Source organism: Deinococcus terrestris, from assembly GCF_009377345.1.
Classification (GTDB): domain Bacteria; phylum Deinococcota; class Deinococci; order Deinococcales; family Deinococcaceae; genus Deinococcus; species Deinococcus terrestris.
In genome coordinates this window covers 55151-110031 of sequence record NZ_WBSL01000003.1, presented here as the reverse complement: position 1 = coordinate 110031, position 54881 = coordinate 55151, and the positions used below count along the sequence as shown (strand labels likewise).

At 70.9% G+C, this 54881-nt stretch carries 53 protein-coding genes, 4 tRNA genes and 1 pseudogene (1 of these 58 cut by a window edge); 18 read left to right on the top strand and 40 right to left on the bottom strand.

Features of this window, described 5'->3' with window-relative positions; genetic code table 11:
* Positions 1 to 139 precede the first annotated feature (139 nt).
* Both dnaJ and tdh read right to left on the bottom strand, forming a co-directional pair.
* Positions 140 to 1264, bottom strand: a complete 1125-nt coding sequence (dnaJ, locus tag F8S09_RS08905) for a molecular chaperone DnaJ (protein WP_152871322.1) — start codon at positions 1262 to 1264, stop codon at positions 140 to 142.
* A 125-nt stretch (positions 1265 to 1389) separates the two neighbouring features.
* Entirely contained in the window at positions 1390 to 2427 is a 1038-nt protein-coding gene (tdh, locus tag F8S09_RS08900) for an L-threonine 3-dehydrogenase (protein ID WP_152871321.1), read from the bottom strand.
* A 169-nt stretch (positions 2428 to 2596) separates the two neighbouring features.
* Here tdh and F8S09_RS08895 point away from each other — a divergent pair, with 169 nt between their 5' ends.
* Positions 2597 to 3022 carry a uracil-DNA glycosylase gene (locus F8S09_RS08895; RefSeq protein ID WP_152871145.1) on the top strand — a complete coding sequence of 142 codons (426 nt, stop codon included), beginning with the start codon at positions 2597 to 2599 and terminating at the stop codon, positions 3020 to 3022.
* A gap of 9 nt (positions 3023 to 3031) precedes the next feature.
* On the opposite strand, the gene mqnB is transcribed toward F8S09_RS08895, so the two are convergent.
* The 6 genes from mqnB to F8S09_RS08865 form a co-directional block, all read right to left on the bottom strand.
* On the bottom strand, positions 3032 to 3667 hold the full coding sequence (gene mqnB, locus F8S09_RS08890) for a futalosine hydrolase (RefSeq protein ID WP_152871144.1): 636 nt from the start codon (positions 3665 to 3667) through the stop codon (positions 3032 to 3034).
* 55 nt (positions 3668 to 3722) lie between these two features.
* Complete coding sequence (locus F8S09_RS08885; RefSeq protein ID WP_152871143.1) at positions 3723 to 4142, bottom strand: organic hydroperoxide resistance protein; 420 nt, start codon at positions 4140 to 4142, stop codon at positions 3723 to 3725.
* 190 nt (positions 4143 to 4332) lie between these two features.
* Positions 4333 to 5928 carry a flotillin family protein gene (locus tag F8S09_RS08880; protein WP_227978598.1) on the bottom strand — a complete coding sequence of 532 codons (1596 nt, stop codon included), beginning with the start codon at positions 5926 to 5928 and terminating at the stop codon, positions 4333 to 4335.
* 45 nt (positions 5929 to 5973) lie between these two features.
* Positions 5974 to 6483, bottom strand: coding sequence for a hypothetical protein (locus F8S09_RS08875; protein WP_152871141.1), 510 nt, complete (start codon positions 6481 to 6483; stop codon positions 5974 to 5976).
* A 160-nt stretch (positions 6484 to 6643) separates the two neighbouring features.
* Positions 6644 to 7288 carry a pyridoxamine 5'-phosphate oxidase gene (gene pdxH, locus F8S09_RS08870; protein WP_152871140.1) on the bottom strand — a complete coding sequence of 215 codons (645 nt, stop codon included), beginning with the start codon at positions 7286 to 7288 and terminating at the stop codon, positions 6644 to 6646.
* Positions 7285 to 8115 carry a DNA-formamidopyrimidine glycosylase gene (locus tag F8S09_RS08865; RefSeq protein WP_152871139.1) on the bottom strand — a complete coding sequence of 277 codons (831 nt, stop codon included), beginning with the start codon at positions 8113 to 8115 and terminating at the stop codon, positions 7285 to 7287. Before F8S09_RS08865 ends, pdxH begins: the two co-directional genes overlap by 4 nt.
* A 65-nt stretch (positions 8116 to 8180) precedes the next feature.
* Between F8S09_RS08865 and F8S09_RS08860 the strand changes: the two genes are divergently transcribed.
* A complete protein-coding gene (locus tag F8S09_RS08860) occupies positions 8181 to 8819 on the top strand; it encodes a pyroglutamyl-peptidase I (RefSeq protein ID WP_152871138.1) in 639 nt (212 codons plus the stop codon).
* A 4-nt stretch (positions 8820 to 8823) separates the two neighbouring features.
* Here the strand turns inward: F8S09_RS08860 and F8S09_RS08855 are convergent, their stop codons facing one another.
* From F8S09_RS08855 to F8S09_RS18320, 3 genes and pseudogenes are all read right to left on the bottom strand, one after another.
* Positions 8824 to 9129: a hypothetical protein gene (locus tag F8S09_RS08855; RefSeq protein ID WP_322618674.1), complete on the bottom strand. Its 306-nt coding sequence runs from the start codon at positions 9127 to 9129 to the stop codon at positions 8824 to 8826.
* A gap of 12 nt (positions 9130 to 9141) precedes the next feature.
* Positions 9142 to 10374, bottom strand: coding sequence for a hypothetical protein (locus F8S09_RS08850; RefSeq protein ID WP_227978597.1), 1233 nt, complete (start codon positions 10372 to 10374; stop codon positions 9142 to 9144).
* 435 nt (positions 10375 to 10809) lie between these two features.
* Positions 10810 to 10854, bottom strand: a pseudogene (locus tag F8S09_RS18320) (hypothetical protein); the annotation flags it as partial.
* A 196-nt stretch (positions 10855 to 11050) separates the two neighbouring features.
* Between F8S09_RS18320 and F8S09_RS17645 the strand changes: the two are divergent.
* A complete protein-coding gene (locus F8S09_RS17645; RefSeq protein WP_194165285.1) occupies positions 11051 to 11191 on the top strand; it encodes a hypothetical protein in 141 nt (46 codons plus the stop codon).
* 75 nt (positions 11192 to 11266) lie between these two features.
* On the opposite strand, the gene ppk1 is transcribed toward F8S09_RS17645, so the two are convergent.
* The 9 genes from ppk1 to F8S09_RS08805 form a co-directional block, all read right to left on the bottom strand.
* Complete coding sequence (gene ppk1 / locus F8S09_RS08845) at positions 11267 to 13447, bottom strand: polyphosphate kinase 1 (protein ID WP_152871136.1); 2181 nt, start codon at positions 13445 to 13447, stop codon at positions 11267 to 11269.
* A gap of 49 nt (positions 13448 to 13496) precedes the next feature.
* The gene (gene fabF, locus F8S09_RS08840; protein ID WP_152871135.1) at positions 13497 to 14741 is read right to left on the bottom strand and encodes a beta-ketoacyl-ACP synthase II; all 1245 of its coding nucleotides are present in this window, start codon (positions 14739 to 14741) and stop codon (positions 13497 to 13499) included.
* An 86-nt stretch (positions 14742 to 14827) separates the two neighbouring features.
* Entirely contained in the window at positions 14828 to 15058 is a 231-nt protein-coding gene (acpP, locus tag F8S09_RS08835) for an acyl carrier protein (RefSeq protein ID WP_152871134.1), read from the bottom strand.
* Positions 15059 to 15160: 102 nt separating this feature from the next.
* Positions 15161 to 15928 carry a 3-oxoacyl-[acyl-carrier-protein] reductase gene (gene fabG, locus F8S09_RS08830; protein ID WP_152871133.1) on the bottom strand — a complete coding sequence of 256 codons (768 nt, stop codon included), beginning with the start codon at positions 15926 to 15928 and terminating at the stop codon, positions 15161 to 15163.
* 52 nt (positions 15929 to 15980) lie between these two features.
* On the bottom strand, positions 15981 to 16910 hold the full coding sequence (fabD, locus tag F8S09_RS08825) for an ACP S-malonyltransferase (protein ID WP_322618673.1): 930 nt from the start codon (positions 16908 to 16910) through the stop codon (positions 15981 to 15983).
* Positions 16907 to 17962, bottom strand: a complete 1056-nt coding sequence (locus F8S09_RS08820; protein WP_152871132.1) for a beta-ketoacyl-ACP synthase III — start codon at positions 17960 to 17962, stop codon at positions 16907 to 16909. The genes fabD and F8S09_RS08820 overlap by 4 nt, the downstream gene beginning before the upstream one ends.
* A gap of 118 nt (positions 17963 to 18080) precedes the next feature.
* Complete coding sequence (gene tig, locus F8S09_RS08815; protein WP_152871131.1) at positions 18081 to 19493, bottom strand: trigger factor; 1413 nt, start codon at positions 19491 to 19493, stop codon at positions 18081 to 18083.
* Between the two features lie 256 nt (positions 19494 to 19749).
* Positions 19750 to 19835 (bottom strand) — tRNA-Leu (locus F8S09_RS08810).
* Positions 19836 to 19889: 54 nt separating this feature from the next.
* Positions 19890 to 19966 (bottom strand) — tRNA-His (locus tag F8S09_RS08805).
* A 338-nt stretch (positions 19967 to 20304) separates the two neighbouring features.
* Between F8S09_RS08805 and F8S09_RS08800 the strand changes: the two genes are divergently transcribed.
* On the top strand, positions 20305 to 21447 hold the full coding sequence (locus tag F8S09_RS08800; protein WP_152871130.1) for an acyl-CoA dehydrogenase family protein: 1143 nt from the start codon (positions 20305 to 20307) through the stop codon (positions 21445 to 21447).
* Here F8S09_RS08800 and F8S09_RS08795 read toward each other — a convergent pair.
* Positions 21444 to 22517 carry an alpha/beta hydrolase gene (locus tag F8S09_RS08795; RefSeq protein WP_152871129.1) on the bottom strand — a complete coding sequence of 358 codons (1074 nt, stop codon included), beginning with the start codon at positions 22515 to 22517 and terminating at the stop codon, positions 21444 to 21446. The genes F8S09_RS08800 and F8S09_RS08795 overlap by 4 nt on opposite strands.
* A 252-nt stretch (positions 22518 to 22769) precedes the next feature.
* On the opposite strand from F8S09_RS08795, the gene lon reads away from it, so the two are divergent.
* The 6 genes from lon to F8S09_RS08765 all read left to right on the top strand — a co-directional run bounded on the left by lon (position 22770) and on the right by F8S09_RS08765 (position 30961).
* Entirely contained in the window at positions 22770 to 25235 is a 2466-nt protein-coding gene (gene lon, locus F8S09_RS08790) for an endopeptidase La (protein ID WP_152871128.1), read from the top strand.
* 96 nt (positions 25236 to 25331) lie between these two features.
* Positions 25332 to 25862: a YqgE/AlgH family protein gene (locus F8S09_RS08785; protein ID WP_152871127.1), complete on the top strand. Its 531-nt coding sequence runs from the start codon at positions 25332 to 25334 to the stop codon at positions 25860 to 25862.
* A gap of 71 nt (positions 25863 to 25933) precedes the next feature.
* Positions 25934 to 26008: transfer RNA gene (locus F8S09_RS08780), tRNA-Asn, on the top strand.
* A gap of 170 nt (positions 26009 to 26178) precedes the next feature.
* Positions 26179 to 27117: a cation diffusion facilitator family transporter gene (locus tag F8S09_RS08775; RefSeq protein WP_152871126.1), complete on the top strand. Its 939-nt coding sequence runs from the start codon at positions 26179 to 26181 to the stop codon at positions 27115 to 27117.
* A gap of 65 nt (positions 27118 to 27182) precedes the next feature.
* Entirely contained in the window at positions 27183 to 28124 is a 942-nt protein-coding gene (locus F8S09_RS08770; RefSeq protein ID WP_152871125.1) for an AAA family ATPase, read from the top strand.
* Entirely contained in the window at positions 28121 to 30961 is a 2841-nt protein-coding gene (locus tag F8S09_RS08765) for a transglutaminaseTgpA domain-containing protein (protein ID WP_152871124.1), read from the top strand. Before F8S09_RS08770 ends, F8S09_RS08765 begins: the two co-directional genes overlap by 4 nt.
* 10 nt (positions 30962 to 30971) lie before the next feature.
* On the opposite strand, the gene F8S09_RS08760 is transcribed toward F8S09_RS08765, so the two are convergent.
* Together F8S09_RS08760 and F8S09_RS08755 are read right to left on the bottom strand one after the other, a co-directional pair.
* On the bottom strand, positions 30972 to 32444 hold the full coding sequence (locus F8S09_RS08760; RefSeq protein WP_322618672.1) for an ATP cone domain-containing protein: 1473 nt from the start codon (positions 32442 to 32444) through the stop codon (positions 30972 to 30974).
* Between the two features lie 16 nt (positions 32445 to 32460).
* Positions 32461 to 33084, bottom strand: a complete 624-nt coding sequence (locus F8S09_RS08755; protein WP_194165284.1) for a TetR/AcrR family transcriptional regulator — start codon at positions 33082 to 33084, stop codon at positions 32461 to 32463.
* A 131-nt stretch (positions 33085 to 33215) separates the two neighbouring features.
* On the opposite strand from F8S09_RS08755, the gene F8S09_RS08750 reads away from it, so the two are divergent.
* Positions 33216 to 33560 carry a hypothetical protein gene (locus tag F8S09_RS08750; RefSeq protein WP_152871122.1) on the top strand — a complete coding sequence of 115 codons (345 nt, stop codon included), beginning with the start codon at positions 33216 to 33218 and terminating at the stop codon, positions 33558 to 33560.
* A 66-nt stretch (positions 33561 to 33626) separates the two neighbouring features.
* On the opposite strand, the gene F8S09_RS08745 is transcribed toward F8S09_RS08750, so the two are convergent.
* From F8S09_RS08745 to moaA, 3 genes are all read right to left on the bottom strand, one after another.
* The gene (locus tag F8S09_RS08745; protein ID WP_152871121.1) at positions 33627 to 34502 is read right to left on the bottom strand and encodes a manganese catalase family protein; all 876 of its coding nucleotides are present in this window, start codon (positions 34500 to 34502) and stop codon (positions 33627 to 33629) included.
* Positions 34503 to 34751: 249 nt separating this feature from the next.
* Positions 34752 to 35444, bottom strand: a complete 693-nt coding sequence (locus F8S09_RS08740) for a GntR family transcriptional regulator (RefSeq protein ID WP_152871120.1) — start codon at positions 35442 to 35444, stop codon at positions 34752 to 34754.
* 124 nt (positions 35445 to 35568) lie between these two features.
* Positions 35569 to 36591 (bottom strand): GTP 3',8-cyclase MoaA, encoded by a 1023-nt coding sequence (gene moaA, locus F8S09_RS08735; RefSeq protein WP_152871119.1) that lies wholly within the window; start codon positions 36589 to 36591, stop codon positions 35569 to 35571.
* A gap of 205 nt (positions 36592 to 36796) precedes the next feature.
* Between moaA and F8S09_RS08730 the strand changes: the two genes are divergently transcribed.
* From F8S09_RS08730 to acs, 3 genes are all read left to right on the top strand, one after another.
* Positions 36797 to 37096, top strand: a complete 300-nt coding sequence (locus tag F8S09_RS08730) for a DUF485 domain-containing protein (protein WP_152871118.1) — start codon at positions 36797 to 36799, stop codon at positions 37094 to 37096.
* On the top strand, positions 37093 to 38685 hold the full coding sequence (locus F8S09_RS08725) for a solute symporter family protein (protein WP_152871117.1): 1593 nt from the start codon (positions 37093 to 37095) through the stop codon (positions 38683 to 38685). Before F8S09_RS08730 ends, F8S09_RS08725 begins: the two co-directional genes overlap by 4 nt.
* Before the next feature lie 199 nt (positions 38686 to 38884).
* Positions 38885 to 40837 carry an acetate--CoA ligase gene (gene acs, locus F8S09_RS08720; RefSeq protein WP_152871116.1) on the top strand — a complete coding sequence of 651 codons (1953 nt, stop codon included), beginning with the start codon at positions 38885 to 38887 and terminating at the stop codon, positions 40835 to 40837.
* Positions 40838 to 40866: 29 nt separating this feature from the next.
* Here the strand turns inward: acs and F8S09_RS08715 are convergent, their stop codons facing one another.
* Genes F8S09_RS08715 through F8S09_RS08705 form a run of 3 tightly spaced genes read right to left on the bottom strand, consistent with a single transcriptional unit; the run spans position 40867 to position 43201 of the window.
* Complete coding sequence (locus tag F8S09_RS08715) at positions 40867 to 41181, bottom strand: VanZ family protein (RefSeq protein WP_227978614.1); 315 nt, start codon at positions 41179 to 41181, stop codon at positions 40867 to 40869.
* Between the two features lie 44 nt (positions 41182 to 41225).
* Positions 41226 to 41648: a VOC family protein gene (locus F8S09_RS08710; protein WP_152871114.1), complete on the bottom strand. Its 423-nt coding sequence runs from the start codon at positions 41646 to 41648 to the stop codon at positions 41226 to 41228.
* Positions 41645 to 43201 carry a sensor domain-containing diguanylate cyclase gene (locus F8S09_RS08705; RefSeq protein ID WP_152871113.1) on the bottom strand — a complete coding sequence of 519 codons (1557 nt, stop codon included), beginning with the start codon at positions 43199 to 43201 and terminating at the stop codon, positions 41645 to 41647. The genes F8S09_RS08710 and F8S09_RS08705 overlap by 4 nt, the downstream gene beginning before the upstream one ends.
* Positions 43202 to 43366: 165 nt before the next feature.
* Here F8S09_RS08705 and plsY point away from each other — a divergent pair, with 165 nt between their 5' ends.
* Positions 43367 to 43954 (top strand): glycerol-3-phosphate 1-O-acyltransferase PlsY, encoded by a 588-nt coding sequence (gene plsY, locus F8S09_RS08700; RefSeq protein WP_152871318.1) that lies wholly within the window; start codon positions 43367 to 43369, stop codon positions 43952 to 43954.
* 8 nt (positions 43955 to 43962) lie between these two features.
* Here plsY and F8S09_RS08695 read toward each other — a convergent pair whose 3' ends face one another.
* On the bottom strand, positions 43963 to 44262 hold the full coding sequence (locus F8S09_RS08695) for a hypothetical protein (protein ID WP_152871112.1): 300 nt from the start codon (positions 44260 to 44262) through the stop codon (positions 43963 to 43965).
* A 248-nt stretch (positions 44263 to 44510) separates the two neighbouring features.
* Here F8S09_RS08695 and F8S09_RS08690 point away from each other — a divergent pair, with 248 nt between their 5' ends.
* On the top strand, positions 44511 to 45530 hold the full coding sequence (locus F8S09_RS08690) for an aspartate-semialdehyde dehydrogenase (protein WP_152871111.1): 1020 nt from the start codon (positions 44511 to 44513) through the stop codon (positions 45528 to 45530).
* A 35-nt stretch (positions 45531 to 45565) separates the two neighbouring features.
* Positions 45566 to 46186 carry a rhomboid family intramembrane serine protease gene (locus F8S09_RS08685; protein ID WP_152871110.1) on the top strand — a complete coding sequence of 207 codons (621 nt, stop codon included), beginning with the start codon at positions 45566 to 45568 and terminating at the stop codon, positions 46184 to 46186.
* On the opposite strand, the gene F8S09_RS08680 is transcribed toward F8S09_RS08685, so the two are convergent.
* From F8S09_RS08680 to F8S09_RS08640, 9 genes are all read right to left on the bottom strand, one after another.
* Positions 46150 to 46617, bottom strand: coding sequence for an NUDIX domain-containing protein (locus F8S09_RS08680; protein WP_152871109.1), 468 nt, complete (start codon positions 46615 to 46617; stop codon positions 46150 to 46152). The genes F8S09_RS08685 and F8S09_RS08680 overlap by 37 nt on opposite strands.
* Positions 46614 to 47240, bottom strand: coding sequence for a VOC family protein (locus tag F8S09_RS08675; RefSeq protein WP_152871108.1), 627 nt, complete (start codon positions 47238 to 47240; stop codon positions 46614 to 46616). The genes F8S09_RS08680 and F8S09_RS08675 overlap by 4 nt, the downstream gene beginning before the upstream one ends.
* Before the next feature lie 33 nt (positions 47241 to 47273).
* A complete protein-coding gene (locus F8S09_RS08670) occupies positions 47274 to 48536 on the bottom strand; it encodes an NAD(P)/FAD-dependent oxidoreductase (RefSeq protein WP_152871107.1) in 1263 nt (420 codons plus the stop codon).
* Between the two features lie 20 nt (positions 48537 to 48556).
* On the bottom strand, positions 48557 to 49027 hold the full coding sequence (locus F8S09_RS08665; protein ID WP_152871106.1) for a GNAT family N-acetyltransferase: 471 nt from the start codon (positions 49025 to 49027) through the stop codon (positions 48557 to 48559).
* Positions 49028 to 49035: 8 nt separating this feature from the next.
* On the bottom strand, positions 49036 to 49419 hold the full coding sequence (locus F8S09_RS08660; protein ID WP_152871105.1) for a hypothetical protein: 384 nt from the start codon (positions 49417 to 49419) through the stop codon (positions 49036 to 49038).
* Between the two features lie 3 nt (positions 49420 to 49422).
* Complete coding sequence (locus tag F8S09_RS08655; protein ID WP_152871104.1) at positions 49423 to 50655, bottom strand: class I SAM-dependent RNA methyltransferase; 1233 nt, start codon at positions 50653 to 50655, stop codon at positions 49423 to 49425.
* Positions 50656 to 50685: 30 nt separating this feature from the next.
* Positions 50686 to 51411: an alpha/beta hydrolase family protein gene (locus tag F8S09_RS08650; protein ID WP_322618670.1), complete on the bottom strand. Its 726-nt coding sequence runs from the start codon at positions 51409 to 51411 to the stop codon at positions 50686 to 50688.
* Positions 51412 to 51416: 5 nt separating this feature from the next.
* A complete protein-coding gene (gene speA, locus F8S09_RS08645; RefSeq protein ID WP_194165283.1) occupies positions 51417 to 53327 on the bottom strand; it encodes a biosynthetic arginine decarboxylase in 1911 nt (636 codons plus the stop codon).
* Between the two features lie 216 nt (positions 53328 to 53543).
* Positions 53544 to 53619: transfer RNA gene (locus tag F8S09_RS08640), tRNA-Asp, on the bottom strand.
* 59 nt (positions 53620 to 53678) lie between these two features.
* On the opposite strand from F8S09_RS08640, the gene F8S09_RS08635 reads away from it, so the two are divergent.
* On the top strand, positions 53679 to 54668 hold the full coding sequence (locus F8S09_RS08635) for an asparaginase (RefSeq protein ID WP_152871101.1): 990 nt from the start codon (positions 53679 to 53681) through the stop codon (positions 54666 to 54668).
* Position 54669: 1 nt separating this feature from the next.
* Here F8S09_RS08635 and F8S09_RS08630 read toward each other — a convergent pair whose 3' ends face one another.
* Positions 54670 to 54881, bottom strand: the end of a protein-coding gene (locus tag F8S09_RS08630) for a DUF6624 domain-containing protein (RefSeq protein WP_152871100.1). It continues 250 nt past the right edge of the window; the window shows 212 of its 462 coding nt (coding positions 251-462); its start codon lies off the right edge, out of view — the gene reads right to left on this strand; its stop codon occupies positions 54670 to 54672.

Below are 54881 nucleotides of genomic sequence, written 5' to 3'. Positions count from 1 at the left end.
GGGGAAAGGTAGGGGGGCAGGGACGTGTCGCCGCAGGGCGGACCGCTCAGCAGCATACCCGCCCCAAACACATTCGCGCAGAGGCGGGGGAGCGGTTCCCCTCTCAGGAACACCGCTCCCCCGCCCTCCGTGACGACGGTCAGTCGCCCCGGCCGAACAGCTTGCCGACCTTGCCGAGCAACCCTTCTTTGTGCTCGTTCACCTCGTCGCCCACCGCGCGGGCATAGGCGTGCAGGGCTTCTCTCGCCTCGGGGCTGAGGGCCGACGGCCTGGGCACGGAAAGCTGGTACTCCACGATCAGGTCGCCCACCCCCGACCCCTGGAGGCGGGGCATCCCCTGCCCGCGCAGGCGGTGCAGTTCGCCATGCTGCGTGCCCGCCTTGACCTCCACCGTTTGCGGGCCGTCGAGGGTAGGCACGGTGATCTCGCCGCCCAGGGCGGCCTTGGCGAAGCCGATGGGCGCCGTGTAGATCAGGTGCTCCTGTTCGCGGCGCAGCTCGGGGTGGGGCTGCATCTCGATATGCACGTACAGGTCACCGTTGCCGCCCGGCCCGTGGTTGCCGCGCCCGGCCACCCGGATGCGGTAGCCCTCGTCGATGCCGCGCGGCAGCTTGACGGGCACCCGCTCGGTCTTCAGCGTATGTCCGCGCCCCTTGCAGACGGTGCAGGGGTCCACAATCGTCTGGCCCTCGCCCCGGCAGGTGGGGCAGGGCTGCTGCGTCTCCACGACGCCGAAGATGGTGCGCGCCTGCGCCCGCACCGCGCCTGCGCCGCCGCAGGTGGCGCAGCTCTTGGGCGGCTGCCCGCCGGGTTCGGTGCGGCTGCCCTGGCAGTGGTCGCACACCGTCAGGCGGTCCACCTCGACCTCGATCTCCTCGCCCGCGCGGGCCTGCTCCAGCGTGATCCGCGCCTCGACTTCGATGTCGTCGCCGCGGGCCGGACCCCGGCGCCCGCCGCGCCCGGCCATGCCCCCGAACAGTTGCTCGAAGATGTCCATCGGGTCGAAGCCCGCGCCGCCCATGCCGCCGAAGGGGTCGCCGCCGGGCATCCCCGCTCCCGGCGCCGAGCCGAAGCGGTCGTAGTGCGCCCGTTTCTCGGTGTCGGAAAGGACCGCGTAGGCCTCGTTGATCTTGGCGAACTGCTCGGCGGCGCCCGGTTCCTTGTTGCGGTCGGGGTGGAACTTCAGGGCCAGCTTGCGGTAACTGCTCTTGATTTCGTCGGCGCCCGCACTCCGCGAGACACCCAGCAACTCGTAATAGTCCATGTGTTCGTTTTGCCGGGCCTGCACCCGACCTCCGGGGTCAGGTTAACACGAGCGGACTCAAGAAAAGTAGGCGTGGCCCGACAGATCGGGGTCTGCCGGACCACGCCCTGGGCTGAGCCCGCCGCTTACCGCCGCGCCTCCCAGTCCAGAATCACCTTGCCGCTCTGCCCGCCCAGCATCGCGTCGAAGCCCTGCTGGAAGTCGTCGATGGAAAAGCGGTGGGTCAGAATCGGCGTGAGGTCGAGGCCGGACTGAATCAGGGCCGTCATCTTGTACCAAGTCTCGAACATCTCGCGGCCGTAGATGCCTTTCAGGGTCAGCATCTTAAAAATCACGTCGTTCCAGTCGATGTCCACCCGCCCCGAGGGAATGCCCAGAATGGCGACCTTGCCGCCGTGGTTCATCACCTTCACCATCTGCGCGAAGGCGGCGCCCGACCCGCTCATCTCCATCCCGACATCGAAGCCCTCGGTCATGCCGAGTTCGGACTGCGCGACTGACCAGAGGTCTTCTGTCGCCACGTTGACCGCGCGGGTCGCGCCCATCTTGCGGGCGAGGTCCAGGCGGTACTCGTTCACGTCGGTCACGACGACGTTCCGTGCTCCCACGTGCCGGGCGATGGCCGCCGCCATCACGCCGATGGGACCCGCGCCCGTGATCAGCACGTCCTCACCGACGAGATCGAAGGACAGCGCCGTGTGGACCGCGTTGCCGAAGGGGTCGAAGATCGCCGCGATCTCGTCGGGGATGTCGTCGGGGAGCTTGAAGGCATTGAAGGCGGGCAACACGAGGTACTCGGCAAAGGAGCCGGGCCGGTTGACCCCCACCCCCAGCGTGTTGCGGCAGAGGTGACGGCGCCCGGCGCGGCAGTTGCGGCAGTGCCCGCAGGTGACGTGCCCCTCGCCGCTCACCCGGTCGCCGAGGGCAAACCCGCGCACCTCGGACCCCATCCCGGCCACCACGCCGACGTATTCGTGCCCCACGACCATCGGCACAGGGATCGTCTTTTGCGCCCACTCGTCCCACTTGTAGATGTGGACATCGGTGCCGCAGATGGCACTGTTCCGGATGCGGATGAGCAGGTCGTTGGGACCGGGGGTGGGCACCGGGGCCTCGACCATCCACAGGCCCTCGCGGGCTTCTTGCTTGCTGAGGGCCTTCATGGTGGTGGGAAGGGTGAGGTCAGGGGTGGCGGCGGGGGCAGTCATGGCAGGGGGGCCTCGGGGTGGGAAATGGGGCGAAGCGGAGCGGCAACCCCCGCAGGATAGCGCCCGGCCCCCGGCGAAACGGTCACGGCCTCCCCACTGCGGGCAACCGCGCTAATCTGCCCTCATGAGCCAGCCCATGAACCCCCAACAGCAATTCCGCAGCGCCCGCAGCGGCCGCAACGTCGTGCCCGGCTGGACCCACCTGGTCCCAGGGCAGCCCGACACAGTGGAAGTGCAGCTCAATGTGGACGCCACCGACCTCGGTCGCGACCACGCCCTGCTGCTCGTCGAGTACTGGGCCACCCCGGATGACGTGACCCTGCAAAGCATCTTGCCGGTGCGGGCCTTTCGGGAGGCTTCGGACGGCTGGTGCGTGTTCGTGCCGTCGCGGGGGCGGGTGCTGATCCGGGCCATCGACCCACAACCCGCCCCCCCGGTATTGGCAAGCCACTGGCTGAACATCGAGCCGCAGACCCCGGTGGGGACGGTGGTCAGCGTGGCCGTGAAGTTCCCCGGCGGCGCGGAGGGTACGGCCCCGCTGAGCAGCTGAGCCGTTCGGTCAGCCTGCCGCCCCCGCCAGCAGCCCCTCCAGGCCCCGGCGGGCAGCGGCGAGCGCTTCGGGAATGCGCCACGCGGCGCGGTCACGCGGGCCGACCGGGTTGCTCACGCCCCGCACCTCCAGGGCCGGGACGCCAGCCAGCAGCGCAGCGTGGGCGACCCCCGCCCCCTCCATCCCCTCGGTGAGCGCTCCGGGATAGCGGGCGGCGAGCGCCTCCGCCGCCTCGTGGCTACCCGTCACCGTGCTCAGGGTCAGGGCGGGGCCAAAGGCAGCTCCAAGCCGGGTGGCGAGCGCCTGCGCACCCTCCCAGACTTCGAACACCCCCGCGTGTGTCCCCTGCGGCAGCACCGACAGCCCCAGCACGTCCAGTCCCAGGAAAGCGGAATCGTCCCACGCGCCGAGGTCCGCCTGCACGATGCGGGACGACACGGCGAGGTCACCGGGTTCCAGGCCGCTCCCCGGATACGCCCCGCCGATGCCCGCGCTCACGGCGAGGTCGTAGTGCCCCCGCCCCAGCGCCGACGCCGTAGCGAGCGCCGCCGCGACCGGGCCGACCCCACTGACCACCACGTCGGCGGGCAGGTCGGTGAGCCGGGCGGCTTCCCCGGCGGTGGCGACGACGATCAAGACACGCATGGCCCACAAAGTAGCGCCCCAGCCGGAGCCGGGGCGCTGCGAGCGTCGGGAACGTTTACTCCGCGACCTTGAGGCGCACGTCCACGTTGCCGCGCGTCGCCACGCTGTAGGGGCAGACCTCGTGGGCGGCGTGCATCAGCGCCTCGCCCTGCTCGCGGGTCAGGCCGGGGAAGCGGCCTTCGAGTTCCACGTCGAGGGCGAAGGCCAGTCCACTTTTTTGCAGGCCCACGCGGGCGGTAATGGTGCTGTCGTCGCTCAGCTCGATCTTCTGGCGGCGGGCGGCCACCCCCAGCGCCCCCTGAAAGCAGGCCGCGTACCCGGCCGCGAACAGTTGCTCGGGGTTGGTGCCCGCGCCGCCGTCGCCGCCGATCTCGCTGGGCACGCTGAGGTCGAGGTCTAGGCGGCCGTCCGTGCTGCGGGCATGGCCCGAACGGCCCCCGGTGGCGCTCGCTTCTGCGGTGTAAAGGTTGCTCATGGCGGACATGATGGCCTGTCGCGGGGGCAAAAAAAAGGACACCTGCCCACGCAAGCGTCCTGTTGAGGCGAAGCTTTAAAGCTCTGGAAAGAGAGAGGCCGGGCACCCTGAGCGCGGGCGGAAGGGCCTGGAGACGGGCTCGGGGGCGGATTCATTCCGGCTCGGCATGACAACTTCTTGTGCCGAACCTTCAGGCATCGCTCTTCACCGGGACCGGGGACGGCTGCACCGCGCTCGCCCCGTTGCCCCGGGGTTTGCCCCGGTCTTGCAACAGGCTCAGCAGGTTGACCCCGGTCGCGTTCTCGACCTGCTCGACCATCCCGATGATGTTGGCGGGGAGGGTCTGCATGGCGCTGCGGGTGGCCTGCCCGTTGCCCGAGTCGATCACGGTGAGTTTGTCGATCTGCATTCCCTGGACGCTGGCGGCGAACTGCTCCACGATGCCGGGCAGCATGTTCAGCACGTAGGCCCGCTCGCCCTCGGGTCCAGCCTGGCGGAAGGCGTCCACCATCAGCGCGACAGCCTGGGCCTTGGCGCGGCCTTCCTCGATGATGGGGGCAGCGGCGGCCTGGGCCGCGAGCAGTTCGGCTTCGCGCCTCGCGCGGGCAGGGGCCACCACGTCGGCCTCGAGGCGCTTCTGGTTGAGGACCACGCGCTCCTGCTCCAGCTCCTGCTCGGCGACCACGCGGGCGCGTTCGGCGCTGACCTTGGCCTCGTTCTCGCGGGCGGCGGCGATGGCCTCCAGCTCGGCGCGGCGCACGCGCAGTTCGTTCTCGCGCTCGAGGATGGCCTGCTGCGCGACCGTCTGGGCGACCTGCGAGCGCTGGCGGGCCTGGGCCTCGACCTCGGCGGCCTCGGCGTTCTGCTGGGCCTCGATGGTGCGGGCCTGACGCTGGGCCTCGGCGCGGCGCTGGCGCAGGGTGGCTTCGAGGGCCGCCTGCTCCTGTTCGAAGTTCTGGGTGGCCCGCACCTTGGCGAGTTCGGATTCCACCGTCGCCTCGTTCTGGCGGGCAAGCTGAATCGCGTTGAGTTCGGTGCGCCGGACCTCCAGCTTGTTCTGCTCCTCGATGATCGCCTGCTGGCTGATCGCCTGCGCGACCTGCGAGCGCTGCTGCGCCTGCGCCTCGGCCTGGGTCGCTTCGGCGTTGCGCTCGGCCTCGGCGATGCGGGCCTCCTTGAGCACCTCGGCGGTCTTGCGGCGGCCGATGGAATCGAGGTAGCCGCCCATGTCGGTCACGTTCTGAATCTTGAGGGTGTCGAGCTTGATGCCGAGGTTGTTGGTGTCGTGCTCGGCCTCCTCGATCAGCGCTTCCGCGAAGCGCAACCGGTCCTCGTTGATCTCCTCGGGGGTCAGGGTCGCCACGACGCCGCGCAGGTTGCCCTCCAGGGTGTCGCGCACGATGGAAGTGAGGTTCTCACGCGGCACGTCCAGAAAACGCTCGATGGCGTTGGAGAGCTGCGGCTCCTGCGCGTTGATCTTCACGTTGGCGACCGCGTGGATCTTGAGCGGGATGCCGCCCTTGGAATAGGCGTTCTCGATGCTGAGGTCCAGCGGAATGGTCGTGAGGTCCATCCACGACACCTTTTCCAGCACCGGGATGCGGAAGGCCCGCCCGCCCCGGATCACCCGGTAGCCCACCGTGTCGCCCTCCTCGGTGCGGCGGCTGCGGCCCGAGATGACCAGCACGCGGTTGGGCGGCACCACGATCAGGAAGCTCTTGATCAGCGCCAGCACGAGGAAGATGCCCAGCAGGATGAGAAAGGCGGTCACGAGGGTTACGGTCATAGGCAGCTCCTTGGAGAGAAGGGGGTGAAGGTCAGGGTGTGAGGCTCAGGGGTCGCGCCCATCCCAGGCGCCCACGTCGAGGATGCCGCCCTGCACGCCCAGGACGATCACGGCGTCTCCGGCCCGCAGGGGGTCCGCGCTGCGGGCGAGGGCATGTTCGATCTGCCCAGCGACCGTGACGGCCACCTTGCCGGGGCGCCCCGGCGCGGGAGGCACCAGGACCTTGCCCGTGCGCCCGGTCAGCCGCCCCGCCCCCCCGCTGACCTCACCGCGCGTGCGGGCCAGCCGGAAGGCGAAGGCGGTAAACCCGCCCACCGCCAGCCCGGTCACCAGGGCCATGACGAGTTGCCCCACCCCACCCAGGCCCAGCAGCCCCGCGACCGTTCCCGCCAACCCGAAAAAGGCCGCGAAGCTCACCACCGAGCGCAGCGAGAACCACGAGGCGAGGTCGCCTGCTTCCGGGTGATCGGTGGGCGCGTCGTGGTCGTGCCCGCCCACCAGCGAGAGCACCAGCAGGCCGCCGCCCACGATCAGGCACAGCAGATAAAAGTCCATGTCCAGGGGGTCCTCCTCGCCTTAAGGTACGCGGGGAGGGAGGTGGAAGTTGCCGCAGAAGCGGCCTGCCGCCAGCTTCCAGTGACCAGCACCAGAAGAGGCAGAGTGCTTGAGCATGAGCACTCCGCCTCCTCTTGGTGTTGCTGACCGCTGAAAGCTGTTACGGCATCAACCGTTCCACCCGCCACCCCTCCCCCGCCCGCGTGTACCGGAAGCGGTCGTGCATCCGGTTGCGGCGGCCCTGCCAGAATTCCCACTCGGCGACGACCACGCGGTAGCCGCCCCAGTAGCCCGGCTTGGGGACGGGCGTGCCCTGGGGGTAGCGGGCCTGCAACTCGGCGAACTTGGCCTCCAACGCTTCCCGGTTTTCGATGGGCGCACTCTGCGGGTCGCTGGCGTGGGCGGCGAGCTGGCTCTGGTAGGGCCGGGCATGGAAGTAGGCGGTGCTGTCTTCCTCCAAGACACGCTCGACCCGGCCATACGCCCGCACCTGCCGCTCCAGTTCGGCCCAGTGGAACAGCACCTCGGCCTGCGGGTTGGCGGCGAGGTCGTGGCCCTTGCGCGAGTCGTAGTTGGTGTAAAAGGTCAGGCCGTCCTCCTCCGCCCCGCGCAGCAGCACGGTCCGCACCGAGGGCCGCCCGGCGGCGTCGGCAGTGGCGAGGCTGAGGGCATACGGCTCGCGCAGGTCGGCGGCGAGGGCTTCCTCCAGCCAGGCCCGGAACTGGAGGAGGGGGTCAGGGTTGAGGTCGGCGCGGCGAAGCTCAGCGCGGGTGTAGGACAGGCGCAGACTGGTGAGGTCGGTCATGCGGGGTCCTCCGTTCGCCGGGGCTGGCAATGGGGGCAGAAGTGGGTGCCGCGCTGTGCGAGCACGATTTTCTGAATGGGTGTACCGCAACGGGGGCAGGGCTTCCCGGCATGGCCGTAGACGGCGTGGCGGGTCTGGAACGCGCCCGGCTCGCCGTCGTGCTGGCGGTAGTTGCCGAGACCGTCGCCCAGGGAGCTGCCGCCCGCCTCCACCGCCTCGTGCATGACGTCACGGACGGCGTGGTAGAGGCGACCCGCCTCCTCTGGGGTCAGGCGAGTCTGGGCCGGGTGAATTCGCGCCCGCCACAGGCTCTCGTCGGCGTAGATGTTGCCCACGCCGCTCACGGGCTTCTGCGAGAGCAGCCAGGGCTTGACGGCTCCGGCAGTCGCGGCCAGCCGCACGAACTCCTCCTCTCGGAAGTCCTCCGAGAGCGGCTCCGGCCCCATCGCCAGCAGGGTGGGCATCCCGGCATACACGCCGCGTGGCACGACGGCCATCTTGCCGAAGCGCCGGGGATCGTGGAAGTAGAGGGTGCCCGCGTCGGTGGTCAGCGTGACGCGGGTGTGCGGCCCTTCCTCCAGCCGGAAGCCTCCGGTCATGCCGAGGTGCACGATCAGGTCGTGTTCCTCGCCATCGGCTTCGGCGGCCGCGAGATGCAGCATCAGGTACTTGCCCCGGCGCGACAGGCCGCTGACCTGCCGCCCGTGCGCGAGGTGGGTGTCGCGGTAGCGGTGCGGCGCGTCGTGCGCGACGCTGAGGATGGTGCGCCCGGCGAGCAGCGGCTCGATCTTGCGGCGCGTGGTTTCCACCTCGGGCAGTTCGGGCATATGCGGCGAGGATAGCGGTCCAGCGTAGGCGAAACAGGGCGCTGCGCCGCCCTATGCTGGCCCTCATGCCCACGCTGCTGCTCACCGGCTTCGAGCCGTTTCACACCCACCCCGTCAACCCTAGCGCGGAGGCGGCGGGCGCCTTGGATGGGCTGGAGGTGGGGGGGGTGCGCGTGCAGTCCGCCCTGTTGCCGGTCGAACCCCATGCGGCAGCAGAGGCCCTGCGCGGCCTGCTCGCGGCCCACCAACCGGACGCGGTGCTGCTGACCGGCCTCGCGGCGGGCCGTCCCCAGGTCACGCTGGAGCGGGTCGCCGTGAACGTCATGGACTTTGCCATCCCCGACAACGCCGGGCAGACCTACCGCGACGCCCCTGCCTGCGCGGACGCTGGGGCACCCGCCGCCTACCTCTCCACCCTGCCTCTGCGTCCCATCCTGGCCGCGTGGCGGGAGGCAAACATCCCCGGCGACATCAGCAACACGGCGGGCCTGTACGTCTGCAATTTCGTGATGTATCACGCCCTGCATCAACTCGCAGGGGAGGGCCGTGCCCACGTTCCCTGCGGCTTCCTGCACGTCCCCGCCAACCCGGAGGTCGCCCTCGCCGTGCCGGAAGACCGCCCAGCCCTCCCCTACCTGCCCCAGTCCGAGATCACGCGGGCGGTGCGGGGGGCAGTGGAAGTGCTGGCGGCGAGCCTAAGCTAGACGGTCACGGAAACGGGGCCTTTCCCGCCACCCACCCGCCCCCCGGCCCCCCGGCCCAGTGCCATTCGCCAGGCTCGGCAGGCTTGTGGGCCAGCGCTTCTGCCACCGCCGCCAATGGCACCCGCCGGGCAAAGCGGGTGCGGGCATGCCAGGTGGCGAGGGCACGGGCAGGGTCGCCGGGGCGCAGGCCCCGCAGGGCCGCGTCCGCCCGGTTCACGGCGAGGTCAAAGAGGGCGGGGGGCACCTCCCCGGCGAGCGTAGCGGCGTCTGGGCCAGGCGGGTTCAGGAAGGGGCGGTCGTCGGGGGACACGGCCGTTGCCCCTCAGGGCTTCATGCGGTGCAGTTCCACCACGTAGCGGGCGAGCTCCTGCGGGGGCGCGACCTCCCGCGCGATCTCCACGCGGGCCTCCAGCATGGGGAGGTCGTAGGCGTCGATCCGCAGGAACTCGTTGGTGAGCAGCAGGGCGCGGCGCAGGTCGCCTTCCTCGCGGGCCTGCGCGACGCGGGTGCGGACTTCCATCGTGAGCAGCAGGCGCAGTTCTTCGCGGACCTCGTCGGCCCACTCGCTCTCCATTCGCAACCCCGGCAGGAAAGGCCCGCGGTACAGCGCCAGTGCCTGCGCAAGGTCCCCCGCCGCGAGCGCCGCCCGCAGCTCGGTCACGTCCAAATGCACATGCACGTCCGGCCCCAGGCTGTAGCGCGGCTGCTTGGCGCTGCCCTCCATCGTGAGCACCTCGGCCCCCAGCCGCACCCGCAACTCGCGGAACACGGCCCGGAAGTAGTCCCCGGCGGTCTTGGGGTCGCGGTCGGGGTAGAGGGTCGCTTCCAGCTCGCGGCGGGTGCGCCCCGGATTCAGGGCGAGGTAGACCAGCGTGAGCACGCCGCCTTCCAGACTCATGTTGATCGTCTCGCCTCCGCGCTCGATCTCCGAGCGGCCCAGGGTGTGCACCCGCAGGTGCAGCGCCCCGGAGACGGGCGTCTCGCTGCCGGGCACGTTGAGCTTTTCCAGCACGAGTTGCGTGTCGGGCGCGAGGTCGGGATCGAGCAGTGCCCGCTGCACGAGGTTGGCGAGTTCGTGCAGATCGGGGCGGTAGAGCATACGGTCGCGGGCGGCGATCAGGGCAGTGAGCGCCTCGCGGAAGGTCCGCAGGCTTTCGTCGGCCTGCCCCAGCCCCGACTGCGCCTCGGCCAGATGCAGCAACGCCCGCACCCGCTGGCCCTCACCCAGCGTCTGCGATTCCAGCGCCCGCGTCAGGTGCTCGGCGGCCTGCGCGTGATGCTGCCGCCGCCGCAGCAGGACGCCCCGCGTCATGGTGACCGCCGGGTGCGTCGCGTCCGGCGCGAGGTCGAGCAGCACCTCCAGCGCCCGCGCGTGCTGCCCCTGACGGCTGTAAAGGTCGGCCATCCGGGTCGCCGTCCACGTCAGCAGCTCGAAGTCGCGCGTGGTTTCCACGATGGTCCGCAACTCCTCAAGCGCCTGGAGGTGGGCCGCATGGTCCCCGGTCAGGCGGTGCAAGTCGGCCTCGACGGCGAGGAGGTAGGCGCGGGGCCTCATAGCATTCGTCTGGGTCAACACCTCATGAGCTTGGGCGATCGTACTCCTTGCTCCACGGAAATCTCCCGTGAGAACCTGGACATTTGCCAGACCAGTCAGGGCTGAAAGTCTTGCGACAGGATTTCTGTCTTTGGGCAAAAGCCTTATCGCTTCCTGGTAGAGGTGCTGTGCCCGCGTAACCTCACCCGTCTGAACAAGCATCTGCGCGACGGTTTGCGTAATACGCCCGATACGCTCGTCGTCCCCCAGAGCCATATAGCCGCGCCAAGCCTGTTCGCAGCGTTCGAGGCCCTCCACCATCTGTCCCGCCTGAAACTCAGCCGTTCCCCACCACCGCTGTGCCCGCAGCGCCAGCTCTCCTCCGAGGGAAGGCGTAATTCGCTCGAAATGCCGAATGGCTTCAGCAAAACGACCTTGAAGGCGCAAGACATTCCCGTATTCAACTCGGGCCTCGTCATCACCCAGCTCTGCGGCACGCATGAGTGGCAACTCTGCCTGCTGGACTTGCCCGCTCACCATGTAGGCCATTCCTAGCATCCGCCAACCTTCCGGTGTCGTCGGGGGAAAGTCGGTCAAATAGGCTATGACGGCGTCATATCGCCCGGCATCGAAGTATGCCTGGAGGTCTGAGAACTGCTCCACATCTAGAGTCATCGCTTGTGGTTACAATACCGCCATGTCCCTGAAAAAAATCGTGAAGGTCCTGGCGGTTCTGGCAGCTCTCGGTATCTCGGTCGCTCAGGCAGGGGCCAACGACTACGGCGTTTTGAAGCAGCCCGTCAAAGTTGAAGGGGCCAACGACTACGGCGTCCTCTGATCCTTCCCTTTCCTCTCTCTCAAAACTCTTACGGACGCCCCACCTCGGAGGCGTCCGTTTTCTTTTCCCCTGACCTCACCCCGAGTGCCGCGCTTCCGCGAAAGCCCGCTGGGCGCTGAAGTCCCCCGGCAGCTTCTTATACACACCTTCCACGTTCAGTTCCCAGGAACCGCGCTGGTCGGCCCACTCGGTCGCCAGCACCCGCAGGAACTGGTCGCGGTGGGTGGGATCGAGGACGGGGGCGATGACCTCGACCCGGCGGTCAAGGTTACGGCTCATCCAGTCGGCGCTGCCGAAGTAGACCTCGGGGCTTCCAGCGCCCCCAAAAGCGAAGATGCGGGCGTGCTCCAAGAAGCGCCCCAGCAGGCTGCGGACCCGGATGTTCTCCGAGAGGCCCGGCACGCCGGGGCGCAGGCAACACACGCCCCGCACGATCAGCTCGACGCGCACGCCCGCCGCTGAAGCCCGGTAGAGCGCCTCGATCATGCCGGGGTCGGTGAGCGAGTTGACCTTGACCCGCACCCAGGCGTCCTGACCCGCCTCCGCATGGGCGATTTCACGGTCGATCAGGGCCACGAGGCCGGAGCGGGCCGTGTCCGGCGCGACGAGGAGGTGGGCGTAGGTGGCCTCCGCGTACCCGGTGAGGTGGTTGAACAGCTCGGACACGTCGGCCCCCAGCCCCGCGTGCGCGGTGAGCAGGCTGAGGTCGGTGTACAGCCGGGCGGTCTTGGGGTTGTAGTTCCCGGTGCCGATGTGGACGTAGCGGCGCAAGCCCCCCTCCTCCCGGCGCACGATCAACGTGACCTTGCCGTGGGTCTTGAGGCCCGCGACCCCGTAGACCACGTGTGCCCCGGCCCGCTCCAGCTTTCTGGCCCACGAGATGTTGCGCTGCTCGTCGAAGCGGGCCTTGAGTTCGATCAGGGCGACGACCTGCTTGCCATTCTCGGCCGCCTTGCGCAGCGCCCCCAGCAGGCGGGGGTCGTCCCCAGTACGGTAAAGGGTCTGCTTGATCGCCAGCACCTGCGGGTCGGCGGCAGCTTCCTCCAGAAAAGCCAGCACCCCCTCGAAGCCGTCATACGGGTGGTGCAGCAGCACGTCGCCCGCATTCAGCACGTCGAAGAGACCCCCCTCCTCCTCGTCGCCGAGGTCGGGCACGGCGGGCACGTGGGGCGGAAAGGCGAGGTCGGGGCGGTCCACCGGCAGGCTCATCAGGTCGGCGGTGCCCAGCGGCCCCTCCAGCCGGAAGATGTCCTCGGGGGCCAGGCGCAGCCGCTCTTGCAGGAAGGTCACCAGCGGAGCGGGCATCCCCTGCCCCACCTCCAGCCGCACCGCCGACCCGAAGCGCCGCCGCCGCAACCCGTCCTCGATGGTCGCGAGGAGGTCCTCGGCTTCCTCCTCCTCGAACTCGTAATCGGTGTTGCGGGTGACCCGGAAAGGGTGGGCGGCAAGCACCGTGCGGCCCTTGAACAGCTCCCCGAGGTGCGCGGCGATGACGTCCTCCAGCAGCACGAGGCGGCCTTCGACCGCCACCACACGCGGCAGCACGCCCACCGGCACCTTGACCCGCGCGAAGTCGGGGGCCTCGCCCTCGCCCGCGCCCAGCAGCACCGCCAGGTTGAGGCTGAGGTTGCTGAGGTACGGAAAGGGGTGGCTGGGGTCCACCACCAAGGGCGTCAGCACCGGCTGAATCTCGGCGAGGTACCGCTCGCGCAGGGTCGCCCGCGCCCGCTTGCCCAGGTCCCCGATGCGTGAGAAGCGCACCCCCTCCCGCGCGAGGTCGTCGAGGGTGCGCCGGGCCGCCTGCTCGATCTGGCGCAGCATGTCGTGGGTCCGCTCGCGCACGAGCCCCAGCGTCTGCCGGGGCAGCAGCCCGTCGGGGCCGGGGGTCTGCACTCCCGCCGCGATCTGACGGTGCACGCCCGCCACGCGGACCATGAAGAACTCGTCGAGGTTGCTCCCGCAAATCGCCGCATACCGCAGCCGCTCCAGTGGCGGATTGCGCTCGTCCCGCGCCTCGGCCAGCACCCGAGCGTTGAACGCCAGCCACGACAGCTCGCGGTTGAGAAAGGCGCTCTCCGGGTTGGCGACCGTGCTGAAGGTCCGCCCGGTTTCCTCCGTCCGGCGAGCGGGGCGGCGGCGGGTGCGGGATGGGGCGGGGTCAGCGGGCAGGGGGCGGGAAGCGGACACAGCGGGCAACCTCGGGCGGGCGAGAGACGGGAAGGAAACGGACGACCCGGCTCGGGGCCGGGTCACCATTGTTCCAGATGGAGGCTGAATTTAACGGCTGGAGGAACTTAGACCGCGTTTACGCCCGCTTGAACAGCAGCGCCGCGTTCTGCCCGCCGAAGGCGAAGGAGTTGCTCAGCGCGTACTCGACTTTCCCTTCCCGCGCCCCTTCCGGGACATAGTCGAGGTCGAGCAGTGGGTCGGGGTCGGTCAGGTTGATGGTGGGCGGCAGGATGCCGTCGTGGAGGGCCTGCGCAACCGCGATGGCCTCCACGGCGCCCGCCGCGCCCAGCAGGTGCCCGGTCATGGACTTGGTGGAACTGACGGCCAGCTCATGGGCGTGTGCCCCGAAGACGTGCTTGATCCCCTGCGTCTCGTGCAGGTCGTTGAAGTGGGTGCTGGTGCCGTGCGCGTTGATATAGCCCACCTGCTCGGGGTTCACGCCCGCCGTTGCGAGGGCCATCCGCATGGCGACCTGCGCCCCGCGGCCCTCGGGAGCCGGGAGGGTGATGTGGTGCGCGTCGGCGCTGGTGCCGTACCCCACGATCTCGGCGTAGATGGTGGCGCCCCTGGCCTTCGCCTTCTCGTAGTCCTCCAGCACGACCACGCCCGCGCCCTCGCCCAGCACGAAGCCGTCGCGGGACGCCGAGAAGGGGCGGCTGGCCTCCTCGGGGGCGTCGTTGCGGGTCGAGAGGGCCTTCATGTTGGCAAAGCCGCCGACCGCGATAGGGGTGACCGCCGCCTCGGTGCCGCCCGCGAGCATCACGTCCGCGAGCCCGAGCTGGATATAGCGGGCCGCGTCGCCCACCGACCCCGTGCCGGTCGCGCAGGCGGTGACCACCGTACTGCTGGGGCCGGTCGCCCCGTAGCGCATGGCGACGTGCCCGGTCGCCATGTTGGCGATCATCATCGGGATGAACATCGGGCTGATGCGCCCAGGGCCGCGCGTCCGCAGCACGTTCGCCTGCTCCTCGAAGGTCTTGACCCCGCCGATGCCCGAGCCGATCACCGCGCCGGTGCGCTCGCCGCGCAGCTCATCCTCGGTCAGCCCGCTGTCGCGCACGGCGAGTTCCGCCGCCACCAGCGCGAGCTGCACGTAGCGGTCGAGCTTGCGGGCCTCGCGGGAGTCCACGAACCCGGTCAAGTCGTCGCGCACCTCGCCCGCGATCTTGCTTGCCACGTCCGAGGGGTCGAAGTGGGTGATGGGGCCGATGCCGCTCTTGCCCGCCCGTTGCGCCTCGGCGAAGGCCTGCGCCCCGGTCCCGATGGGCGTCACGGGGCCGAGCCCGGTGACTGCCACGCGCCTGAGTCCTGTCACGCTCATGCTGCCTCCTCTCCCCTGGGGGTCAAGGGAGGAGCCGGGCAGGGCCACGGTTTCCCGCAAGCCTTCCCCGGCCCCGATGCCCGCGCTTACTGCTGCGAGCCGATGTAGTCGATGGCCGCCTGCACCGTGCGGATCTGCTCGGCGTCCTCGTCGCTGATGGTGATGCCGAAGCGGTCCTCGAGGCCCATGATCAGCTCGACCGTTTCCAGGCTGTCGGCGCCGAGGTCCTCGACAAACCGGGCTTCGGGGGTCACCTTGTCCGCGTCCACGCCGAGTTTCTCGACGATCACGTCCTTCACGTCTTCAAATGTCGCCATGCTCTGTTCCTCCTTGAACCTGAAGTCTCGCGCCAGTGTACACGCGCTTCCCCCCTGTGCCGACATGCCTGGACGGGGTTCAACCTCTGCCCGCGTCCCGCGTCAGTGGGGGTATAACCCGCCGTCCACCCCGATGACCTGCCCGGTGACATACCCGGCGGCGTCCGAGGCGAGGAAGGTGACGAGCGCGGCGACTTCCTCCGGCTGGCCGAAGCGCCCCAGCGGAATGCCGCCCAGGTAGGTCTTCTGCACCTCCTCGGGCAGCCCGGCCGTCATGTCCGACTCGATAAAGCCGGGGGCGACCGCGTTCACGGTGATCCCGCGCCCGCCGTACTCCTTGGCGAGCGCCTTGGTCAGCCCGATCAGGCCCGCCTTGCTGGCGACGTAGTTGGCCTGACCGGGGTTGCCCATCAGCCCGACGACGGACGCGATGTTGATGATCCGTCCCGCCCGCGCCCGCATCATGTGCTTGATGGCCGCGCGGCTGGCGGCAAAGGCGCTGCCGAGGTTGGTGTCGATGACGGCCTGCCAGTCCTCGTCCTTCATGCGGATGGCGAGGGTATCCCGCGTGATGCCCGCGTTGTTGACGAGCACGTCGAGGCGGCCCATCGTCTTGATCACGTCCTCGACAAGCCTGCTGGCGTTGGCGGGGGTGGAGAGGTCGGCGCCGAAGACCTGCGCGGGTACGCCGAGGGCGCGAATCTCCTCGGCGACCTTCTCGGCTTCCGCCTGGTTGCGGCCGTAGTGGACGGCCACGCTGAAGCCCGCACGGGCGAGCGAGAGGGCCATTGCGCGGCCCAGGCCCCGGCTGGAGCCGGTGACAAGGGCGACGCGCGGGGAGGGGGTGGGCTGCGGTTGAGGATCGGTCATGGGTCTCCTGAAAGCGGCCAGCCGCCCACGACAGGCGGCCCGCCGTAAAGGGTTAGGACTGGGGGATGGGCGCGGGGAGCTGGAAGCCCCTCACCTGCTCGGCGGTGCCCACGTTCAGCGTCCGGACGTCGGGCAGGATGCGCTTTACCAGGCCGGTCAACACTGTGCCAGGGCCAAACTCCACGAAGACCTCGGCCCCGGCGTCGGCCAGGGCCTGAACCGTCTCGACCCAGCGCACGCTCCCAGTGATCTGGCGGGCGAGGAGGTCGGACAGGGCGGCGGGGTCGGTGTTGGCCCCGGCGGTCACGTTGGCGTAGACCGGGAAGGCGAGCGGTCCGAAGGCGGTCGCGTGGAGGTCGGGCGTCAGCCCCTCCCGCGCCGGGGCCATCAGGTCGCAGTGGAAGGGCGCACTCACCTTGAGGGGAATGGCCTTGAGGCCCCGCGCCTTCAGTTCGGCAGCGGCGGCGTCCACGGCGGCCTTCTCTCCCGAAATCACCGTCTGGGTGGGCGCGTTGTAGTTGGCAGGCTGGACGATACCGGGGGTCGTGACGCAGACCTCGCGCACCACGTCCGGGTCGCCCATCACCGCGCTCATGGCTCCGGCGCCGACGGGGACGGCCGCCTGCATCAGTTCGCCCCGCCTGCGGGTCAGGCGCAGCGCGTCCGCGAGGCTCAGCGTCCCAGCGGCCACCAGCGCCGAGTACTCGCCCAGCGAGTGTCCCGCCGCAAAGGCTGGAGTCAGCCCCGTCTGCGCCTGCCATGCCCGGAAGGCCGCGACGGACGCGGCCACGAGGGCGGGTTGCTGGTTGGCGGTCAGGGTGAGGTCTTCCAGTGGCCCCGTCTCGATCAGGCCGCGCAGGCCGGGCAGGGTGGCCTCGGCCTCGGCGTAGACGGCCCCGGCCTCGGGAAAGGCGGCGGCCAGGTCTGCGCCCATGCCGACCGCGTGCGACCCCTGGCCGGGAAAGAGAGCGGCGATCTTCACGCGGGGACCTCGGCGGGGGCGGCAGCGCGGGCGCTCAGGCTGGGCGCTCCGGCCCACCAGCGCATCGTCCCGGCGGCCCAGCTCAGGCCACCCCCGAAGGCGACGAGCAGGAGTTGCTGCCCATCCTGAATGCGGCCGTCGTCCAGCGCCTCGCGCAGCGCCAGCGGCACGGTCGCGCTTGACGTGTTGCCGTAGCGGTCCACGTTCACGACCGTCCTCGACATGGGCACCCCGAAGCGCTCGTTGGCCGCCTCGATGATGCGGATATTGGCCTGGTGTGGGACGACCCAGTCCACGTCGCTGCTCTTCAGGCCCGTCTTGGCGAGCACCTCGTTGCCGCTGTCGCCCAGCACGCGCACGGCGAACTTGAAGACCTCGCGGCCGTTCATGCCCACCGTCTCCCCCATCTCGAAGCCGCCGGGCAGCCGGGGCGCGGCGCAGCGCAGGTAGAGGCTCGACCCCCCCGCGCCGTCCGCCCCCAGCACGAACTGCTGAAAGCCGTACCCCGCGGGCACCGGCCCCACGACGGCCGCGCCCGCCCCGTCCCCGAAGAGGATGGCAGTATTGCGGTCGTCCTGGTCCACGATCTTGGAGAGGGCCTCGGCACCCACCACCAGCACCCGCCGCGCCGTCCCCGCCAGGATCAGGCCCTGTGCCACGCTCAGGCCGTACACGAAGCCACTGCACGCCGTCGAGAGATCGAAGGCGGCGGCCCCGGTCAGGCCCACCTGCATGGCGATCAGGGCAGCGGTGGAGGGCATCAGCGCGTCGGGGCTGACGGTCGCGCAGATCACGGCGTCCACCTCGCGCAGGGCCTCCGGGTCGCGCGAGAGCAGGTCGCGCACGGCGCCCACCCCCACGTCCGAGGTGTACTCGTCCTCGGCGGCGAAGCGGCGCTCGCGGATGCCCGTGCGGCTCTCGATCCACTCGGCGTTGGTGTCCAACCGCGCCTCGAAGTCGGCGTTGCTGACCACCCGCGCGGGGGCGTAGGCGCCCAGCGCCGTGATGCCCAGGCTGGGGCGGTGGGGGCTGGCCCCGGAATCGGTCGTCATGGGCCGACGCTAGCATTCTTTGAACAGCCGTTCAATGAATCGAGTGCAGTGTTGTGGCGGCAGTCAAAAGGCGGGGGGCACGTCCCTGTGGACGTGCCCCCCGCGCGTGTGGACGGTGTTATTCCGACTTCTCGGTCTGGCCCTCAGCCGCGCCGGTCGCGTCCTGCTGGGCCGCGCCCTGCTCGGTGCCGCCCTCGCCGTCGGTCTGCGTGCCCTCGGCGGCCTCGCCGGTCGTTCCTTCGCCGTCCTGCTGGCTGGCCTCGGCGGTGCTCCCAGCCTCTTGCGCCGACTCGCCCGCCGTCAGCCCGGCAAGCGCCTGCTGGAGGCCGCGCTCGCGCACCATGCTGATGTAGTAGGCGTTGATGCCGTTCGGCCCGAGCTGGCTCTGAAGCTGCTGGGGGGTCAGGTTGTTGGCCTGCGCGAGCGCGGTCATGGTCTGGCTGAACTCGGCGTCGCTGACCTGCACGTTCAGGTCCTCGGCGAGGCGCTCGAGGGCCAGATCGCGGCGAACGCGGCTCTCGGCGTTCTTGGCGAGGTCACCCATGAACTCGTCGAGCTTGCCCTGCTCCTGCATGAAGGTCTCGTACTCGCCCCACTTCACGCCCTGGCGGCCGAGGTCGTCCTTGATCTCCTCGAGCATCGCGTCGCGGCGGCGGTCGAGCAGCGCCTGGGGAATCTCGGCCTGCATCCCGGAGACGAGGTGCTCGATGAACTCCTCGCGGCGGGCGGCGTCGCCCTCCTGACGGGCGCGGCGCTCCAGCTCGGCCTTCAGGTCGGTGCGCAGGCGCTCCAGCGACTCGAAGTTCAGCGACTTGGCGAACTCGTCGCCCAGTTCCTGAAGCTGCTTGGTCTGCACGCCCTGCACCCGCACCCGGACGGTGTGCTCGGGGTGCTCATGGTCGCCGTGACTGTGCGCGGGCACGGTGATCTCGACCTCGTCGCCTACGTTCTTGCCGATCAGGGCGTCGCGCACGTGCGCCTCGGCCACGTCGAGGTAGACGGGGTAGGACCCGCCCTCGCCCTCGCCGAGTTCCTCGATGGTGACCTGGTCGGTCGCCTCGATGGGACGCTCCACGGTCTGGAAGGTCGCGTTGCGCTCCTGAAGGTCGGAGAGGGTGCGCTCCAGCACCTCGTCGGTGATCTCGGGGGCCGCCGCCGTGAGCTGCGCCGAGCGCCAGTCACCCAGGGTGACTTCGGGGTACGTCTCGCCGCGCACCGTGAAGGTGAAGCTCTGGCCGCTCTGGAGGGCGCCGGGGTCGATCTGCGCGTCGACGAGGTTGAGCTTCAGCTCGCGGGCGGCCTGCGGGTAGTGGGACTGAAGCAGGCGGTCGCGCACTTCCTGCTCGACGTAGCCCTTGCCCACGCGGCCTTCGAGCACCTTGCGCGGCGCCTTGCCGGGGCGGAAGCCAGGCACGCGCACGTCCCGCGCGAGGCCCGCCCACACCTGTTCGTAGGCGCGGTTGACCTCGGCGGCGGGCACCGCCACCTGAAACTGCACCTTGTTGCCTTCCTTGCTAATCAGCTCTGCCATAGCTCTCCTCTGTTCGGCCGCCCCTGCTCCCGGCGCTCGCGCAGTTGCCCACGTGCACGCGGGAGGAGGCGGAGTCCTCGTGTGTTGTCTGCGGCCACGTGCACCCCGCGAAAACTGCGGCGCGGCTGCGGGCACGCGGCATGCCGCCGCGCATCATAGAGCCTCGCGCACCTTTCGCGCGAGGGGAGCCGACCGCAAGCGCAAAGAGGCCCGGCCAAAGCGAAATCCCCCGCCGAGGCAGGGGGAAGTCACCTGTTGGTGCGAGGAAAGGGACTTGAACCCTCACTCCCTACGGGAACCAGATCCTAAGTCTGGTGCGTCTACCAGTTCCGCCATCCCCGCGCACACGCTAAAAAACACCCCGAACCTCGCCACTGGGCAGGGTCCGGGGGAAAGTGGGGTGGATTATGGGATTTGAACCCACGGCCTCCGCTTCCACAGAGCGGCGCTCTAACCAACTGAGCTAAACCCACCGCACGCACCGCTTTCGCAGGCCCACACAGCTTAGACGCGGCGGGGCGGGATGTCAATCTATCTTCGTAGCTTGCAGGCTTTTATCCCTACCGATCTCAACGCGGCCGTTGGCCCTGGGTGGGCGGCTGGGGTGGTCGCACGTCCCCTCAACCCTCACTGCGTGAGGCCCTCTCTGCAAGCAGTTCTACGAGTCCCGCAGGGGAAGAGGATCGGAGATGTTCAGCCGATGGCAACTCCAACTCTCCAGTTCTGGCACAGGCATTTTGCACCCAGTCGAGAGAAAAACCTGCGGAGCCTGCAAGCCGGGCCGCTTCTAGACGCTACCCTAGGCCCACCTATGAACTTCACCCTGCCCGAGGACCTGCGGGACATGCAGGCGGCCGTGCGCGACTTCATGCTGGGCGTGGTCGAGCCGCGTGCCCGCGAGATCGAGGACACCAACCGGGTCCCGCCCGAGCTGATGCGCGGCGCCGCCGAGCTGGGGCTGTTCGGCCTGAGCATCCCCGAGGAGTACGGCGGGGTGGGGCTGGGCGCCTTGGGCCGCTGCGCCGTGTACGAGGCGATGGGGCAGGGGCACATGGGCTTTGGCGGGGTGATCAGCGCCCACGCGAGCATCGGCACGAGCGGGCTGGTGCGGCTGGGCACCGAGGAGCAGAAACAGCGCTTCCTGCCGCGCATGGCGAGCGGCGAGTGCGTCGCGGGCTTTGCGATCACCGAACCCAGCAGCGGGTCGGACGCCGCCAACATCCGGACCAGGGCCGAGCGCCGGGGCGACGCCTACATTCTGAACGGGACCAAACACTACATCTCCAACGCGCCCATTGCTGGCTTGCTGACGGTCATCGCCATCACCGATCCGTCGAAGGGCACGCGCGGCATGAGCGCTTTTATGGTCGAGCCGCAGACCACGCCCGGCGTGACCATCGGCAAGATCGACGAGAAGATGGGGCAGAAAGGCTCACTCTCCGCCGAGGTCATCTTCGAGGACGCCGAGATTCCGGCCGAGAACCTCCTCGGCCCCGAGCACCTGGGCTACCGCGAGGCGCTGGGCATCCTGACGAACGGCCGGGTGGGCATCGCCGCACGCTCGACGGGCGCGATGCAGCGGCTGCTGGACCTCTCGGTGGCGCACGCCAAGACCCGCGAGCAGTTCGGGCAAGCTATCGCCGAGTTTCAGGCCGTGCAGTTCATGCTCGCCGAGATGGAGGTCGCCATCCAGACCTCGCGCCTGCTGTGGCAGAAGGTCGCCTGGATGGTGGACGAGGGGCAGGACGTGCGCCGCATGGCCTCGGTCGCCAAGCTACACGCGACCGAGATGCTTTCTCAGGTGGCGGACAAGGCCGTGCAGGTCGCCGGGGGCATGGGCTACATGAAGGACTCGCCCGTGGAGCGCTACTACCGCGACCAGCGGTTGCTGCGGATTTACGAGGGCACCAGCGAGATTCAGAAGCTGATCATCGCGCGGGACCTGCTGGCCTAGCCGCCCAGCCCTTCCAACCACCAGCGCAGGAACCCCGGCAGCCGCGCCCGCCACGCCTCCTCGTCGTGCCAGTGGCCCTCTCCCACCGTGACCCGCACTTCCCGCACCACCGGGCGGAGCCGGGCGGCGAGGTCGTGGGTCAGGGCGACGAGGGCGGCGGCACTCTCCACGGTGTCGCCCTCGTGGTCGCCCATGTCGAGCCACACGCGGGCCTGGGGGTCGCTTCTGCCCTCAAGCCAGCGCAGGAAGGCGTGGTCGGCGGGCCAGATTGCGGGGCTGAATACGCCGAGGGTGCCGTAGGTACTGGGATCGCGCAGCCCCGCGTAGGCGGTGATCAGCCCGCCAAAGGAGGACCCGGCGAGCGCGACCCGTTCCGGTCCTACGGGTCCGAAGCGCCCACGCAGATGCGGCAGCAAGGCGCCGCGCAGCCAGTCCGCGTACTCGTCCGCACCGGACGCGAAGCCGTTCATCTCGAAGGCGAAAGGCACGTAGCGGCGGCTGCGTTCCTCGTTCACGGGGAGGGCAGCGATAAGGCAGGGCAGGCCCGCGTCGGCCAATGCCTGAGCGGCCCCCGCCGCGTCCCAGCTCTCGCCCGCGAAGGTCGGCCCCTCGTCGAACACGTTCTGTCCGTCGTGCAGGATCAGCATCGGCAGGTCTTCCCCGGCGTCTTCCGGCCACCACAGCCGCACGGGTTGCTCGCCCCAGGGGGCTGCCAGCGTGACCGTCTCGCGCGGGGGAGCGCTGCGGGTAGGACGGCTCTGACCCCCCTGCCCGTCCTGCCAGCCCGCCACCGGGAGGTCGAGGGTGGTGTCGCCGCGCACGACGAGCCGGTGGGCTGGAGCACGGCCTCCCCAGGCGTCCCCCTCCTCGGTGACGGTGCCGTCTGGTCTCAGCGCCCGCACCTTCACGTTCAGCAGCGCTCCCTGGGGCAACTCGGCGGCGAGCGTGCCGTCCGGGGCGAAGGTCCAGCCCTGCGGCTCGTCGCTCCAGCCCCGGTGTGTCCCGGTCAGGAAAAGAGTGGCCCCCGGCGCGGGAGACGGGGCGCGGAGCCGGAAGAAGACGCGGGGCATGACCCCCAGTATGCCCACCCCTTCCATGCCCACACTTCCCATGAAGGCCGCTTCAGCTCCCCGTGAGGCCGCTGTCAGGCGGGCGGGGGTAGGATTTCGGCGTGGTGGACGGGCTCTAGCTCCCCTCTGCCCCGGCGGTTCAGGGCTTGCCCCCTCCCTGGAAAGTTGATATAGTTGCACTCAAGTTTCCTGGCAACACTCTCGCCAGAGACCCCTCTTCAGAGTCATCTCGGGCGTCACAAAGGAGCCTTCATGCCCACTACCAATCAACCCACCCCGCTGCCCGCCAACGTGCCCGTGTGCCCGGTGCGCGGCAGCGTCATCTACCCGACGATGGTGCAGCACATCGACGCCAGCCGTGCCCTTTCGATCAACGCGATTGAGGCGGCGATGGCGGGCGAGAAGGTCATCCTGATCGTGTCGCAGCGCGACAAGGACGTGGACGACCCGCAGGGCGCGGACCTGTACGACGTGGGCACCGCCTGCAACGTGCTGCGCGTGCGCAAGAATCCCGACGGCACCGTGCAGATGCTCGTCGCCGCCGTGTCGCGTGCCCGCGTGACGGCCTACCAGCGGGGCGAGTACCTCACCGCCGACGTGGAGGCGCTGCCCACCGAGACGGGTGACCCGGTCGAGCTTCAGGCGCTGGCCCGCGAGCTGCGCGAGAAGTTCGAGACGGTGGCCCAGGGGGGCCGCATCGGGGCCGAGAGCGTCCAGGCCATTCAGGGCAAGGACGACCCCGGTGAGATGGCCGACCACATCGCCTTCAACCTCGACTTCAAGCTGGAAGACAAGCAGGCGGTGCTGGAAGCCGCCCGCCTGACCGACCGCGTGCGCCGGGTGCTGACGCTGCTCGACACCGAGCAGGAAGTGCAGGCGGTGCAGGCCCGCATCCGCGCTCAGGTCAAGGAAGAGATCGACAAGAACCAGCGCGAGTACTACCTGCGCGAGCAGATGAAGGTCATCCAGAAGGAGCTCCAGGGCGGCGAGGGTGACGGCGAGGACGGCGACGAGGCCGAGGTCTTCCGGGCCAAGATCGACGCGCTGGGCCTCTCCCCCGAGGTCAAGAAGGAGATCGACCGCGAGGTCAACCGCCTGGCCCGGATGCACCCCGACGCGGCCGAGGCGTCCGTGATCCGCACCTACCTGACCTGGGTCACCGAATTGCCCTGGAATGTCCGCAGCGACGACCGCCTCGACGTGACGGAAGCCGCAGGCATCCTCGACGAGGACCACTACGGCCTGGAGAAGGTCAAGGACCGGGTGCTGGAGTTCCTGGCGGTGCGCCGCTTGCGCCGCGAGCGGGCCGAGCGCGGAGAACTCGACGCCGCCGAGGTCAACAAGGGGCCGATTCTGGTGTTCACCGGCCCTCCCGGCGTGGGCAAGACGAGCATCGCGCAGAGTATCGCCAAGTCGCTGGGGCGCAAGTACGTGCGCATTGCGCTGGGCGGCGCCCGCGACGAGTCGGACATCCGGGGCCACCGCCGCACCTACATCGGGGCGATGCCGGGCCGCATCATCCAGGGCATCCGCACGGCGGGCACCAAGAACCCGGTGATCCTGCTTGACGAGGTGGACAAGCTGGGCACCAGCTACCAGGGCGACCCCTCGGCGGCGCTGCTGGAAGTGCTCGACCCCGCGCAGAACCAGCACTTCACCGACCACTACATGGGCGTGGCCTTCGACCTCAGTGAGGTCATGTTCATCGCCACCGCCAACTACCCCGAGCAGATTCCGGCCGCGCTGATGGACCGCATGGAAGTGATCGAGTTCTCCTCGTACATTGAGCAGGAGAAGCTGGAGATCGCCAAGCGCTACCTGCTGCCCCGGCAGCTCACGGCCAACGGCCTGAAGGCCAACCAGATCAGCTTCACGGACGCGGCGCTGGAGCGGCTGATCAGCCACTACACGCGGGAAGCGGGCGTCCGTAACCTGGAGCGCGAGATCGGCACCGTGGCCCGCAAGGTCGCCCGCCGCATCGCCACCGGCGAGGTCAAGCGCGTCAAGGTGACCGACAAGGAACTCGACCGCTACCTCGGCCAGGCCCGGCACGTGCCCGAAACCGAGGGGCAGGAGGACCGGGTGGGCGTCTCGACCGGGATGTTCTACACGCCCGTCGGCGGCGACATCCTGTTCGTGGAGACCAGCGTGATGCCCGGCAAGGGCCTGGTGCTGACCGGGCAGCTCGGCGACGTGATGAAGGAGTCGGCCCGCGCCGCGCTGACCTACATCAAGACCAACGCCGAACGCTTCCACATCGACCGCGAGCGCATCGAGAACTCCGAGATTCACATCCACGTGCCCGCAGGCGCGATTCCCAAGGAAGGCCCCTCGGCGGGCGGCGCGATGGTCACGTCCCTGATCTCGGCCCTGAGCGGCATCCCCGCCCGGCACGACGTGGCAATGACAGGCGAGATGACCCTGACCGGGCGCTACCTGCCCATCGGCGGCCTGAAGGAGAAGGTGCTGGGTGCCCGCCGCGCCGGAATCAAGCACATCATCATGCCCAAGGCGAACGAGGGCGACCTGCGCGACATCCCGGTGCACCTGCGCTCCTCGATGCGCTTCCACCCCTGCGAGACGGTCGATCAGGTGCTCGACGTGGCGCTGGTAGGCGGCCTGAAGGCCCTGGAAACCCCGCGCGGCGAGGCCGCCGAGGTCGCCGCCCCACCCGCCAAGCGCCGCACGACCCGCCGCAGCACGGGCGCGAGCGCGTAAAGCCTCTCCCCTTTCTCAGCCTCCCGCCCACCTCCCCGGTGGCGGGAGGTTTCTGCGTCATGACCCGTCGCGCCTGCGGCCCACTATCCTGACTCCATGACCGTCCCGCTGACGTTCCTGGTCGCCAGCCCCCATCTGCGCGGCAGCGCCTTTGAGGGCGCCGTGATCCTGTTGCTGGAACACGACGGGTCGGGCGCGATGGGCCTGCTCGTCAACGCGCCCCTGACCCAGAGCGTGGCCGAACTGCTGCCCGATGCCCCCACCACCGGGGCGGGCACCGCCTGGGCGGGCGGCCCGGTCGAGCCGGGCGTGGGCTGGTGCCTGTACCGGGAAGCGCTGAACCTGCCCGGCGAGGTGCGGCTGGCCCCCGGTCTGTACGTGACCAGCAGCCTGGACGTGCTGCACGCGGTGATGGCCTCGGACCAGCCCTACATGCTGCTGCTGGGCTACTCGGGCTGGAGCGCGGGCCAGCTCACCGAAGAAGCCCGCGAGGGCACCTGGCTGTGGGTCGAGCAGGACATGCCGGGGCTGATCTGGGACGTGCCCGCCGAGGAACGCTGGCAGGCGGCCCTCGACCGCCTGGGGGTGAATCCGGGGACGATCATGCCGGGTGGGGCACAGGCCTGAGCTTCTCTTGCAAAACGCCGGAACCCGTGTTACTCTCCCTCTCGCGCCGGAAACGGCACGCGCCACGGTATTCGGCAGTAGCTCAGTGGCAGAGCATCCGACTGTTAATCGGACGGTCGTTGGTTCGACCCCAACCTGCCGAGCCAGACCAAGCCCCGCTCCCTCTGGGACGGGGTTTTTCCTTTTGCTGCTGCACCTCGGGGGTGCATTCCGGTGGTTCACTGTCCTTCCGATTTCGGAGCCAACCGTCGGCACGGCGGGCACCTGCGCTAGCCTGTCCCGGTCCGCCCCCGTCTCCCCCACCCCCGGAGGCCCGATGAGCGTCCATTCCCACAACCACGATCACCCGCATGACCACGCTGGGCACGGCCACAGCCACGGGCATGGGGCCGATGCGCGGCGGCTGGGTATCGCGCTGGGGGTCACGGCGACCTTCATGGTGGTGGAGATCATCGGGGGGTTGGTATCAGGGAGCCTGGCCCTGCTCTCCGACGCGGGGCATATGGCGTCCGATGTGGCGGCGCTGGCGCTGAGCCTCTTCGCGGTGCGCTTCGCCCGCCGCCCGGCGACCCCGGAGCGGACCTACGGCTTCTACCGGGTGGAGATTCTGGCGGCCTTCGTGAACGCGGCGGCGCTGCTGCTGCTCACGCTGTGGATTCTGTGGGAGGCCTACGGGCGCCTGTCCGACCCGCCCGAGGTGCAGGGCGGGGTCATGCTGGCGGTCGCGGTGGCCGGGCTGGTCGCCAACCTCGTGAGCGCCGCCGTCCTGCATGGGGGGCAGCGGGACAGCCTGAATGTGCGCGGGGCCTTTCTGCACGTGCTGGGCGACCTGCTGGGGTCGGTGGGGGCAATCGTCGCCTCGCTGCTGGTGCTGGGAACCGGGTGGACGGTGGCCGATCCCCTCGTGAGCGCCCTGATCGGCCTGCTGATCCTGCGCAGCGCGTGGGGCCTGCTGCTCGACAGCCTGAACGTGCTGCTGGAGGGAGCCCCCAAGGGCCTGGACGTGCGGGCGGTGCGGGCCACACTGGGCAGTGTGCCGGGGGTGCGGGGCGTCCACGACCTGCATGTGTGGGCGATCACGGCGGGGCAGCCGGTGTTGACGGCCCATGTGGAGGTGGCAGGCGGGGTGGAGGTCACCGAGGTCCTGGCGCGTGCCCGTCGGACCCTGCGCGAGCGCCACCACCTTACGCACGTGACCCTGCAACCCGAGGCGGAGGGGCAGCCGTGCGAGGACCGGGACGCGCTGCACGCCTGAGCCGCCCGACCGCCCCGCGCCCGATGTCGCAGTTCTGTCAGAGGGGCGTGGCTAGACTCGCCCCCATGACGCGTGTGCCCGCCCCCCCTTCCCCCTCGACCAGCGCGGCGGCGGTGGCCCGTGCGCTCGCGCAACTGGACGGGGTGATTCTGGGCAAGCCGGGACAGGTGCGCCTCTCGCTGGCCTGTCTGCTGGCGGGCGGGCACCTGCTGATCGAGGACCAGCCGGGCGTCGGCAAAACCACGCTGGCGCACGCGCTCTCGCGCACGCTGGGCCTCTCGTTCCGGCGGGTGCAGTTCACGGCGGACCTGCTGCCCGCCGACCTGCTGGGCATGAGCATCTGGGACGCGGCGGGCGGGGTCTTCCGGTACCAGCCCGGCCCGATCTTCTCGGAGGTGCTGCTCGCCGACGAGATCAACCGCGCCACCCCGCGCACCCAGAGCGCCCTGCTCGAAGCGATGGAGGAGCGGCAGGTCAGCGAGGGCGGGGTCACGCGGCCGCTGCCCGACCCCTTTTTCGTGATTGCCACCCAGAATCCGGCCGCCTTCGTGGGCACGTCGCCGCTGCCCGAAGCGCAGCTCGACCGCTTCCTGATGTCGGTCACGCTGGGCTACCCCGACGCCCGCGCCGAGCGCACCCTGTTGGAGACAGGCGGGCGGGGCGACGTGGTGCGCGAGCTGCCCGCCGCGCTGGACCCGGACACCCTGCGCTCGGCCCGGCGGGAGGTGGACGCCGTATATGCCGCTCCGCCGCTGCTGGATTACCTGCAAGTGCTCGCCCGCGCGACCCGCGACCACCCCGCATTGGATTTGGGCCTGAGTCCCCGCGCCCTGCTGGGACTGCTGGCGGCGGCGCGGGCGTGGGCTTACCTCGCGGGGCGGACGATGGTGCTGCCAGAGGACGTGCAGGCGGTCTTCCCCGGCGTCGCGGGCCACCGCCTCCCGGTGCGCGGGGGGGTCGCTTCCGACGTGCTGGCCCGCCTGCTCGCGGAGACGCCGATTCCTTGACCCGCTCCCCCCGCCCGGTGACTCCCGCGCCCCGGCCCTCCGGCACCCTGCGGCCCACCCGGTTGGGCGTGGCCTTCCTGGGGCTGATCGTGGTCACGCTGGTGGGCTGCATCAACTACGCGCTGGGGCTGGGCTACGCGGTGACCTTTCTGCTGGGGGGCGTGTGGGTGGCGGCGGCGGCGCAGGCGACGTGGGCGGGTCGGGGGCTGACCGGGCGGGTGGTGCCCCCGGCCTCGGCGGTCGCGGGGGGCACCGCGCCCTTCACGGTGCGGGTGGAGGGCCGGGGACCGGGGGGGACCTTCCTCGTGCGTCTGGGGCCGGGGGCGGAGGGCATGGAGCGCGTTCCGGCCGGAGGCACCGCCGAGGTGACCGTCCCGCTGCCCACCCCAACCCGTGGCCTGCTCCACCTGACCCGGCCCGCCGTCGCCGCGCTGGACCCGCTGGGGCTGTGGGCGGTGTGGCAGCCCCTCCCGGTTCCGGCCCCCCTCCCCGTCGCCCCGCTGCCGGAGGAGGGAGCGCCGCCGCCCCCACCCCCCGCCCCCGGCGCGGGCGAGGAGGCCGAGCGGCGCGGTCCCGGCCCGGACGACTTCAGCGGGCTGCGGCCCTACCAGCCGGGCGACTCACCCCGGCAGGTGTCGTGGCGGCACGCGGCCCGCACCGGGTCGCCCGTGGTCCGCGAGACGGACGCGCCCGCCGGGACCCTCCTCGCGCTGGACTGGGCGCAGACGGCGTCCCTGCCCGACCCCGAGGCCCGGCTCTCGCGGCTGGCCGCCTGGGTGGAGGAGGCGCGGCGCACGGGGGTGCCCTTCCGCCTGACGCTGCCTGGCCGCGCCCTGCCCCCCGGCGCGGGGGAGGCGCATGCGGCAGCGGCCCGCGCAGCTCTGGCCGAGGTGCAGCCCTGGCCCGCTCCGGCGGCGCCCGCCCCCCGACGCCCCGCTCCGGCCCCTCTGCCGGGCGCTCCGCTGCGCTTCACCCTGCTCTCGCTGGCGTTCGCACTGGCCCCCGCCGCCCTGCGGCAACCCGTGTGGCTCACCGGGCTGGAGGCCGCGCTGCTGAGCTACGCCGCCCTGCGGACCCGCCGCCCGCTCCCCGCCCCGCCGAGCTGGGCGCTGGGGCTGCTCGCGGGGCTGGGCTTCGTCGTGCTGAACGCCGTCTATGGCACCCTGCTGGGCCGCGAGGCGGGCACGGCGCTGCTGGGGCTGCTGGTATGCCTCAAGGCTGCCGAGACGCGCACCCAGCGCGACGCCCGCTTGCTCGCGCTGCTGGGCGTGTTCGTGCTGCTCACCCACCTCTTTTTCGGGCAGGGACCGCTCGCGGCGGCGCATGTCGCGCTGGGGCTGGTGGGGCTGCTCGCCGCGCTGGGGCGCTGGAATGGGCCGGGGCCAGCGTCGGGGCTGGCCGCCGTAGGTCAGGCCGCCCGCCTCAGCCTTCAGGCCGCGCCGCTGATGGCCGTGCTGTTCGTGCTGTTCCCCCGCCCCGACGGACCCCTGTGGCAACTTCCGGTGCAGGCCGCGCAGACCGGGCTGGCCGACGAGATCACAGCGGGCGAATACAGCTCCCTGGCCCAGAGCCGGGACGTGGCCTTTCGCGCCGAGTTCGGCGGCCCCCTGCCCGCCCCGGAAGAACGCTACTGGCGCGGTCCGGTCTACGAACGCTATGACGGGCTGCGCTGGGGGCAGGTACGCGAACGCTTCGGGTCCCCAACGGTGGAGTTCTACGGGCCGACGCTGGCCTACCGCCTGACCCTGGAACCCGGCAACCCGCCCTGGATTCCGGTGCTGGACACGCCGACCACGCTGCCGCCGGGGGCCTTCGTGACGACCGCGTTTCAGGCCGTCTCCTTCAGCGTGGGGGGCAGCCGCACCCGCCACGCCGTGCAGGGCCGCGCCGCCCGGCTGGGAGTACGCGAGGCGCCTGAGCGCCTGACCCTCAACCTGGGGCTGCCGTCCGGGGAGAGTCCACAGGCACGGGCGCTCGCCGCGTCGTGGGCGGGGCTGCCAGCGCCGGAGCGGGTGGAAGCGGCGCTGGGGTGGCTGCGGAATGGAGATTTTCGCTACACCCTCACGCCGCCCACCCTGCCCCAGCGGAACCGGGTGGACGCCTTCCTGTTCGGCTCCCGCGCTGGCTTCTGCGAGCATTACGCCTCGTCGTTCGCGTTCCTGATGCGGGCGGCGGGGGTCCCGGCCCGCGTGGTGGGCGGCTACCTCGGTGGGGAGCGCAACCCCGACGGCGGCTACCTGATCGTGCGCCAGCAGGACGCGCACGCCTGGGTAGAAGTGTGGCTGGAGGGCCGGGGCTGGGTGCGGGTGGACCCCACCGCGCAGGTCGCGCCGGGCCGGGTGACCGCCGGGCTGCCCACCGCTCTGGCCCGACCGGAGGCGGACACGCCCCCGCCCCCCGCCGCCCTGGACCGGGTGGCCCTGCGGGTGGACGCCTGGCAGACCCGCTGGAACGACTGGGTCGCGGGCTACGACGGCCCGCGCCAGCGCGATCTGCTGGGCCGGGTGCAGGCCGGGGTGGGCGGGCGGCCCGCGCTGCTCGCGCTGGGGGTCGCTGGAGTGCTCCTCGCGGCACTTCCGCTGCTGCTCGTGGCCCGGCGGCGCTCCCCCACCCTGGACCCAGCCGCGCGAGGATTGGACGACCTTGCCCGGCGGCTGCGCCTGCCCCGCGCTCCTGGCGAGACGGCGGCGGCCTATGGCGAGCGGGCCATCCAGAAGCATCCTGAGCAGGCCGACACCATCCGCGCGGCGGTGGGGGCCTACCACCGCGCCCGCTACGGCGGGGATGGGGGGGCGCTGGCCGAGTTGCGGGCAGCGGTGCGACAGGTCCGGCGCTGAGGCGGGGCCGTCACTCCGTCCCCCCCTCCTCCCCCAGCAGCGCGGCCCGCTCCCCCGGCGTCAGGGCGGCCATTACCCGGCGCAGCACCACGTCCACGGCCTGCTCCGCGCTTTCGTCCAGGGTCAGGCCGTCCAGCAGGGGCACGTCCTCGCGGCGGGCGAGTTCTTCGAGGTAGTCCTGCATGGTGCGGATTTCGCCGAAATAGGCCATGTAGCGGTGCAGGGGGCGGCTCGCCGCCGTCTCGCGGTCGCGGGACTCGAAGTGGCGGCGGTGCTCGCCCTCGTCGGGCAGGGTCACCAGCATGGGCACCACCAGCGCCCCCGCATAGTCGGTGGCCCGCAGGTAGCCGGGAACGAGGTGCACCCCCTCCAGCACGAGGCTGGTCCCCTCCTCGATCGCGCGGCGCACCACCGCCCCCAGCCCCACGCTGACCTGCTGGACCTGATCGCGCAGCCCGGCGAGCAGGTCGGCGGGGGTGGGCTTGTCGGGGCGCGGCACGCCGGGGGGCAGCAGGGCTTCCCAGGCGTTGAAGGTGCTCGCGTGGAGGCCCGGCACGAGTTCGCGCGACACCATCGCTCGCATGACCTCGCGCACGGCGTCGGTGCCGATCACGCGGGTGATCCCCAGGCGGTAGGCGACCTCGGCGGCGAGGTAGCTCTTGCCCGTGCCGCTCACGCCGCCGAGCAGCACGACCAGTGGGCGCGGCGGGCGGCGAATCACCCGCAGCAGGCGGTACCGCGCACTCACGTCGGGGCCGACCTCGTCGCGCAGCAGGGCCTCGACCTTCTCGCGGATGGCGTGGCGGGTCACCAGCCGGTCCTCGCTGCCGCGCAGGTCGCGCTGGGTCACGCGGGCCACCTTGCGGGCCACGTCGGGGGCCACCCCCGCCGCCAACAGCGACTGCACCAGCAGCCCCTTGCTGAAGGGGGTGGGCGTGCCCCCGTCCCCGCTGACCACCCCCAGGCGGCCCCGGTTGCCCTTCAGGAAGCGGTAGGTGCGGCGCAGGTGTTCGCCGTAACGCCCCGCCAGCACGTCTTCCGTCACCTCGTCGAGTTCGGGCACCGTGACCTCGCGCCGCCCGGACTGCCGCAGCCGCACGTCCACCGCGCTCGCCGTGCCGTAGGCGTCGCGCGGCGAGAGGCCGGTGTCCTCCAGCGTGCGGGCCAGCACGCCGCGGCTAAAGGGCAGCGTGCCCTTCTTGGCCTGCACCACGATGTCCACGAAGGCTGGGGTCTGCCGGGCGGCGGCCTGCGCGACCTCCTCGCCCAGCGCGTCCCGCGCGAGGTCCACCATCAGGGCCTGCAACTCGGCTGGAGTCACGGTGGCCCGGCGGGCGTGCCGCAATGCCTGCTCGACCCGGCGGGCGACGGTGGCCGCTGCCGGAGCGCTCGCCCCCGCGTTGACGAGCGACTCCACGACCAGCCCCCGGCTGAAGGGCCAGCTGTGCCGGGCACTTCCGATGCTGAGTTCAGGCTGGGTCACGCCGTCTGCGCCCCTTTCAGGACGGGCGGGCCGGGGCGTCGGGCCGCAGGGCGCCTTCCAGCAGCAGGTTCAGAGCCAGCCGCGTCTCCTCCTGCAGGGTGCGGTCGGTGCCGTAGGCGCTCCAGCGCAGGGCGACGAGCAGGTAGGTGTCCGCGATCAGGTTGCTGATGCGCTGCAGGCTGAGGTCAGTACGAATCTGCCCGGCCTGGTGCAGCGGCTTCAAGATCAGCTCGATCACCTTGCTCAGCGGCAGGGCCTGATACGCGGTCCTGGCCCGCTCGGGGTTGGGATTCATGACCTCGTAGGCGAGCGGCGGGAAAAGGTCGCGCTCGCGGCCATTCTCGGCGGCGAGTTCGTCCCAGATCTCGTACAGCACGGTGAGGGGGGCAATCCCCTCCGCGAGCCGCGCCTCGGCCCGGTCACGCAGGCGCTCCATGACTTCACTGCCGTAGTCGAGCAGCACCGCTTCCTTGTACGGGTAGTAGTTGAAAAAGGTCCCCCGCGAGACGTTGCTGGCCCGCGCGATGTCGGTGGCGGTGGTGGCCTGGAAGCCCCCCCGCTTGAACAGGTCGAGGGCCACGCTGTAGATCCGCGCGCGGCGGCGTTCTTTCTGACGCTCCCGGAGCGACGACGAATCCATGATCTCCCACATATAGCGCGTGGCGGTCTAAATTTGCACCCCGTCCAGTGAAGACGCAGCCCCGTCAACGCTCAAGGTCGACTTAGGAGAGGCCCTGTCCCCCATACCCGGAGACCCCCCATGCTGAACCCATGAAACCGCTGACGCCCCGACTGCACGGCCTTGTCGATTACGCCGCCTGCGGCCTGATGCTGGCCGCCCCCGCCCTGCTGCGGCTCGGCCCGCAGGCCCGCACCGCCTCCTACGCGCTGGCAGGGTCGTACCTGGGCGTCAGTGCCCTGACCGACTACCCGCCCGCCCTGAGCCGCCAGATTCCCTTCCCGCTGCACGGCAAGATCGAACTGGGCACCCTGCCCGTGCTGCTGCTGCTGGGCGCCCGCATGGAGGGCCGCGACCGCGCCTACTTCCTGGGGCTGGCCGGGATGGTGAGTGGAGCCTACGCCCTGACGGACTGGAGCGCCGACCCCGACGCCTGAGCCACAACGCGAAGGGGGCCGCACCTTCGGGTACCCCCCAGAAGTGCGGCCCCTCTTCTTCGGCCGTCAGTCGTCCGAGGAGGTCGCGCCGGGCCGCGTTCCCTGGCCCCCCGCGCCCATCATCTGCTGGATTTCCGCGAAGGCGAGGGGGTCGGGCGGTCCCAGGACGGGCTCTTCCCCGAAGGGGCGGGCGGGTTCCAGCTTGAACTGGCCCAGCCCGTCGAGGGACGGTCCCTGGGTCCAGCGGCCCTGCGGGGGCTCGGTGCCCTGGGTACCGGGGGCGAAGTAGGTGTAGCTCACCTCGCGCAGCTCCTCCTCGACCGGGAAGGAGTTGGGGATAGGCAGGGTGCCCTGGTGCCCGCCGAGTTCCTCGATCACGGCGAGCCACTGCTGCTGGTGCATGGTGTCGCGGGCGATCAGGAAGCGCAGCATGTCCTTCATGCCGGGGTCGTCGGTCAGGGTAAAGAGGCGGCAGGCCAGCACCCGCCCGGTCGCCTCGGCGGTGACGTTGGCGTACATGTCGGCGGCGAGGTTGCCGCTGGCATAGACGTGCGAGCCGCTGAAGGGCACCCCGTTGGCGTCGGAGGCCAGCGCCGCCAGCCCCGCCGAGAGGTACTGCCGGGGGTCGCCGCCCATCACGGCCCCCACGATGGGGTTACTCTGGGCCACCTCCTCCTGGACGCTGGCCGGGCTGCCCTGAAGGTTGAGGGCCACCGCCGTGGCAAGCATCTCGACGTGACCGATCTCCTCGGTGCCGGTCGCGAGCAGCATGTCGCGGTACTTCTTGGGACCGCGGGCACCGAAAGCCTGAAAGAGATACTGAAGGGTCACGCGAATCTCGCCCTCCACCCCCCCGATGGCCTGCTGAAGCAGCCGCGCGAAGCGGGGATCGGGCGTCTCGACGCGGACCGGGTACTGCAACTTGCCGTCGTAGTAGAACATGGGGCCTCCCTGCTGGCCGCGCATGGCGGTCAGTCGGGGGTCATTCCACCAGCCGCAAGCTGTCCGGGCGGTGAGGTTAGGGTGGGGCCGTCTCCACCAAATCCGGGGGTGGGATGGGTCCCGCGCCGGGGAATCTTGGGGCGGGACTCACGCGGGAAGGGCGCGGGGTCTAGGGCATTCGGTGGAAGGGACCCCTCACCCCGCTGCTGCGCAGCGCCCCTCTCCCCAAGGGAGAGGGGTCTCCCCGCCCTACGGCTCGAAACTGTCCTGAAAGGCGTAGCGGTCGCCGCGCACCCAATAGTTGACGTAGGACACACGTTGCGGCCCGCTATAACTTGTGCGCCGCAGCAGGAAGGCGGCGGTGCCCAGCGGTACGCGCAGCAGTTCGGCTTCCTCCTGGCGCAGGTTGACCGCTTCCAGATTCTGCTCGACGCGGGTGATGGGCACCCCCAGCCCGATCATGACTTCGTGGATGCTCTCGGAGCTGAGGTCGTGGTCGAGCAGCGAGGGGGCCAGCGCCGAGTTGATGTACCGCTTCTCGATGACCAGCGCCTCGTCGCCAGCCGTGCGCAGGCGGTGGACGTACAGCACCGGGTCCCCGGCGTTCAGGTGCAGCACCGCCGCGATTTCGGGGGTGGCTCCCACCGTCAGCGCCCGCAGGACGTGGGTGCGGTGGTCGGGGTGCCGCGCCCACTCCTTGAAAGGCCGCACCCGGAACATGCCCTGGCGAAAGCGCTTGCCGGTAGGAAAGGTGCCTGCCCCCTGCACCCGGTAGACGTAGCCCTCGCGCTCCAGCTCGTCGATGGCGCGGCGGGCGGTCATGCGCGAGACCTCGAACTCGCGGGCGAGTTGCGGTTCGCTGGGAAGGGGCAAGCCCTCCAGGTAGTGCCCGCCCAGCAGGCGGTCTTTGAGGGTGGTCTTGATCAGCGGGTACTTCGCCATGCTCGCCTCCCAGCCCGGCTGCGGGCGCAGGGGCTTTCCTGAGCCCTCATCTTAAAGATTGGCGTTCGGCAGACACAAGGTCACGCGCCGGGTACGCGGCGAGGAACAGCGTTTCCCAGAGCGGTCAGCCCCCGATATGCGACATCTCGACCTTGCTCGCCGCCCGCCCAGGGGTGGCCTCGCCCCGCTCCTCGCTGTAGCGGTCCTGGCGGGCCTGCCAGACGGCGGCGACGCGCTCGCGCAGCTCGGCGTCGGTCGCGCCCGCCCGCAGCGGTGCCCGCAGGTCGGTGCCTGCCCCGGCGAAGAGGCAGGTGTACAGCACGCCGACCGCCGAGAGCCGCGCCCGTGAGCAGTCGCCGCAAAAGGGCGCCGTGACCGAGGAGATCAACCCAACCTCGTGGCCCTCCCCGTCGTAGTAACGGGCCGCGACCTCGCCCCGGTAGGCGGGATTGACGGGCGCAAAATCCAGGCCCGGTTCCGCGTCCGCGAGGCGGGCGAGCACCTCGCGCGAGGGCACCACCGCGTCCATGTTCCAGCCGTTGTGGTTGCCCACGTCCATGAACTCGATAAAACGCACGGTGGCCCGGTCGCGCAGCGCCCGCCACAGCTCGGGCAGTCCGGCGTCATTCACCCCGCGCTGCACCACAGTATTCACCTTCACGCCGAGGCCCGCCCGCAGCGCCGCCTCGATGCCGTCGAGCACGCGGTCGGGGGCCACGTTCAGGCCATTCATGCGCCCGAACACCTCCGGGTCGAGGCTGTCGAGGCTGACGGTGACGCGCCGCAGTCCCGCCGCCTTCAGGTCGGCCGCGAGGCGGGGCAGCAGCAACCCGTTGGTCGTGAGGGCCACGTCCTCCACCCCCTCCAGGGCCGACAGCCGGGCCACCAGCTCCGGCAGGTCGCGCCTCAGCAGCGGTTCGCCCCCGGTCAGGCGCAGCTTGCGGACCCCCAGCGCGACGAAGGCGCGGGTCAGGCGTTCGATTTCCTCGAACGAGAGCAACTCCTCGCGCGGCAAGAAGGCGTAGTCCGGCCCGAACACGTCGGCGGGCATGCAGTACGTGCAGCGTAGGTTGCAGCGGTCGGTCACGCTGACGCGCAGGTCACGCAGAGGCCGGTTGAGCCGGTCGAGAAGCACAGCCCTCACCATACGCCCCCCCCGCTGGACAATTGGCAAACCAGGCACCCTAGCCCCACCGGACTGTTCCTGGTCCAGAAACGCAAACCTTACACCCGGTTTATTGATTTCAGGTTAAGAGGCTCCTAATCTGCGAAGCGACCTGCCAATTCAGCCGCGCTGCCCGTCCCCCCTGGCCGCGCTCCCTTTCCGCCTTCCCGTGCCCCAGGAGGCTCCCATGACCGTTTCCCGTCTGCCCTCCGCTGCCGCGCCCCCGCACAACCCGGCCTACACCCAGCTGGTCGCGGAGCGCAACCGCTTCACGGTGATCATGACCGTGACGTTTCTGGTGCTGTATTTCCTGCTGCCCATCCTGGCGGGCTACAACAAGCCGCTGATGGCAACCAAGGTCTTCGGAAACGTGACCTTCGGGTACGTGTTCGCCTTCGCGGAATTTGCGATGGGCTGGATCATGGCGGCGATCTATGTGGTGAAGGCCCGGACCTTTGACCGACTGGCGCGGGAGGCGACGCAATGACCTTTCTGCTCGCGGCCGTGATCGTGGCGATCACGCTGGGGGTCACCTTCTGGGCCTCCCGGCGCAACACCAGCGCCTCGGACTTCTATGTGGCGGGCGGGCGCATCAGCGCGGGGCAAAACGGCATCGCCATCGCCGGTGATTACATGAGCGCGGCCTCCTTCCTGGGAATCACCGGGCTGATCGCGCTGAACGGCTACGACGGCTTCATGTACTCGGTCGGGTGGTTTATCGCGTACCTGACGGTGCTGTTTATCGTGGCCGAGCCGCTGCGGAACCTGGGCAAGTACACCCTGGCCGACATGCTGGTCTACCGCCTGAAAGACCCCCGCGTGCGGACCTACGCGGCGATCAGCACCATCGTCGTGAGCGCCTTTTACATGATCGCGCAGGTCGTGGGGGCCGGATCGCTGATCAGTCTGCTGTCGGGCGGGGTGCTCACGCCGAGCGTCGCCATTCCCCTCGTCGGCGTGCTGATGATCATTTACGTGGTGGTCGGCGGCATGCTCGCCACGACCTGGGTGCAGATCATCAAGGCCGTGCTGCTGATGTTCGCCACCATCGTGATGACGGTGCTGATCCTGAACGCTTTTGGCTGGAGCTTTTCCAACCTGCTGGGGAACGTCGAGCGCCTCAACGGGCAGGAGTTCCTGGGCGCGGGCGTGAAGTACAAGAATCCCATCGACCTGATCAGCCTCAGCCTCGCGCTGGTGCTGGGCACCGCCGGGCTGCCGCACATCCTGGTGCGCTTCTACACCGTGCCCACCGCGCAGGACGCCCGCAAGAGCGTGGTGTGGGCGATGGTCCTGATCGGGGCCTTCTACGTGATGACTGCCTTCCTGGGCAACGCCGCGAACGTGCTCGTCGGCCGCGAGGCCATCGCTGCGGCGAACGCGGCGGGCAACATGGCCGCGCCGCTGCTCGCGCAGGAGCTGTTCGGCGGCGCCGGGACGGTGGGCGGCGAGTTCGGACTGGCCTTCGTGACCGCCGTGGCCTTCGCGACCATCCTCGCGGTGGTGGCAGGACTCACCATTGCGGCGAGCACCTCCTTTACCCACGACATCTACAAGGGCGTCATCCGCAAGGGACAGGCCACCGAGCGCGAGGAGTTCCGGGTGGCCCGGCTCGCCACGGTCGCGGTGGGAATCATCGCCATCGGGCTGGGGCTGCTGGCGCAGTCACAGAATGTGGCCTTCCTGGTCGCGCTGGCCTTTGCCATCGCCGCGAGTTCCAACCTCCCGGTGATCCTCTTTACCCTGTTCTGGCGCAAGTTCAACGCGACCGGAGCGATCTGGGGGATCGTGGGCGGCATCCTGACCTGCCTCGCCCTGATCGCGGTCAGCCCCAACATCATGGGCGTGGACCCACCCGAGAAGACGACCGGACGCCGCCCCATTCAGGCGCAGGCCCTCTTCCCGCTGGAAAACCCCGGCATCGTGTCCATCCCCGCAGGCTTCGCCTTCGCCGCGCTGGGCACCCTGATCGGCGCCCGCCGCCGCCGCGACGAGGAAGACCAGGCCTTCGAGGAGATGCAGTTCCGCGCCTACACCGGCGCGGGCGTGGACGGCACCGTCGCCGCGCACGACTGAGCCTCCTGCCCCGCTGCCCCCAGCCCCCGGCCCCTCCGCCGGGGGTTTCCCACTCCTCCCCTTCTCCCAGTTCCTTGAACCGGGTGCAGTACCCCCCGCGTGACGGCGGGCGCGTTCCTCACGCCGCCGCACTACAGTGAAGGCCTCCACAACCCGCGTCTCACCCGCTTGCCCGCCGCGCTCCTCCGGAGGTTTGCCTATGACCCACCCGTCCACGAACGACCACATCGACAACCTGCTGCACGAGAACCGGGTCATCGCGCCCCCCGCCGATTTCGTGGCCCGCGCCCGGCTGACGCGCGAGGAATACGACCGCCTCTACCGCCGCAGCCTGGACGACCCGGACGGCTTCTGGAGCGACGTGGCGGGAGAGTTGCACTGGATGCGGCGCTGGGACCGGGTGCTGGACTGGCAGGAGCCACACGCGCAGTGGTTCGTGGGCGGGCAGACCAACGTGGCCTACAACGCGCTCGACCGCCACGTGGCGGCGGGCCGGGGAGACAAGACCGCGATCCTCTGGGAAGCCGAGGACGGCGAGGTCCGGCGCTACAGCTACGCCGAGCTGCTGCGCGAGGTGAAGCGGGCGGCGAACGCGCTGACCGCGCTGGGGGTCGAACAGGGCGACCGGGTGACCCTCTACCTCCCGCTGATTCCGGAAGCGGCCATTGCCATGCTCGCCTGCGCCCGCATCGGCGCGATTCACAGCGTGGTGTTCGGAGGCTTTTCGGTCTCGGCGCTGGCCGACCGCATCAACGACGCCCAGAGCAAGCTGCTGGTCACCGCCGACGCGGGGCAGCGGCGGGGCAGCCTCGTGAACCTCAAGGCGAACGCGGACGAGGCGGCGCGGAACACCCCCAGCCTGGAGCACATGCTGGTGGTCTGCCGGGCGAACTGCGACGCGCCCATGCAGCCCGGCCGCGACCTCTGGTGGCACGAGGCCCTAGCCGCCGCCGGGGACGAGCACGAGGCCGCCGCCGTGGACAGCGAGCATCCCCTCTTCGTGCTGTACACCTCCGGCAGCACGGGCAAGCCCAAGGGCGTGCTGCACACGACGGGCGGGTACATGGTGGGCACGTACCTGACCACGCAAACGGTGTTTGACCTGCGCGACGACGACGTGTACTGGTGCACCGCCGACGTGGGCTGGGTGACCGGGCACTCCTACAGCGTGTACGGGCCGCTGCTCAACGGCGCGACCGTGCTGATGTACGAAGGGGCCCCCAACCACCCCGACTGGGGCCGCTTCTGGCAGCTCGTGGAGCGGCACCGGGTCAGCATCCTGTACACCGCGCCCACGGCCATCCGCTCCTTTATGCGGCAGGGCGACGAACTGCCGGGCCGCTGCGACCTGAGCAGCCTGCGCCTGCTGGGGTCGGTGGGCGAGCCGATCAACCCGGAAGCGTGGATGTGGTACTACCGCGTGATCGGCGGGGAGCGCTGCCCGGTGGTGGACACCTGGTGGCAGACCGAGACGGGCGCGATCATGCTGACCACCCTGCCCGGCGCCCACCCCAGCAAGCCCGGCAGCGCGGGCCTCCCGATGTTCGGCGTCGAGCCCGCGATCATGACCCATGACGGGGAGGAACTCGGCCCCGACGACGGCGGCCTGCTGGTCATCAAGCGGCCCTGGCCTTCCATGCTGCGGACCGTCTACGGCGACGACGAGCGCTACCGCAAGTCCTACTGGGGCGAGATTCCGCACGTGTATTTCGCGGGAGACGGCGCCCGGCGCGATGCCGACGGCTACGTCACGGTGATGGGGCGGGTGGACGACGTGCTCAACGTCTCCGGGCACCGCCTGGGGACGATGGAGATCGAGTCGGCGCTGGTGGCCCACCCCGCCGTCGCGGAGGCCGCCGTGGTGGGCCGCCCGGACGAGGTCAAGGGTGAAGGTGTGGTGGCCTTCGTGCTGCCGCAGGCGGGGTTCACGGTGAATGCCGGGGAGTTGCGGGCGCACGTCAGCCGCGAGATCGGCGCCCTGGCCCGCCCGGACGCGATCATCGTGGCGGACGCCCTGCCCAAGACCCGCAGCGGCAAGATCATGCGCCGCTTTCTGCGCCAGATCGCGGCGGGCAAGGCGATCGAGGGCGACACGAGCACCCTGGAAGACCCCAGCGTGCTGGAGCGGCTGGCGGCGACCCCGCTGGGCTGAGGGCGGGGTCAATGGGTCGGCCCCGGCGGTCAGGGTGTCCCGTCGTCCCCCTTGCGCCCAGCGCCCCGCCCCAGCGCCAGCCACGCCCCCACCCCTGCTCCCGCAAGGTCGAACAGCCAGTCACTCAGGCCCGCGTCCCGGCCCGGCACAAAGGCTTGGTGCACCTCGTCGGAGGCGCCGAACCACGCGGCGATCACCACGGCGAGACCCCGGCGTCCGGTCGCCCGCGCGAGGGTGAAGGCCAGGGCGAGGTAGGCCAGGAAGTGCGCCGCCCAGTCGAGGGGATGCGTCAGCGGGGGGCCGGGCGTGTCGCTGCCCGAACTCAGCCACCAGATCGTCCCCATGATCAGGAGGGCCGGAATCCACCAGCCGGGCCGGGCCGGGCGGCTCAATGGGCCGGGCCTGCCGCCGGGTGCTCCACGAGTTCGATCAGGGTGCCCGCGCCCCATTTCGGGTGGAGGAAAGCGACGCGGGTTCCGGCCCGGCCCGGCGAGGGCGCCTCGGAGAGGAAGCGGGCGCCCTCGCCGCGCAGCCGGGCCATCTCGGCGTCAAGGTCCGCGACTCGGTAGGCGGTGTGGTGCAGGCCGGGGCCGCGCTTTTCCAGAAAGGCGGCGATGGGGCTGTCGGGGCGGGTGGGGGCCAGCAGCTCGATCAGGGTCGCGCCCACCACGAAGGCGCGGACGCGGACGCCCTGCGAGGGCACCTCCTCGTCGGGACCCTCTGGGGCGAGGCCCAGGGCGAGGTATGGGGCACTCCCGGTCTCCAGGTCAGGGGTGGCGATGGCGACGTGATCGAGCAGCGTGACCGTCATGCCTCGCAGGGTAGCGGGTGCTCGGCGGATTCGTCCCGGCGGGTGTCCCGCCCGGTGCCTCGCTCGCGTTTGTCCGCGTACATGCAGGCGTCGGCGCGGCGCAGGGCGGCCGTGGCGCCCCCCGCGTCGCCCGGCACCGCCGCCACTCCCAGCGAGGCGTCCGCCGGGTAGCCCTGCTCCTGCACCCGCGCCACCGCCTCCTGAACCTGGCGGCGGAGCAGCTCGGCGCGCTCTCGGGGGTCCTCGCCGGGAGCTACTGGGGCGAGCAGCGCGTACTCGTCGCCGCCGAGGCGGTAGACGTGCAGGCCGGGGGCAGGCAGTCCCAGGGCGAACTCGCGCAGCAGGTCGTCGCCGCTGGCGTGCCCGCGCTCGTCGTTGACCCGCTTCATGCCGTCGAGGTCCACCACGCCCAGCACGTAGCCCTCGCCGGTGTCTGCGAACCGGGCGTCGGCGTCGTCGAGGGCGTCGTCGAGCGCCCGGCGGTTGCCCAGCCCGGTCAGGGCGTCGGTCAGGGCCGCGCGTTCCAGGGCTTGCAGGTGCTCGGCCCGCTCCAGCGCCACGCCCACACTGCGGGCGGCGGCTTCGAGCAGCAGGCGTTCCTCCGGCAACCAGGCGGCGGGTTCGCCCAGCCGCGCGAGCAGCAGCACGTAGGCCCCGTCCGGCGCGTGGCCCTCCTCCTCGACCTGCACGTGCAGCCAGGCAAGGCTCGCCAGACCGGTGCCCAGCAGTTCGGGGCAGCGTTCCGTGACAGCCGCCGCGTCGTCCAGAAAGACCCGCTCCCAGCTCAGCAGGGTGGCCCGCAGCCCGCCCGCCGGGTCCAGCAGCCGCCAGCGCACCTCGGCGCCGAAGCGGGCGGCGGGGGCCGAGGCGAGGTCGCTCAGGACCTCCGACGCCTGCTCGGAGAGGTGCAGCAGTCCGGCCCAGTCCAGCCGCATCGCGCCCCCCAGCAGCCGCAGCGCCCGCCGCGCCATCTCGCCGGGACCCAGCGGCTCGCCCATCAGCTCGGCGAGGTCGCGCAGGGTGTGGGCGTGGTCACGGGCGCGGGTGAGTTCCTCGGTGCGCAGCCGCAGTTCGAGTTCGTCCACGACCATCTCGGCCAGCAGTTCCAGCGTCTCTTGCTCGGCAGGGGTGAAATCGCGCGGCTCCGGCGCGGTCACACACAGGGTGCCGATGCGGTGGCCGTCCGGGGTCACGAGGGGAGCACCCGCATAGGCGACGACCACGCCCGACCGCACGCTGGGAAAGTCGCGGAAGCGGGGGTCCTGCCGGGCGTCGGGGACCACCAGCACCGCCCCCTCTTGCCGCACAGCCCAGACGCAAAAGGACCCGTCCAGGGCCGTCGCGGTCACGTCCCCGCCCAGGCAGGCCTTGGTCCACTGGTGGTCCTCGCCGACCAGATTGACGGCGGCCAGCGGCACCCCCAGCACCTGCGCGGCCAGCCGGGTGACGCGGTTGAAAGACGCCTCGGGCGGCGTGCCCAGCACGCGGTAGCGGGTCAGCGCGGCCAGCCGCGCGGGCTCGGAGGAGGGTGGGGGCGGCGGCACAGACGACACGCCCCGCACCCTAGCGGCTGGCCCCGGCGCCCGCGTGAAGGCTCCCCCCGCGAACGTGACGCGGCCTTGAGACTCGCGGCCCTGACCCGGGGCAGGACCTGCCCCCGAACGGGTGCCCTGACGGGTGGCCCCGTAGAATCGGGGAGTGATCCGCCCGTGAACCCGCTGCTGTTCGTGCCGCTCCTGGCTCTGTCCTACCTGCTGGGGTCCATTCCCGCCGCCGCCTGGGTCGCCCGCGCCCGCGGCATCGACATTCGCCGGGTGGGCAGCGGCAACAGCGGCGCCACCAACGTGCTGCGCTCGGTGGGCAAGGGACCGGCGATCGCCGTCGCCGTCTTCGACATCGTGAAGGGGGCGCTCGCCGTGCTGCTCGGGCGGGCAGCGGGCCTGGACGACCCGCAGGCGGCCCTGTGCGGGGCCGCCGCCGTGATCGGGCACAACTTCAGCCCCTTTCTGGGGTTCCGGGGCGGCAAGGGGGTGGCGACCACCTTCGGCACGCTGGTGGTCCTCTCGCCCGCCGCCGGGCTGGGCATGGCCGTGATCGGGCTGCTGACCGTTGCCCTGACCCGGCTGGTGTCGGCCGGAAGCATTCTGGGCGGCGTGACGGCGGCGCTGGTCGCCTGGGTCACGGGGCAGCCGCTGTGGTTGAGCCTCATCGTGACGGCGCTCGTCGCGCTGATGGTCTGGCAGCACCGCGAGAACATCACCCGGCTGCGGGCGGGCAACGAGCGGCGGCTGGGGGATAAGACTTAAGCCCAGCGCTAACGGCGTTTGCGCAGAAAGGACAGCCACCCGGCGGCCTGCGGTCGCCCGGCCGGGGCGATGTCCTCCATGCGGATCTCGGGCTCGGGGAGGGGCGCGGCCTCCCAGAGGTCCCCCACGGCGACCAACCCCCCGAAGCGGCCTGCGGCGTAGCGGGCGTGCTTGAGTTCGGCCTCGTGGCTGGTGGCGCGGGGGTCGGCGAGGGCCTGCAACATGGCCTGCAACGTCTCGTCGTCGCAAGCCCAGCAGCCCTGGGTGAAGGTGGCTTCCTGACCGTAGATACGAATCCTGGCGGGCATACCGGGGCTCCCGTCTCCGGGCGGGACCCCTCCTGGGCACCCGCGCCCGGCCTTGATCTTGGCGATGCGGGCAGCATAGCGCAGCCCCGCGCCGGGCAGGTGTCCTGCCCCCGCTTGACCCCCCGCCCCCCGGCGGGTACCTTGCGCCCATGTGCCGCCCCACCCCCCGGACCCCCTGAGGGCGGCCCCCCGTGTTCCCGCCGCCCGCGCCCCCCCGCGAGGCGGAGTTTTTCTTTGGAGGAGGACCTATGCGCGTCGCCATTGTGGGAGCCACCGGAGCGGTCGGCCACGAACTTCTGCGGGTGCTGGAAAAGAGCACGCTGAAGCTTGATGAGTTGCAGCTGTACGCCAGCCCGCGCTCGGCGGGCAGCACCCTCTCTTTCGCAGGGCGCGAGATCACCGTGCAGGCGACTCCGGAAGGGGCCATCGACGCCGACGTGATCCTGGCCTCGGCGGGCGGGTCTATCAGCAAGGCGCTTGCCCCGGCGTGGGTGGCGGGCGGCGCGGTCGTGATCGACAACTCCAGCGCCTTCCGCTATGACCCGGAGGTGCCCCTCGTAGTCCCCGAGGTCAACGGGGAGGCGGCCCTCTCGCACCGGGGCATCATCGCCAACCCCAACTGCACCACCGCCATCGCGGCGGTGGCGGTCGCGCCGCTGCACCGGGCCTTCGGCGTGCGCCGCATGATCGTCTCGACGTACCAGGCCACCAGCGGGGCCGGGCAAAAGGGCATGGAGGAACTGCTGACCCAGACCCATATGGTCCTGCACGGCAAGGAGGCCGGGGCCGAGGTCTTCGCGCACCCCATCCCCTTCAACGTCATCCCGCACATCGACTCCTTCGGGGACAACGGCTACACCCGCGAGGAGATGAAGGTGGTCTGGGAAACGCGCAAGATTCTGGGAGACGAGTCGCTGGCGATCAGTTGCACCGCCGTCCGTATCCCCACCCTGCGCACCCATGCCGAGGCGATCACGCTGGAGCTGGAGCGCCCGGCGACCCCCGAGCAGGCCCGCGAGCTTCTGCGGGCGGCGGCGGGCGTGGAGGTCCGCGACGACCCGGCGGGCAAGCTCTACCCCATGCCCCTGACCGCGACGGGCAAGTACGACGTGGAGGTGGGCCGCATCCGCTCCTCGCTGGTCTTTGAGGGCGGACTGGACCTCTTCGTGGCGGGCGACCAACTGCTCAAGGGCGCGGCGCTCAACGCCGTGCAGATCGCGGAATATTTGCAGGAGAAGGGGGCGCTTCGGGGGCGGGTCACGGGCTAACCGCACTCCTCACACCCCTGCGGCAGACTGGGGCCATGCGCTCCCCTCCCCCGCCCCCGCGCCGTTCCCGCTCCCCGGTGGGGGCGGCCCTGCTGTTGACCGCGCTGCTGGTGGGTGGGGTCTGGGCGCAGGAAATCGTGGACCAGTTCGCGTTCGGGGGACGGCTGGACCTGTACGGCATCGTCCCACGTGACCCTGCCCGGGTGGAGAACGTGCTGGCCGCGCCCTTCTTGCACGGGGGCTTCGGGCACCTGATCGCCAACACCGGGCCGCTGGCGGTGCTGGCCTTTATGGGGGCGCTGCGCGGGGTGGGGCGCTTCCTGGCGGCGAACGCCGTGATTATCGTTCTGGGGGGCGGGCTGGTGTGGCTGCTGGGCCGGGGCGGGAGCCTGCACCTGGGGGCCAGCCTGCTGGTGTTCGGGTACCTCGCCTACCTGCTGGGGGTGGGCTGGTGGGAGCGGACGCCGGGGGCAATTCTGGCGGCGCTGCTGGCGCTTTTCCTGTACGGTGGGGTGCTGTGGGGCGTGCTGCCCACCAATCCGCTCGTGTCGTGGGAGGCGCACCTGTTCGGCTTCGTGGCGGGGCTGGTCGCGGCGGCGTGGCTGCACCGCAAGCGGCCTCAGCCGGGCGGATACTCCCCGCGCTCTGCCCCCTGACGGACCCGCTCCACCAACTCCCCCTGCTCCGGCCAGAAGAGGGGCGGCACCGCGTTTAGGGCGTACCATTCGAGCCGGAAGCCGGGCTCCAGCGGCGGCCCGCCGACTTCATCGGTAATGCCGAGAAAGTAGCGGGTGACCTGCCAGCGCGTCCTGGCATAGTTCTGCCGCTCCAGCACACCGAGGTTGGCCACCAGCCGCACCCGCGTCAGCCCCGCTTCCTCGCGCAGTTCGCGGTGCAGAGCCTCCTCGTGCGTCTCGCCGGGTTCCAGACCGCCTTTCGGAAGCTGGCGGTAGTCGCCCGGCTCCACGACGACGGCCACCTGCCACTCCTCCCCGCCGCGCCGCAGCACGACCGCGCCCACGCTGGCACGCTCGGGAAGGTCCGGGAGCCGGACGTACCACGACTCGTCAGGCGGTGGGAGGGTCACAAGGTGACCATGCCCTCCGGCGTCTCCAGCATCGCGGACAGCTCGGGTTGCGGGGCCTCGTAGACCTCCACGTCGCCCGCAAGGGGCAGGGCGTCCAGCCGGGCGCGGAGGGCGTCGGGGTCGGGGGTGCCGAGGCGCAAGGTCAGCAGGCGCACCCCGGCGTCGGGCAGGCGCGTTGAAGGGGGCGGCGTGTGCCACTCGATCAGGCTAGGGACGACCCCGCCCCCCGGCAGCGAGCCGTCCGGGGGCACCGTCAGCGTCCAGCGGTTCTCGCCGCGCGACAGCTCCAGCGCCTCGCCATGCTGGGAGAGGTGGACCCCCGGCAGGTCCGGCACGCGGGCCACCCAGTGAATCAGGACCGGGCCATCCTCCAGCCGCTCCCGGAGGTCCGGCGTGTCCAGCCCGAACCAGCGTGGGCGGGTGGGGGCGGGAGCCGCCGGGTTCACGGCGATCACCTCCAGATAGAGGTCCGGCCCCAGCGACAGCAGCGCGTTGTGGGTGCCGAAGAGGGCGTGCTCGCCGCCGGGCTGCGTGGGTACCCCCAGGCGACCTTCCAGCCACGCCCGGCCCTCTTCCAGCGTGCGGGCGGCGACGACGAGGTGATCGGGAATGGCGGCGGACATGGCAGGAGCATACCGGCCCGCTGTTCCCGTCCCCTACGCCCCGCGCGGACGGCTCATGCCCACCGGGTCGCCCAGCAGGATGGCCGCCGCCTTCTCGCCGCTTTCCATCGCCCCCTGAACGCTGCTCATGGACGTGATCTCGGAGGCGAGCAGCACGCCGGGCAGCCCGGTCGCGTGCCCCGCCAGGGTCGCGGCGTACTCGGGCGGCTGGGGGAACTGGGCGAAGGGGATGCGTTCGGTGTGCAGCGTTCGCAACTCCGCCGCTCCCGCCCCGTACCAGCGGCTCAGCTCGCCGCGCACGCGGGCGTCGAGGGCGGCGTCGTCCAGCTCGGGCACGCCCAGCACCGTCACGGTCAGGAGGTGGCCCCCGGCGGGTGCCCGCTCCGGAATCGCCTCGCTGACCCACTGGGCGTTGTTGACCAGCCCCTCCTCGGCGTTCAGCAGCAGCCGGGGCTGGGGGTCCAGCCGGGTGGCGGAGGCGTAATGCAAATAGGTGCTGCCCAGCCGCCCGCGCGAGAGCGGTTCGCCGGTCAGGGCAGCGGCGGTGTCCGCGTCGGTCGCCACGAGGACGTTGCCCGCGTCCAGTTCCCCCGCGCTCGTCACCAGGGTCACGCCCCCCGGCCGGGGCCGCAGCGCGGTCACCCGCACCCCGGTCGTCACGTCCAGCCCCGCCGCGAGCTGCCGGGGCAACTCGCCCACACCCGCGCGGGGCAGGGCCGCGCCCCCGTCCAGCAGCATCCGAAAGTAATAGCGAAAGAGCCGCGCACTCGTGTGCAGGTCGCGCCGCAGAAAGATGCCCCCGAAAAAGGGCCGGAAGAAGTTGGTCAGCGCCCGCTCGCTGAAGCCCTGGCGACGCAGGTAGCTCTCGGTCGTCTCGTCGCGTCCGACCAGCAGGGTGTGGGGGGCGGGCAGCGCCAGCCGCGCGGCGAGGCGGGCCACCCGCGCCTTGTCCGCCAGGGTCAGGGCGTTCGTCGTCAGGGTGGAGGACAGGCTGGCGAGGTCGCGGCGGGGGTCGCCCACCACGTCTGCCCGCTCCCCGCGCCGCACCACGCCCGCCGGGGCGATAGGCACGAGGTCCAGCGCCGCGAGGTCCACATTGCGCCGCAGCGCCGGATACGCCGGGAACAGCACCTGATAGCCCGCGTCCAGCGTGTACCCGTCCACCACCCGGCTCGCCACCCGCCCGCCGACGTGCTCCCCCGCTTCCAGCACTCGCACCCGCCGCCCCGCCCGCGTCAGCACCCGCGCCGCCGTCAGCCCGGCGAGGCCCGCGCCCACCACCACGATGTCACCCATGGGGGGGAGGCTATCAGCCATCAGCTCTCAGCGATCAGGTCCAGCGCGTAGCACAGGCTCCCCTCCATGCCCACGTAATAGCCATAGTTGGGAATGCGCCGGAAGCCCGCCGACTCGTAGAGGTGCAGGGCCTCGGCCTGGCGGTCGCCGGTTTCCAGCACGAGGCGCGTGTAACCCAGCGTCCGCCCCCTCTCAATCAGCCCCGCCAACACCTGCCGCCCCAGTCCCCGGCCCCGCGCCTCCGGGACCGTATACATGCGTTTGACCTCGGCACTCTGTGGGTCCAGGCGCTTGAGGGCACCGCAGGCGAGCAGCTCGCCGCCCTCCTCCACCCCCAGCAGCACGCTCCCCTCGCCCGCGAGGACGGCGGGGTCGAAGGGTTCGGTGCGTTCGTCGGTGTCGCCGTAGATGGTCCGCAACTCGCGCTGCTGGGCGGTCATCAGCCGAGCGGCGCGGGGGTCGTCAAAGGACAGGGGAACGAGGAAGTGCATGGGCCAGCCTACTCCCCGGCCCCCGACGCCAGCGCCTGCCCGGACCCGTCCAGCACCCGGAAGGCGTACCCCTGCGAGGTGAGGCGCTCCCAGGTCACCCGGAACCCCTGGCAGGACCCCGGCACCGCGAGCGCGTCCTGCGTGGGGTACCCGCCCCGCTCCTGCCGGGTCAGTTCCAGGGTGCGCGAGAGGTCATTAGCGCAGTGGGTCGCGGCGGCCTGTTGCACAGTGGCGGCGGCGTCTGGCGGAACGGACGGAGCAGCGGCCAGGGCCTCCACCCGCGCCTCCAGCTCGGTCACGCGGGCTTCCAGGCGGGTCACCTCGTCGCGGACCTCGCGGTCCTGGCAGGCGGTCAGGCAAAGGGACAGGAGCAGCAGGAAGGCGCGGGGCACGGCCTACCGCTCCAGCACGCTCACGACTTCCACGTGGCTGGTCTGGGGGTAGAAGTCGTGGGGCGTGACGGACCCCAGCTTCCAGCCCCGGCGCACGAAGTCGCCCACGTCCCGCGCCCAGGTCGCGGGGTCGCAGCTCACGTACACCAGGCGGTCGGCGGTGCTGGCCTGGATGTGCTCGCGGGCTTCCGCCTCCAGCCCGGCGCGGGGCGGGTCCACCACGATCACGTCCACGCCGATCTCACTGAAGCGGGCCGCGTCGCCGCTTCGGTAGGTGACATTGCGCTCACCGCTCAGGGCCGCCGCCTGCCGCCCCCGCGCCAGCGCCTCGGGTGCGGAGTCCAGCACGGTCACGCGGGTGAACTTGGGCGAGAGGTGCCGCCCGATGGCCCCCGAGCCGCCGTAGAGGTCCACCGCGTGCGTGCCCTCCCCGGCCAGCTCCGCCGCGCGGAGGTAAGCCAGTCCCGCCGCCTCCGGGTTGACCTGCGCGAAGCCGGTCGCGGTCACGCCGACCTGCACCCGCCCGAACTCCTCCTGCACCTCGGACTCGCCCGCGATCAAGCGCACGCCCGCCCCGAAGCGCCGCCCGGCGGGTTCCGCGAGGCTCACGCCCACCACCCCCGCGTCCATCAGGTGATCGGAGGCCCGCAGGAACACGCGCGGCTCGCCCGCCCCGATCAGGGCGGCGACCACTTCCCCCGTCCGGCGGCTGGCGCGGAAGGCGACCTCGGTGGCGGGGTCGAGCTGCTCGGGGTCCAAGCGGTCCATCACCGTCTGGATGGCCTCCATGACGAGGGGGTCCTGGCCGACGGGCTGGGGATCGCGGCCCCGGCGCTCGCGGTAGGCGAGGCCTGCCGGGGTCACGAGGTACTGCGCCGTGTTGCGGTAGCGCCACTCGCGGGGGCTGGGCACCGTCTCCCCCACCGGGTGCCGCAGCTTGGCGATGCGGGTCAGGGCCTCTTCCACGAAGCCGCGCTTGTAGCGCAGTTGCGCCGGGTAGGAGGCGTGCGCGAGGTCCACGGTGGGGAGGTCCGGCGCGTCCACCCGGTCGGGGCTGGGGGTCAGCACCCGGCGGGTCACGCCCTGGCGCACGCCCCGGCCCACGCGGACCTCGGCCTCCACCCGTTCGCCGGGCAGGGCACCGCGCACCAGCACCACGCCGGACTCGTCGCGGGACAGCCCCAGCCCTCCGGCGACCAGTTTCTCGATTTCCAGCGTGAGCAGAGCGTCAGACATATGGGGGACAGGGTAGCGCGGGCGGGGGGGTCAGAACGGCCCGAGCGTCTCCCCCACCACCCGCCCCCACTGTTCCCCGTCCGGAACGTGGCCCATTCCGGCGACCTCCAGCAGTTCAGAACCGGAAGCGCTGGCAAACTCACGCCCCAGCTCCGGCGGGCAGATGCGGTCCTCGGGGCCGATCACCACCCAGGTCGGCCCGCCGATGTGCCCGGCGTGCGTGAGGGGTGAGCCGTCCACCCACTGCTCCGGGGTCAGGACCGCGTCGTAGTAGCGGCGCAGGATGCCCGAACTCGTGCCCGCGTACACCCCACGCAGGTCGGCGGGCGGGTTGACCGCCACGGTGCGCCCCGCCCGGTGGCCCTGCGCCGAGGCCAGCAGCGCGACGAGGCCCCCCAGCGACAGCCCCAGCACCGCCGTCCGGTTCACCCACGGCTGAGCCTCCAGCCACGCCAGCACCCGCCCGAGGTCGCCCGGCCCGCTGCGCCCGTAGTCGTCGCACCCGCCCGACCCGCGCCAGCCGCGCAGCGAGAGGCTCAGGGCGTGCCAGCCCGCCGCGTGCAGCAGCCGGGCCGGGGTCGCCATGTCGGAGGCGTCCTGCCCCCAGCCGTGCAGCAGCAGGGCGGCGGGGGCCGGGCCGGGGTGACGCCACAGGTAGCCGCCCAGCGTCACGTCCCTCGGTGTGTCCTCTCGTGGGGGAAGCGTGAGCCGGGCGGCGCCGGGCAGATCAGGCAGAGAGAGGCCGGGGACCTCCACCGCGCTCAGCCTTCCTCGTACTCCAGATACGTGTACCCCAGCAGCTCCTCGCCGTAGTCCTCCAGCAGCTCCTGCTCCTGGCCGGGGGGCAGGGTGCCCACCTTGAGGGCGGCGTCGGCCTGATCCTCGATGGAGTCACGCAGCATGACTTCCTCGTAGCCCATCGACTCGATCATGCGCCGCGCCTTCTGCCCGCGCACGAAGAGGTCAATGTGGTACTTGCCGCCGGGCCGCACCGTCACGTGCGCCTCGCTGACCTTGCCGAAGAGGTTGTGCGAGCTGCCCAGCACGTCCTGATAGGCGCCCATCAGGAAGGCACCCAGGTAGTAGGGCCGCTCGCCCGGCTCGTGCAGCGGCAGGGTGGCCTTCACGTCGCGCAGGTCGATGAACTTCTCGATCTTGCCGTCCGAGTCGCAGGTGATGTCCACGATGGTCCCCTGCCGAGTGGGGCGCTCGTTCAGGCGGTCCAGCGGCACAATCGGGAACAGCGCCTGAATCGCCCAGTTGTCGGGCAGGCTCTGAAACAGCGAGAAGTTGCAGATGTACTTGTCGGCCAGCACCTTCTGAAGGTCTTCCAGCTCGTCGGGGACGTACTTCTCGCCCTGGATCAGCTTGGCGATCTTGCGGAGAATCGCGTTGAAGAGGGCCTCGCCCCTCGCGCGGTCGTCCAGGGTCACGTAGCCCAGGTCAAAGAGGTTGTGCAGCGTCTGCTTGTCGCCCACCGCGTCGTTGTACATCTCGCGGTAGTTGCGGGCCGAGATGTTGACCAGAATCTCTTCGAGGTCCTTGATGATCTGGTGGCTGTCCTCGTTGGGGGCGGCGAGTTCTTCGAGGTCGCGGGTGGGACCGGTCACGTCCACGACGGGCATCACGAGGACCGCGTGGTGGGCGGTCAGCGCCCGGCCCGATTCACTGATGATGGTCGGCTCGGGCACCTCACGGGCCTTGCAGACCTCCTGCACGGTGTACACCACGTCGGCGGCGTACTCGCCCACGGTGTAGTTCATGGAGGCGTAGAAGGTGGTCTTGGAACCGTCGTAGTCCACGCCCAGGCCGCCGCCCACGTTGAGGTACTTCAGTTGTGCCCCCGCCGCGATCAGGCCCGCGTAGGTCTGGGTGGCCTCGCGCACGGCGACCTTGACCCGGCGGATGTCGGTGATCTGCGAGCCGATGTGGGTGTGCAGCATCACGAGGGAATCGAGCATGTCCTCCTCGCGCAGCCGCTCGACCACGCGCAGCAGCTCGTAGGCGTTCAGGCCGAACTTGGCCTGGTCGCCGCCCGACTCCTCCCACTGCCCGGAGCCGCGAGCATGCAGCTTGAAGCGCACGCCCACCATCGGCTTGACGCCCAGCGCCTTGGCCTGCTTGAGCACCCGGTCGAGTTCGCTGTACTTCTCCAGGGTGATCACCACGTTCTTGCCCAGGGTGCGGCCCCAGAGGGCCAGCTTGATGAAGCCGTCGTCCTTGAAGCCGTTGCAGCACAGCAGGGCGTCGGGATGCATCCGCTGCGCGAGGCACAGCGCGAGTTCGGCCTTGCTGCCCGCCTCCAGCCCGTGCGCGTAGTCGTACCCGGCGGCGGCCACCGACTCTACGACGACCCGGCGCTGGTTCACCTTGATGGGAAAGACGCCCTGGTAATGGCCGGTATAGCCGTACTCCGCGATGGCCTTGCCAAACGCCTCGTTGAGGTGCTTGACGCGGCCCGCCACGACCTGCGGAAAGCGCAGGATCACCGGGAGGCTCTCGCCGCGCTCGACAATCTCGTCCACGATGGCGCGGAGGGGCGCGTGCAGGCCCGGCGAGGGGGTCACTTCCATCTGGCCCCGGTCAGAGACGCGGAACCAGCCGCCGCTCCAGTTGGGAACCTGGTACAGCTCGGCGGCGTCGGCGGTGGAAAAGGGGTTGGCAGCAGTCAAGTCAGGCGTCCTCCGTGGGTAAGGTAGGCTCGCCGTGCGCGGGGTTCGGAGTCCGGACTGCGGGCTCAACGGACGCCGTGCGAAACCGGGGCGCATGATACGGCGAAACGCCCGGAGGGGTAGGGGTCCAGGCGGCAATTGGCAGCCCGGCGGCCGGACATCGGGCGCAGCACAAGAGAAGAGCGAGGCACCGTGGCACCTCGCTCTCCCCTCTTCTGGCGGTCCGGACGGGATTTGAACCCGCGACCTACTGCGTGACAGGCAGTTATGCTAACCGCTACACTACCGGACCAGCGGAGAAGAGAGTACGGGGCGGGCGGCAGGAAGTCAAGCCGCGCTAGCCTGGGCCGCATGACACAGCAAGCGGGGCAGGTCGTCTTCACGCGCGGGGGCGTTCCCGAGAGCGTTCACCACGTCCATGTCGCCGTCGTGGATGCCCAGGGGTGGGTGGTCGCCTCGTGCGGGGACGCGGGGCTGGTCACCTTTCCCCGGTCGAGTTCCAAGCCGGTGCAGGCGCTGCCCCTCGCACTCGCGGTGCCGGAGCTGCCGGACGACGAACTGGCGATCGCGTGTGCCAGCCACGCCGGAACCCCGGAGCATCTGGCGGTCGCGGAGCGGTTGCTGGCGCGGTCGGGGAGCAGTGTGAACGACCTGCGTTGCGGCACCCATCCCCCCTTTAACCCGGAGGCCGCCGCCGACCTGACCCGCCGGAACGAGAAGCCAACGCCGCTGCACCACAACTGCTCGGGCAAGCACGCGGGGATGCTGCTGGCCTGCGAGCGCAACGGCTGGCGGCGCGAGGGGTACGCGGAGCATGGGCACCCGCTTCAGGTGCGGATTCGGGAACTGCACGCCGAACTCGGCGGGGTGGGGGTGGACGACGTTCGGGCGGGGACGGACGGGTGCAGCGTCCCCGCCTTCGCGTTGCCGCTGGACGCCACCGCGCGAATCTTTGCCCGGCTCGCGGCGCCGCAGGGGGAGCTGGCCCCGGCGCTGGAGCGCATCTTCGCCGCCATGACCGCTCACTCCTTCCTGATTGCCGGACCCGGACGACTGGACACCACGCTGATGCCCCTCGTCCCCGGCCTCGCCGCGAAGATGGGCGCGGAGGCGTTCTACGGCATGGCGCTGCGCGACACCCCGCGCGGGCCGCTGGGCGTGGCCTTCAAGATCGCGGACGGCGGCGAGCGGGCGCGACCCCACGTCGCCCTCGCGGTGCTGGAAGCGCTGGGCGTGCCCGTGACGGAGGAGATGCGGGCGCTCGCCCCGGCCACCTTGCAGAACTGGGCGGGGCGCGAGGTGGGGACGGTAGAGGCGCACGTCGGGCTGACCTGGGCGTAAGTCAGCGGCGGAACCCAGTCAGATACTCCGCCAGCGGCTCCAACCCCACCCCCGCCCGCCGCGCGTCTACATCCCCCGGCTCCAGCGGAAAGGGTTGGCCGTCCGGCCCCACCTGCGTTCCGTAGCGCTGCGGCCTGCCCTCGCGAATGCAGATGCGGTCATGGAGGAAGGCGGCGTGCGCCGGGTCCGCCTCGCCGGGCGGCTGGGCATGCA

Coding starts and splice junctions, on each gene's coding strand:
- dnaJ (WP_152871322.1), bottom strand. CDS start 1,264: ATGGACTATTACGAGTTGCTGGGTGTCTCGCGGAGTGCGGGCGCCGAC.
- tdh (WP_152871321.1), bottom strand. CDS start 2,427: ATGAAGGCCCTCAGCAAGCAAGAAGCCCGCGAGGGCCTGTGGATGGTC.
- F8S09_RS08895 (WP_152871145.1), top strand. CDS start 2,597: ATGAGCCAGCCCATGAACCCCCAACAGCAATTCCGCAGCGCCCGCAGC.
- mqnB (WP_152871144.1), bottom strand. CDS start 3,667: ATGCGTGTCTTGATCGTCGTCGCCACCGCCGGGGAAGCCGCCCGGCTC.
- F8S09_RS08885 (WP_152871143.1), bottom strand. CDS start 4,142: ATGAGCAACCTTTACACCGCAGAAGCGAGCGCCACCGGGGGCCGTTCG.
- F8S09_RS08880 (WP_227978598.1), bottom strand. CDS start 5,928: ATGACCGTAACCCTCGTGACCGCCTTTCTCATCCTGCTGGGCATCTTC.
- F8S09_RS08875 (WP_152871141.1), bottom strand. CDS start 6,483: ATGGACTTTTATCTGCTGTGCCTGATCGTGGGCGGCGGCCTGCTGGTG.
- pdxH (WP_152871140.1), bottom strand. CDS start 7,288: ATGACCGACCTCACCAGTCTGCGCCTGTCCTACACCCGCGCTGAGCTT.
- F8S09_RS08865 (WP_152871139.1), bottom strand. CDS start 8,115: ATGCCCGAACTGCCCGAGGTGGAAACCACGCGCCGCAAGATCGAGCCG.
- F8S09_RS08860 (WP_152871138.1), top strand. CDS start 8,181: ATGCCCACGCTGCTGCTCACCGGCTTCGAGCCGTTTCACACCCACCCC.
- F8S09_RS08850 (WP_227978597.1), bottom strand. CDS start 10,374: ATGAGGCCCCGCGCCTACCTCCTCGCCGTCGAGGCCGACTTGCACCGC.
- F8S09_RS17645 (WP_194165285.1), top strand. CDS start 11,051: ATGTCCCTGAAAAAAATCGTGAAGGTCCTGGCGGTTCTGGCAGCTCTC.
- ppk1 (WP_152871136.1), bottom strand. CDS start 13,447: ATGGTGACCCGGCCCCGAGCCGGGTCGTCCGTTTCCTTCCCGTCTCTC.
- fabF (WP_152871135.1), bottom strand. CDS start 14,741: ATGAGCGTGACAGGACTCAGGCGCGTGGCAGTCACCGGGCTCGGCCCC.
- acpP (WP_152871134.1), bottom strand. CDS start 15,058: ATGGCGACATTTGAAGACGTGAAGGACGTGATCGTCGAGAAACTCGGC.
- fabG (WP_152871133.1), bottom strand. CDS start 15,928: ATGACCGATCCTCAACCGCAGCCCACCCCCTCCCCGCGCGTCGCCCTT.
- F8S09_RS08820 (WP_152871132.1), bottom strand. CDS start 17,962: ATGACGACCGATTCCGGGGCCAGCCCCCACCGCCCCAGCCTGGGCATC.
- tig (WP_152871131.1), bottom strand. CDS start 19,493: ATGGCAGAGCTGATTAGCAAGGAAGGCAACAAGGTGCAGTTTCAGGTG.
- F8S09_RS08800 (WP_152871130.1), top strand. CDS start 20,305: ATGAACTTCACCCTGCCCGAGGACCTGCGGGACATGCAGGCGGCCGTG.
- F8S09_RS08795 (WP_152871129.1), bottom strand. CDS start 22,517: ATGCCCCGCGTCTTCTTCCGGCTCCGCGCCCCGTCTCCCGCGCCGGGG.
- lon (WP_152871128.1), top strand. CDS start 22,770: ATGCCCACTACCAATCAACCCACCCCGCTGCCCGCCAACGTGCCCGTG.
- F8S09_RS08785 (WP_152871127.1), top strand. CDS start 25,332: ATGACCGTCCCGCTGACGTTCCTGGTCGCCAGCCCCCATCTGCGCGGC.
- F8S09_RS08775 (WP_152871126.1), top strand. CDS start 26,179: ATGAGCGTCCATTCCCACAACCACGATCACCCGCATGACCACGCTGGG.
- F8S09_RS08770 (WP_152871125.1), top strand. CDS start 27,183: ATGACGCGTGTGCCCGCCCCCCCTTCCCCCTCGACCAGCGCGGCGGCG.
- F8S09_RS08755 (WP_194165284.1), bottom strand. CDS start 33,084: ATGGATTCGTCGTCGCTCCGGGAGCGTCAGAAAGAACGCCGCCGCGCG.
- F8S09_RS08750 (WP_152871122.1), top strand. CDS start 33,216: ATGAAACCGCTGACGCCCCGACTGCACGGCCTTGTCGATTACGCCGCC.
- F8S09_RS08745 (WP_152871121.1), bottom strand. CDS start 34,502: ATGTTCTACTACGACGGCAAGTTGCAGTACCCGGTCCGCGTCGAGACG.
- F8S09_RS08740 (WP_152871120.1), bottom strand. CDS start 35,444: ATGGCGAAGTACCCGCTGATCAAGACCACCCTCAAAGACCGCCTGCTG.
- moaA (WP_152871119.1), bottom strand. CDS start 36,591: ATGGTGAGGGCTGTGCTTCTCGACCGGCTCAACCGGCCTCTGCGTGAC.
- F8S09_RS08730 (WP_152871118.1), top strand. CDS start 36,797: ATGACCGTTTCCCGTCTGCCCTCCGCTGCCGCGCCCCCGCACAACCCG.
- F8S09_RS08725 (WP_152871117.1), top strand. CDS start 37,093: ATGACCTTTCTGCTCGCGGCCGTGATCGTGGCGATCACGCTGGGGGTC.
- acs (WP_152871116.1), top strand. CDS start 38,885: ATGACCCACCCGTCCACGAACGACCACATCGACAACCTGCTGCACGAG.
- F8S09_RS08715 (WP_227978614.1), bottom strand. CDS start 41,181: ATGGGGACGATCTGGTGGCTGAGTTCGGGCAGCGACACGCCCGGCCCC.
- F8S09_RS08710 (WP_152871114.1), bottom strand. CDS start 41,648: ATGACGGTCACGCTGCTCGATCACGTCGCCATCGCCACCCCTGACCTG.
- F8S09_RS08695 (WP_152871112.1), bottom strand. CDS start 44,262: ATGCCCGCCAGGATTCGTATCTACGGTCAGGAAGCCACCTTCACCCAG.
- F8S09_RS08690 (WP_152871111.1), top strand. CDS start 44,511: ATGCGCGTCGCCATTGTGGGAGCCACCGGAGCGGTCGGCCACGAACTT.
- F8S09_RS08685 (WP_152871110.1), top strand. CDS start 45,566: ATGCGCTCCCCTCCCCCGCCCCCGCGCCGTTCCCGCTCCCCGGTGGGG.
- F8S09_RS08675 (WP_152871108.1), bottom strand. CDS start 47,240: ATGTCCGCCGCCATTCCCGATCACCTCGTCGTCGCCGCCCGCACGCTG.
- F8S09_RS08670 (WP_152871107.1), bottom strand. CDS start 48,536: ATGGGTGACATCGTGGTGGTGGGCGCGGGCCTCGCCGGGCTGACGGCG.
- F8S09_RS08665 (WP_152871106.1), bottom strand. CDS start 49,027: ATGCACTTCCTCGTTCCCCTGTCCTTTGACGACCCCCGCGCCGCTCGG.
- F8S09_RS08655 (WP_152871104.1), bottom strand. CDS start 50,655: ATGTCTGACGCTCTGCTCACGCTGGAAATCGAGAAACTGGTCGCCGGA.
- F8S09_RS08635 (WP_152871101.1), top strand. CDS start 53,679: ATGACACAGCAAGCGGGGCAGGTCGTCTTCACGCGCGGGGGCGTTCCC.